General features: G+C 66.5%; 56 protein-coding genes and 1 pseudogene (2 of these 57 running past the window's edge). 35 read left to right on the forward strand and 22 right to left on the reverse strand.

Going from position 1 to position 56694, the window contains the following annotated elements; all coding sequences use genetic code 11:
* Positions 1–863, reverse strand: partial view of an alkane 1-monooxygenase gene (locus SLQ30_RS12800; protein WP_319446665.1) — the 5' portion only. Its footprint begins 313 nt before the window's first position; 863 of the gene's 1176 nt are visible here — the first part of the coding sequence; the start codon lies at positions 861–863; its stop codon lies beyond the left edge, outside the window.
* Between the two features lie 266 nt (positions 864–1129).
* Between SLQ30_RS12800 and SLQ30_RS12805 the strand changes: the two genes are divergently transcribed.
* On the forward strand, positions 1130–2785 hold the full coding sequence (locus SLQ30_RS12805) for a GMC oxidoreductase (protein ID WP_319446666.1): 1656 nt from the start codon (positions 1130–1132) through the stop codon (positions 2783–2785).
* A gap of 20 nt (positions 2786–2805) precedes the next feature.
* The gene (locus SLQ30_RS12810; protein ID WP_319446667.1) at positions 2806–3210 is read left to right on the forward strand and encodes a phage holin family protein; all 405 of its coding nucleotides are present in this window, start codon (positions 2806–2808) and stop codon (positions 3208–3210) included.
* On the opposite strand, the gene SLQ30_RS12815 is transcribed toward SLQ30_RS12810, so the two are convergent.
* Together SLQ30_RS12815 and SLQ30_RS12820 are read right to left on the reverse strand one after the other, a co-directional pair.
* The gene (locus SLQ30_RS12815) at positions 3207–4055 is read right to left on the reverse strand and encodes an NHL repeat-containing protein (protein ID WP_319446668.1); all 849 of its coding nucleotides are present in this window, start codon (positions 4053–4055) and stop codon (positions 3207–3209) included. The two genes, SLQ30_RS12810 and SLQ30_RS12815, sit on opposite strands and share 4 nt — an antisense overlap.
* 19 nt (positions 4056–4074) lie before the next feature.
* The gene (locus SLQ30_RS12820) at positions 4075–4593 is read right to left on the reverse strand and encodes a DUF4232 domain-containing protein (protein ID WP_319446669.1); all 519 of its coding nucleotides are present in this window, start codon (positions 4591–4593) and stop codon (positions 4075–4077) included.
* Positions 4594–4685: 92 nt separating this feature from the next.
* Here SLQ30_RS12820 and SLQ30_RS12825 point away from each other — a divergent pair.
* Together SLQ30_RS12825 and SLQ30_RS12830 are read left to right on the forward strand one after the other, a co-directional pair.
* Positions 4686–4928: pseudogene (locus SLQ30_RS12825) on the forward strand (DNA-formamidopyrimidine glycosylase family protein); the annotation flags it as partial.
* A 147-nt stretch (positions 4929–5075) separates the two neighbouring features.
* Positions 5076–5549 carry a zinc finger domain-containing protein gene (locus SLQ30_RS12830; RefSeq protein WP_319446924.1) on the forward strand — a complete coding sequence of 158 codons (474 nt, stop codon included), beginning with the start codon at positions 5076–5078 and terminating at the stop codon, positions 5547–5549.
* Here SLQ30_RS12830 and SLQ30_RS12835 read toward each other — a convergent pair whose 3' ends face one another.
* The gene (locus SLQ30_RS12835; RefSeq protein WP_319446670.1) at positions 5550–6113 is read right to left on the reverse strand and encodes a chorismate mutase; all 564 of its coding nucleotides are present in this window, start codon (positions 6111–6113) and stop codon (positions 5550–5552) included.
* Positions 6114–6182: 69 nt separating this feature from the next.
* On the opposite strand from SLQ30_RS12835, the gene SLQ30_RS12840 reads away from it, so the two are divergent.
* Positions 6183–6932, forward strand: coding sequence for an SDR family oxidoreductase (locus tag SLQ30_RS12840; RefSeq protein WP_319446671.1), 750 nt, complete (start codon positions 6183–6185; stop codon positions 6930–6932).
* A 14-nt stretch (positions 6933–6946) separates the two neighbouring features.
* On the opposite strand, the gene SLQ30_RS12845 is transcribed toward SLQ30_RS12840, so the two are convergent.
* The gene (locus tag SLQ30_RS12845) at positions 6947–7867 is read right to left on the reverse strand and encodes an MBL fold metallo-hydrolase (protein ID WP_319446672.1); all 921 of its coding nucleotides are present in this window, start codon (positions 7865–7867) and stop codon (positions 6947–6949) included.
* A gap of 47 nt (positions 7868–7914) precedes the next feature.
* On the opposite strand from SLQ30_RS12845, the gene SLQ30_RS12850 reads away from it, so the two are divergent.
* Positions 7915–8301, forward strand: a complete 387-nt coding sequence (locus SLQ30_RS12850; protein ID WP_319446673.1) for a MerR family transcriptional regulator — start codon at positions 7915–7917, stop codon at positions 8299–8301.
* Here SLQ30_RS12850 and pgi read toward each other — a convergent pair.
* Positions 8298–9965, reverse strand: coding sequence for a glucose-6-phosphate isomerase (gene pgi / locus SLQ30_RS12855; protein ID WP_319446674.1), 1668 nt, complete (start codon positions 9963–9965; stop codon positions 8298–8300). The genes SLQ30_RS12850 and pgi overlap by 4 nt on opposite strands.
* Before the next feature lie 49 nt (positions 9966–10014).
* On the opposite strand from pgi, the gene SLQ30_RS12860 reads away from it, so the two are divergent.
* The 3 genes from SLQ30_RS12860 to modA all read left to right on the forward strand — a co-directional run bounded on the left by SLQ30_RS12860 (position 10015) and on the right by modA (position 12731).
* Positions 10015–11463, forward strand: a complete 1449-nt coding sequence (locus SLQ30_RS12860; RefSeq protein ID WP_319446675.1) for an NAD-dependent succinate-semialdehyde dehydrogenase — start codon at positions 10015–10017, stop codon at positions 11461–11463.
* A gap of 63 nt (positions 11464–11526) precedes the next feature.
* Positions 11527–11934 (forward strand): helix-turn-helix transcriptional regulator, encoded by a 408-nt coding sequence (locus tag SLQ30_RS12865; RefSeq protein WP_319446676.1) that lies wholly within the window; start codon positions 11527–11529, stop codon positions 11932–11934.
* On the forward strand, positions 11931–12731 hold the full coding sequence (gene modA, locus SLQ30_RS12870; RefSeq protein ID WP_319446677.1) for a molybdate ABC transporter substrate-binding protein: 801 nt from the start codon (positions 11931–11933) through the stop codon (positions 12729–12731). The genes SLQ30_RS12865 and modA overlap by 4 nt, the downstream gene beginning before the upstream one ends.
* 18 nt (positions 12732–12749) lie before the next feature.
* On the opposite strand, the gene SLQ30_RS12875 is transcribed toward modA, so the two are convergent.
* A complete protein-coding gene (locus SLQ30_RS12875; protein ID WP_319446678.1) occupies positions 12750–13013 on the reverse strand; it encodes a chorismate mutase in 264 nt (87 codons plus the stop codon).
* Between the two features lie 284 nt (positions 13014–13297).
* Between SLQ30_RS12875 and pcrA the strand changes: the two genes are divergently transcribed.
* Positions 13298–15610 (forward strand): DNA helicase PcrA, encoded by a 2313-nt coding sequence (gene pcrA / locus SLQ30_RS12880; RefSeq protein WP_319446679.1) that lies wholly within the window; start codon positions 13298–13300, stop codon positions 15608–15610.
* Positions 15611–15628: 18 nt separating this feature from the next.
* Here the strand turns inward: pcrA and SLQ30_RS12885 are convergent, their stop codons facing one another.
* The gene (locus tag SLQ30_RS12885; RefSeq protein ID WP_319446680.1) at positions 15629–16171 is read right to left on the reverse strand and encodes a hypothetical protein; all 543 of its coding nucleotides are present in this window, start codon (positions 16169–16171) and stop codon (positions 15629–15631) included.
* A gap of 63 nt (positions 16172–16234) precedes the next feature.
* Positions 16235–17302: a M23 family metallopeptidase gene (locus SLQ30_RS12890; protein ID WP_413468023.1), complete on the reverse strand. Its 1068-nt coding sequence runs from the start codon at positions 17300–17302 to the stop codon at positions 16235–16237.
* Between the two features lie 288 nt (positions 17303–17590).
* Between SLQ30_RS12890 and sucC the strand changes: the two genes are divergently transcribed.
* The 3 genes from sucC to SLQ30_RS12905 all read left to right on the forward strand — a co-directional run bounded on the left by sucC (position 17591) and on the right by SLQ30_RS12905 (position 21353).
* Complete coding sequence (sucC, locus tag SLQ30_RS12895; protein WP_319446682.1) at positions 17591–18754, forward strand: ADP-forming succinate--CoA ligase subunit beta; 1164 nt, start codon at positions 17591–17593, stop codon at positions 18752–18754.
* Between the two features lie 15 nt (positions 18755–18769).
* Positions 18770–19672 carry a succinate--CoA ligase subunit alpha gene (sucD, locus tag SLQ30_RS12900; protein ID WP_319446683.1) on the forward strand — a complete coding sequence of 301 codons (903 nt, stop codon included), beginning with the start codon at positions 18770–18772 and terminating at the stop codon, positions 19670–19672.
* A gap of 145 nt (positions 19673–19817) precedes the next feature.
* The gene (locus SLQ30_RS12905; protein WP_319446684.1) at positions 19818–21353 is read left to right on the forward strand and encodes an acetyl-CoA acetyltransferase; all 1536 of its coding nucleotides are present in this window, start codon (positions 19818–19820) and stop codon (positions 21351–21353) included.
* A 3-nt stretch (positions 21354–21356) separates the two neighbouring features.
* On the opposite strand, the gene SLQ30_RS12910 is transcribed toward SLQ30_RS12905, so the two are convergent.
* The gene (locus SLQ30_RS12910) at positions 21357–21662 is read right to left on the reverse strand and encodes a hypothetical protein (protein ID WP_319446925.1); all 306 of its coding nucleotides are present in this window, start codon (positions 21660–21662) and stop codon (positions 21357–21359) included.
* Positions 21663–21763: 101 nt separating this feature from the next.
* Entirely contained in the window at positions 21764–22612 is an 849-nt protein-coding gene (locus tag SLQ30_RS12915; protein WP_319446685.1) for an LLM class F420-dependent oxidoreductase, read from the reverse strand.
* Positions 22613–22785: 173 nt separating this feature from the next.
* Between SLQ30_RS12915 and sfnG the strand changes: the two genes are divergently transcribed.
* The 9 genes from sfnG to SLQ30_RS12960 all read left to right on the forward strand — a co-directional run bounded on the left by sfnG (position 22786) and on the right by SLQ30_RS12960 (position 34214).
* Complete coding sequence (gene sfnG, locus SLQ30_RS12920; RefSeq protein ID WP_319446686.1) at positions 22786–23916, forward strand: dimethylsulfone monooxygenase SfnG; 1131 nt, start codon at positions 22786–22788, stop codon at positions 23914–23916.
* 112 nt (positions 23917–24028) lie between these two features.
* Positions 24029–24868, forward strand: coding sequence for a DUF5336 domain-containing protein (locus tag SLQ30_RS12925; protein ID WP_319446687.1), 840 nt, complete (start codon positions 24029–24031; stop codon positions 24866–24868).
* A gap of 60 nt (positions 24869–24928) precedes the next feature.
* The gene (locus tag SLQ30_RS12930) at positions 24929–26407 is read left to right on the forward strand and encodes a DUF6350 family protein (RefSeq protein ID WP_319446688.1); all 1479 of its coding nucleotides are present in this window, start codon (positions 24929–24931) and stop codon (positions 26405–26407) included.
* Positions 26408–26417: 10 nt separating this feature from the next.
* A complete protein-coding gene (gene purN / locus SLQ30_RS12935) occupies positions 26418–27047 on the forward strand; it encodes a phosphoribosylglycinamide formyltransferase (RefSeq protein ID WP_319446689.1) in 630 nt (209 codons plus the stop codon).
* Between the two features lie 19 nt (positions 27048–27066).
* Positions 27067–28638 carry a bifunctional phosphoribosylaminoimidazolecarboxamide formyltransferase/IMP cyclohydrolase gene (gene purH, locus SLQ30_RS12940; protein WP_319446690.1) on the forward strand — a complete coding sequence of 524 codons (1572 nt, stop codon included), beginning with the start codon at positions 27067–27069 and terminating at the stop codon, positions 28636–28638.
* A gap of 53 nt (positions 28639–28691) precedes the next feature.
* Positions 28692–29354 carry an LpqN/LpqT family lipoprotein gene (locus SLQ30_RS12945; protein WP_319446691.1) on the forward strand — a complete coding sequence of 221 codons (663 nt, stop codon included), beginning with the start codon at positions 28692–28694 and terminating at the stop codon, positions 29352–29354.
* A 91-nt stretch (positions 29355–29445) separates the two neighbouring features.
* A complete protein-coding gene (locus SLQ30_RS12950) occupies positions 29446–30828 on the forward strand; it encodes a sigma 54-interacting transcriptional regulator (protein ID WP_319446692.1) in 1383 nt (460 codons plus the stop codon).
* Positions 30821–32794, forward strand: coding sequence for a VWA domain-containing protein (locus SLQ30_RS12955; RefSeq protein ID WP_319446693.1), 1974 nt, complete (start codon positions 30821–30823; stop codon positions 32792–32794). Before SLQ30_RS12950 ends, SLQ30_RS12955 begins: the two co-directional genes overlap by 8 nt.
* Before the next feature lie 289 nt (positions 32795–33083).
* A complete protein-coding gene (locus SLQ30_RS12960; protein WP_319446694.1) occupies positions 33084–34214 on the forward strand; it encodes a hypothetical protein in 1131 nt (376 codons plus the stop codon).
* Between the two features lie 117 nt (positions 34215–34331).
* Here the strand turns inward: SLQ30_RS12960 and SLQ30_RS12965 are convergent, their stop codons facing one another.
* The 7 genes from SLQ30_RS12965 to SLQ30_RS12995 form a co-directional block, all read right to left on the reverse strand.
* On the reverse strand, positions 34332–34961 hold the full coding sequence (locus SLQ30_RS12965) for a DUF1707 domain-containing protein (protein ID WP_319446695.1): 630 nt from the start codon (positions 34959–34961) through the stop codon (positions 34332–34334).
* A gap of 57 nt (positions 34962–35018) precedes the next feature.
* A complete protein-coding gene (locus tag SLQ30_RS12970; RefSeq protein ID WP_319446696.1) occupies positions 35019–35810 on the reverse strand; it encodes an enoyl-CoA hydratase family protein in 792 nt (263 codons plus the stop codon).
* 9 nt (positions 35811–35819) lie between these two features.
* Positions 35820–36977, reverse strand: coding sequence for an acyl-CoA dehydrogenase family protein (locus SLQ30_RS12975; RefSeq protein ID WP_319446697.1), 1158 nt, complete (start codon positions 36975–36977; stop codon positions 35820–35822).
* 15 nt (positions 36978–36992) lie between these two features.
* Positions 36993–38948 carry an acetyl/propionyl/methylcrotonyl-CoA carboxylase subunit alpha gene (locus tag SLQ30_RS12980; RefSeq protein ID WP_319458316.1) on the reverse strand — a complete coding sequence of 652 codons (1956 nt, stop codon included), beginning with the start codon at positions 38946–38948 and terminating at the stop codon, positions 36993–36995.
* Between the two features lie 91 nt (positions 38949–39039).
* Positions 39040–40635, reverse strand: coding sequence for an acyl-CoA carboxylase subunit beta (locus SLQ30_RS12985; RefSeq protein WP_319446699.1), 1596 nt, complete (start codon positions 40633–40635; stop codon positions 39040–39042).
* Positions 40632–41780: an acyl-CoA dehydrogenase family protein gene (locus tag SLQ30_RS12990; RefSeq protein ID WP_319446700.1), complete on the reverse strand. Its 1149-nt coding sequence runs from the start codon at positions 41778–41780 to the stop codon at positions 40632–40634. Before SLQ30_RS12990 ends, SLQ30_RS12985 begins: the two co-directional genes overlap by 4 nt.
* On the reverse strand, positions 41777–43468 hold the full coding sequence (locus tag SLQ30_RS12995; protein WP_319446701.1) for an acyclic terpene utilization AtuA family protein: 1692 nt from the start codon (positions 43466–43468) through the stop codon (positions 41777–41779). The genes SLQ30_RS12990 and SLQ30_RS12995 overlap by 4 nt, the downstream gene beginning before the upstream one ends.
* Before the next feature lie 157 nt (positions 43469–43625).
* Between SLQ30_RS12995 and SLQ30_RS13000 the strand changes: the two genes are divergently transcribed.
* From SLQ30_RS13000 to SLQ30_RS13030, 7 genes are all read left to right on the forward strand, one after another.
* Complete coding sequence (locus SLQ30_RS13000) at positions 43626–44000, forward strand: hypothetical protein (protein ID WP_319446702.1); 375 nt, start codon at positions 43626–43628, stop codon at positions 43998–44000.
* A gap of 95 nt (positions 44001–44095) precedes the next feature.
* Positions 44096–44269 carry a 50S ribosomal protein L32 gene (gene rpmF / locus SLQ30_RS13005; protein WP_319446703.1) on the forward strand — a complete coding sequence of 58 codons (174 nt, stop codon included), beginning with the start codon at positions 44096–44098 and terminating at the stop codon, positions 44267–44269.
* A 69-nt stretch (positions 44270–44338) separates the two neighbouring features.
* Positions 44339–45025 carry a response regulator transcription factor gene (locus SLQ30_RS13010; protein WP_319446704.1) on the forward strand — a complete coding sequence of 229 codons (687 nt, stop codon included), beginning with the start codon at positions 44339–44341 and terminating at the stop codon, positions 45023–45025.
* The gene (locus SLQ30_RS13015; RefSeq protein ID WP_319446705.1) at positions 45025–46542 is read left to right on the forward strand and encodes a HAMP domain-containing sensor histidine kinase; all 1518 of its coding nucleotides are present in this window, start codon (positions 45025–45027) and stop codon (positions 46540–46542) included. Before SLQ30_RS13010 ends, SLQ30_RS13015 begins: the two co-directional genes overlap by 1 nt.
* 146 nt (positions 46543–46688) lie before the next feature.
* Positions 46689–48005, forward strand: a complete 1317-nt coding sequence (locus SLQ30_RS13020; protein ID WP_319446706.1) for a S1C family serine protease — start codon at positions 46689–46691, stop codon at positions 48003–48005.
* A gap of 29 nt (positions 48006–48034) precedes the next feature.
* Positions 48035–48571, forward strand: coding sequence for a MogA/MoaB family molybdenum cofactor biosynthesis protein (locus SLQ30_RS13025; protein ID WP_319446926.1), 537 nt, complete (start codon positions 48035–48037; stop codon positions 48569–48571).
* Between the two features lie 679 nt (positions 48572–49250).
* Entirely contained in the window at positions 49251–49895 is a 645-nt protein-coding gene (locus tag SLQ30_RS13030; RefSeq protein WP_319446707.1) for an MspA family porin, read from the forward strand.
* Between the two features lie 66 nt (positions 49896–49961).
* On the opposite strand, the gene mscL is transcribed toward SLQ30_RS13030, so the two are convergent.
* The gene (gene mscL / locus SLQ30_RS13035; protein WP_319446708.1) at positions 49962–50414 is read right to left on the reverse strand and encodes a large-conductance mechanosensitive channel protein MscL; all 453 of its coding nucleotides are present in this window, start codon (positions 50412–50414) and stop codon (positions 49962–49964) included.
* Between the two features lie 135 nt (positions 50415–50549).
* On the opposite strand from mscL, the gene SLQ30_RS13040 reads away from it, so the two are divergent.
* Positions 50550–50759: a hypothetical protein gene (locus tag SLQ30_RS13040; RefSeq protein WP_319446709.1), complete on the forward strand. Its 210-nt coding sequence runs from the start codon at positions 50550–50552 to the stop codon at positions 50757–50759.
* Positions 50760–50763: 4 nt separating this feature from the next.
* Here SLQ30_RS13040 and SLQ30_RS13045 read toward each other — a convergent pair whose 3' ends face one another.
* Positions 50764–51426 (reverse strand): SAF domain-containing protein, encoded by a 663-nt coding sequence (locus SLQ30_RS13045; RefSeq protein WP_319446710.1) that lies wholly within the window; start codon positions 51424–51426, stop codon positions 50764–50766.
* Positions 51427–51490: 64 nt separating this feature from the next.
* Positions 51491–51853, reverse strand: a complete 363-nt coding sequence (locus tag SLQ30_RS13050; RefSeq protein ID WP_319446711.1) for an FmdB family zinc ribbon protein — start codon at positions 51851–51853, stop codon at positions 51491–51493.
* Between the two features lie 63 nt (positions 51854–51916).
* On the opposite strand from SLQ30_RS13050, the gene SLQ30_RS13055 reads away from it, so the two are divergent.
* Positions 51917–52633 (forward strand): HNH endonuclease family protein, encoded by a 717-nt coding sequence (locus SLQ30_RS13055; RefSeq protein WP_319446712.1) that lies wholly within the window; start codon positions 51917–51919, stop codon positions 52631–52633.
* Here the strand turns inward: SLQ30_RS13055 and SLQ30_RS13060 are convergent.
* Positions 52630–53202 carry a 5-formyltetrahydrofolate cyclo-ligase gene (locus SLQ30_RS13060; protein ID WP_319446927.1) on the reverse strand — a complete coding sequence of 191 codons (573 nt, stop codon included), beginning with the start codon at positions 53200–53202 and terminating at the stop codon, positions 52630–52632. The two genes, SLQ30_RS13055 and SLQ30_RS13060, sit on opposite strands and share 4 nt — an antisense overlap.
* A gap of 91 nt (positions 53203–53293) precedes the next feature.
* Between SLQ30_RS13060 and SLQ30_RS13065 the strand changes: the two genes are divergently transcribed.
* The 4 genes from SLQ30_RS13065 to glpR form a co-directional block, all read left to right on the forward strand.
* Complete coding sequence (locus SLQ30_RS13065) at positions 53294–54208, forward strand: UTP--glucose-1-phosphate uridylyltransferase (RefSeq protein WP_319446713.1); 915 nt, start codon at positions 53294–53296, stop codon at positions 54206–54208.
* A gap of 38 nt (positions 54209–54246) precedes the next feature.
* The gene (gene glp / locus SLQ30_RS13070) at positions 54247–55512 is read left to right on the forward strand and encodes a gephyrin-like molybdotransferase Glp (RefSeq protein WP_319446714.1); all 1266 of its coding nucleotides are present in this window, start codon (positions 54247–54249) and stop codon (positions 55510–55512) included.
* A gap of 15 nt (positions 55513–55527) precedes the next feature.
* Positions 55528–56181, forward strand: coding sequence for a GNAT family protein (locus SLQ30_RS13075; RefSeq protein WP_319446715.1), 654 nt, complete (start codon positions 55528–55530; stop codon positions 56179–56181).
* Positions 56182–56314: 133 nt separating this feature from the next.
* Positions 56315–56694, forward strand: partial view of a gephyrin-like molybdotransferase receptor GlpR gene (gene glpR, locus SLQ30_RS13080; RefSeq protein ID WP_319446716.1) — the 5' portion only. The gene runs 769 nt beyond the window's last position; the window shows 380 of its 1149 coding nt (coding positions 1–380); its start codon is at positions 56315–56317; its stop codon lies beyond the right edge, outside the window.

Raw genomic sequence — 56694 nt, forward strand, 5'->3', positions numbered from 1 at the left:
TTCTGCCGGCGTAGTCCGTAGTGCTCGAGGTAGTTGACGGTCTCCAATATGCAGAAGCCAATGATGGCCTGGCCCACCAACCAGGGCAGCACCGTAGGACCGAACCACATGGAGAGCACGGCGAAGAGCGCCGCACTCATGATCCATGAGTTGAGCACGTCGTTGCGGAAACTCCAGCGCGACTTGCCTATTCGTGCGAACCGAGTGCTCTCGATGTGCCATGCCGACCGGACGCCGCCCGCCACTGACCGTGGGATGAAGCGGTAGAGGCTCTCGCCGAAGCGGGAGCTGGCCGGATCCTCGGGGGTCGCGACGCGCGCGTGGTGGCCCCGATTGTGTTCGACGAAGAAATGGCCGTAGCAGGTCTGCGCCAGCGCCATCTTGCTGAGTCTGCGCTCCAGCTTGGCGCGTCTGTGCCCCAATTCATGGGCCGCGGAGATGGATACCCCGCCGATGATGCCGACCGTCGCCATCAGGCCGGTTTTGTCGACCGTGGCCATCGCTACCCAGCCGCCGCCCGCCCAGAGCCAGCAGGCGAACACCAGAGATAGGTACTGACTGGGCAGGTAGAGGTAGGTGATCCAGCGGTAGAAGCGGTCGGACTCCAACCAAGTCAGCGCTCGGTCGGGGGGATTCTCCGCATCCGCCCCGACGACGTGGTCGAGCACCGGAATCACCACGAAGGCCAGCATCGGGCCAAACCACCAGAACGCGCTGAACCCCGTCACCTGGACCAGGAACCACGATTCGAAGACGAGCGCCGGTACTACGGCACCCAAGACCCACAGGTACTTCTTGGAGTCCCGCCACCCCGCGTCCGCTTGGCGGGCCGCTGTGCGGGTGTTTTGCCAGTCTGTTCTCATCGCCGTTTCCACGTTCGATTTCGAGATTGCTAGGACAACTTCCGCAAACTATAAAGCTTTGGTAACGTTCTTTCAACCTGGAGGTCATCGAACATCGTCTTCAAGCCAGAAATTGCTCGTCATACTAAATATCCACAGTTAAAGGGTCGCAAAATGCTGCTCATCAAGGTGTGGTGTCAAGGTGTGAGCGCGCACGTCAATTGTATTAACGTACCTGTAAGTTCGATTTTAGTTAATTAACGTTGCTTCGCCTGGAGGGGGATCAAGTGCCGACCATCTCAAGGAGACGCTTCCTCGGCGCCGCTGCCGGGGTAGCTGCGAGCGCCGTGGGAGGCGGGATTCTGGTCGAACTGGCCTCCCGAAACCCCCGGCCCGACCGGCCGTACTACCCGGCCATCGTCGTGGGCAGCGGTTACGGCGGCGGGGTGTCTGCACTTCGGCTTGGACAAGCCGGGGTCGAGACGCTGATCCTCGAGAAGGGCAGGCTCTGGGACACGCCGGACGCCGACGGCAAGCGGTTCTCCCGAATGCTGCCCGGCGATACCCGCGCGGGTTGGTTCGCCGAGGTGCCGCCCAGCCTGGTCACGTCGTTCCAGGGGGTGTCCATCGAGGAGATCGCGAAGAACGCGCCGTCACCCCAGCCGATCCAGGCCGGAATCTGCGACAAGTCGGTACACGGTGCACACAACGTCTTCCGCGGCATCGGGGTAGGCGGGGGGTCGATGGTCAACGCCGCGATCGCCGCGATCCCGACCCCTGCCCAGATTCAAGAGAGCTTTCCCGACATCGGTGTGGCGCAATTCCTGCAGATTTACACCGAACGCGCCAAGGCGGCGCTGCGTGTCAACTACCGCGACATGGATTGGTTCGAGCGCACGCCGTACTACCAATACGCCCGAGTGGGGCGCAAGTACGCGGCCGCGGCCGGCTACCCGGTGGACTACAACGGCAGTGCCTACAGCTTCGACTACATGAAACAAGAAGAGGCGGGCACGGTTCCGCGCTCGGCTTTGGATTTCGAGCAGCAGTACGGCAACAACTACGGCCGGTTCGGCAGCGTCGATCAGACGTACATCGCGTCCGCGCTCGCCACCGGCAAGGTCCACCTCCAGGCGCTCACGGAGGTGACCGCGATCCGACGCGAGCGGTCGGGCGAGTTCGTGGTGTCCACCCGGCAGATCGATCGCTGGGGCAAGGAGCTCAACCGCAACGAGATCGGTTGTGGCCAGCTGTTTCTCAGCGCAGGCGTGCTCGGTACCACCGGGATTTTACTGCGCGCCCGTGACACGGGGGCGTTGCCCGACCTGAGCCCCGAGATCGGCCGCGGATACGGCAACAACGGTGACGTCATGGTCGCGCACAGGCTGGGTGACGCCGATCCCGCCGGTACTCAGCAGTCACTGATGGGCATGATCAATCTCGACGGTCGAGACGATCCCGACAACCCCGTGTATGCCAGCATGTTCTCGATACCGCTACCGGTCGAGACCTATGCCCTCGGGTACTACGTCATGGTCAAGACGGGCGATCGCGCCGACATCACCTACGACGCCACTTCGGACTCGGTTGCGATCCAGTGGCCGGAGGGGCACACCGAGCACCTCCGCGAGCGCGCCAGGACCGTTTTCGACCGAGTGGTGCAGGCCAACGACGTCGACTACCGCGACGACATCTTCTCCGGAGAAGTGTTCGCGCCCAACACCGTCCACCCGCTGGGCGGGTGTGTTCGGGGCCGGGCGACAGACGGCTACGGACGCGTGCACGGATACGACAACCTGTACGTCAACGACGCTTCGCAGATCCCGGGCTACGTCGGCTGCAATCCGTTCATGACGATCACCGCCGTGGCCGAGCGCAATATCGAGGGCATTCTTCAAGGGCGCAGAAGCTTCGACGACGGGAAGCTGCAAACCGTCCTGTAGTCCCTGGCATGATCTGGCGGATGGGGCAATTTCTCGTTCGCGCCGGGTTCACCGGCATCGCGCTCTGGATCGTGACGCTGATCCTTCCGCGCAGCATCTACTTCGTCGGCGGGGAAGGTGACCTGCTCAAGCGCGTCGGCATCATCTTCGTGGTCGCGCTGATCTTCGGCGTGGTCAACGCGTTCATCAAGCCGATCGTGCAGTTCGTCGCGATACCGCTGTACATCCTGACCCTGGGGCTGATCCACATCGTCATCAACGCGTTGATGCTGTGGATCACGTCGTGGATCACGGACACCACGACGGGTTGGGGACTGCACGTCAGCGACTTCTGGTGGTCGGCGATCTGGGCGGCGCTGGTGCTGTCCGTCGTCAGCTGGCTGCTGTCGCTGCTGCTGCCCGACGAAAAGCGCAGCGCCCGCTAGCCGGCCGCCAACTTCACGACCTGTTGCTGTTCTTGGTCGGAGACGTAGACGTTGCCCGCGGCGTCCACCGCGATGTCGGCCGGAGTGCGGAGCCCGGTGACCGGCAGCACGGTCTGGGTGTCGGAGCCGGCCGCCAGTTCGACGACGCGATCGTGGTTGCGGTCGACGACGTAGACGTTGCCTGCGGTGTCCGCTGCCAAGCCGGTGGGAGTGTCGAGTCCGGTGACGGGCAGCGTCGTCTGGGTGTTGGAGCCGGCCGCCAACTTCACCACCTTGGCGCCGTGGTCGTTGGCGTACACGTTGCCTGCGGAGTCGACCGCGATTGCCCAGATGTTCTTCAAACCCGTTAGGGGCAACGTCGTTTGGACGTTCGAGCCCGTTGTCAGCTTCACGACGGTGTCGCCGTCGGCGACGAAGACGTTGCCTGCGCCGTCGACCGCGATGCTCCCAGGCTCGTTGAGGTCGGTGAACGGCAGCACGGTCTGGGTAGCGGACCCCGCCGCCAACTCCAACACCCGACGATTGGGGTTGTCGACCACGTAGACGCTCCCTGCGTCGTCGACGGCGATACTGCCGGGCCGGTCGACGCCATTCACCTGCACCACCAAGGTCGAGCCTCCCGCGAACTTCACCAGACGCGAGCCGGCAAGATGCGAACCGCCGTCGTAGTCGACGACGTACACGTCGCCCGCGTTGTCCACTGCCACGCCCTGGGGATTCACCAGCCCGGTGAACGGAACCACGGTTTGCCGGACCGCAGGCGGGGTTGCGCGCGGGGTGCTGCATCCGGCTAGGCCGGCGGCTAATGCGGCAAGGAGGGCGAATCTGAGGATCAGTCGGTTCATCGTCAACGTGCTTTCTGAATCAGTGGGTAGCCGGACGGGGTGCGCCCGAGCCGACGGGATGGATCTGGAGCACGCAACCCACAGCTGTTGGGAGAGTGACCGTTTCGGTGGTGTCGGGCGCCGTCACGTGGAGTTGGTCGTACTTCGGACAGTCATTGCCCTGCTCGTCGACGGCACGGCCCTCCACCAGCGCATACGTCGGCTGCCACGATGACACCACAAGCGTGGGAGGGGTTTCGGTACCTCTCGGCAGCCCGCTCGGGAAGAAGCCCGACGGGGTGCGTTCGGCGTGCAGCACCGGCGCATTCGGGCCCGTCTGATCGACGCCTGGGTACCCCGTCAGCGTGCAGGACGCGGCTCCGGGAGCCAGGCTGAACTCCAGGTACACCGCGTAGTGCCCGGACGCACCTTGGCCCCACGCGTCGCTTATCTGCACCTGGCCCGATGAGCACGGTGAAATGGGGCTGGCGTGGGCCGCTGCAGGCATGGTGAGCGTCGCCGCGATGATCGCCGCGGCGACCAGTACGAGCTTGTGCATGGTCGAAGAGCTTGCCCCGGCAGCCTTGGCGGATTCTTGGGGTCTCGGCCTGTTTGTGGACACGTGCGCGCTCGGATCGGCAGACTGGACGCATGCCAGAACTACCCGAGGTAGAAGCGTTGGCCGACCACCTCCGTCGGCACGCGGTGGGCCTTACCGTTGGACGGGTCGACGTCTCCGCGCTCTCGGTGCTCAAGACGTTCGACCCGCCCACTACCGCGCTGCACGGACAAACCGTCACCGGCGCGAACCGCTGGGCGAAGTACCTCGGGCTCCAGGTCGGCGAGCTGCACCTCATCACCCACCTGTCCAGGGCCGGGTGGCTGCGTTGGTCGGACAAGCTGGCCGCCGCGCCGCTCAAGCCCGGAAAGGGGCCCATCGCCCTGCGGGTACATCTCGGAACACCCGGCGAGGCACCGGGTTTCGACCTCACCGAGGCTGGTACCCAGAAGCGACTGGCAGTGTGGCTGGTCGACGACCCCATGAAGGTGCCGCAGATCGCCGCGCTGGGCCCCGATGCGCTGTCGCTGGATCCCGAGGGGCTGGCCGCCGCATTGAAGGGCAACAGCGGCCGGATCAAGACCGTCATTACGGATCAGAAGGTCATCGCAGGCATCGGCAACGCCTACAGCGACGAGATCCTTCACGTCGCCAAGCTCTCGCCGTTCGCTACGGCAGGCAAGCTCGCCGACGTCCAACTGTCGGCACTGCACGACGCGATGATCACCGTGCTGACCGATGCGGTCTCGCGGTCGGTCGGTCAGGGCGCCGCCACGCTCAAGGGTGAGAAGAGGTCTGGGCTACGCGTGCATGCCCGTACCGGACTGCCGTGCCCGGTGTGCGGCGACATCGTGCGCGAGGTTTCGTTCGCGGACAAGTCATTCCAGTACTGCGCGACGTGTCAGACCGGCGGCAAGGTATTGGCCGACCGACGGATGTCGAAGCTGCTCAAGTAATTACGGTCCGCAGTAGGAACGGGTCGCCAGCGTCAGCGCCTCCCGGTACAGCGGATCGAACGCCCGGTCCGTGCCGACGGCCGTCCTGGCCTGCTCCAAGGAAATCAGGCAGTCCGGGCCGTGGAGCGAATCTTGTTGCAATGCAAGCTCGCTCACGATCGTGCGGTTGTACCCGTCGATGGCCGTTCGTGACGCCGTGAGCTCGGGTGCCGTCGTCGGCGCGGAGCCCGGATCGAGTTTCCACTGTCCGAAGCGGGCGTATTCGATGCCCTCCGTTGCGCGAATCTGGTCCCTGAATGCCGTACGCACGGGTTCTGGGTCGATTCCGTGGCTCTTCGCGTCGGTAGCGACCGCGCTCAGCACCTGCTGCGCGCGCGGGGCATCCTCGATCGGACCGCCCTTGACCCATTTGAACGCCGCCACCGGGTCGGCGGTCTGCAACCGCGCGGCGGCGGTGTCCACCAGGGTGTACAGGGGGCTGGGCGCGTCGGCGTAGGCGGAGGGTGCGCCCGCAATCAGGCTGCACAGCAGGGTTCCGATGACGAACGGGACGGAATATCTCACGGGTCAATGATCCCCCACCCGGACTGCAGCCGATTCTTGACATCTGTCGAGTTTGGCTATTCTGCTCGGATGACTCGGCAGAAGATCCTCATCACCGGTGCCAGCTCAGGGTTGGGTGCCGGCATGGCCCGCCAGTTCGCCGCCAAGGGCCGCGACCTCGCGCTGTGCGCCCGCCGGACCGACAACCTCGAGGAGCTCAAGGCCGAACTCACGGCGAAGCATCCCGGCATCACCATCGCCGTCGCGGCCCTCGACGTCAATGATCACGAAGCCGTACCCAAGGTGTTCGCCGAGCTCAGCGACGAGCTCGGCGGCGTCGACTGCGTCATCGTCAATGCAGGCATCGGCAAGGGTTACCAGCTGGGCGGCGGCAAGCCGTGGCACAACATCGCGACCCTCGAGACCAATCTGGTCGCGGCGCTAGTGCAAATCGAGACCGCGATGGCGATGTTCAAACAGGCGGGCGCAGGTCACCTGGTGCTGGTGTCCTCGGTGCTCGGCAACAAGGGCGTGCCGGGGGTCAAAGCCGCGTATGCCGCCAGCAAGGCGGGTGTCACGTCGCTGGGGGAGTCATTGCGCGCGGAGTACCCGAGCGGACCCATCAAGATCACGGTGCTCGAGCCTGGCTACATCGAGTCGGAGATGACCGCCAAGTCCAACTCCACGATGTTGATGGTCGACAACGAGACCGGCGTCAAGGCGATGGTCGACGCGATCGAGAAGGAGAAGGGTCGCGCCGTCGTCCCCGCGTGGCCGTGGTGGCCGCTGGTCGAGCTGATGAAGGTGCTGCCGCCGCGGTTCACCAAGCGCTTCGCCTAACCTTCCACGAATCGCTAGCCGCGGAGCGCGTTGGCGGCTTGGTGATCGTGAGTGGGCACGACGGTGACACGGTCCCTGACGGCATGCAGCCGATGCAGTGTGCGAAACGCCCCATCGCGGTCGACGTCCGCGATTCCGCCTGGGTAGCTTGACTTTTGGCGGATGTCTTCGATCTGGTACGTGTGCCACGCGGCGTCGCCGGCGAGCAGGATCCAGCCTTCGGGCGTGTGTAACAGGACCCCGACGCTGCCGGGAGTGTGCCCGCCGAGGTCGACGAGTACGACCGAGCCGTCGCCGAACAGGTCGTGGCTGCTGGTGAACGTGAGCACCGGTGGGCCGTCCAAGTCGTAGGTGACGGTGGGGCGGTCGCGCAGTGAATCGCGGACCCCTCCCACCGGTGCGACCGCGCCCGTCATCACCCAATCACGTTCTCTGGCATGGAGATGTACGGGTAACCCGGGCAGGTCGAGTAGCCCGCACACGTGGTCCCAGTGCGCGTGCGTCGGAAGGGCGAAATCAAGCTCGACGGCCGCTTCCTTCAACGCGGTGACTGTCGGCACCACGTCGCGGGGCGGGCTCACGGCCACCCTCAAGAACGTGGGAAGCTGAGCCACAGCGCGGGTTTCGGCGTCGACGCAGACACTCGGGTCCACGATGAACGTGGCTTCGGGGTGAGTCACGACGAATGAGGCTAGGGCGTTGTCGATGCGGCGCGGACGGCGTCGGCCCTCGACGACGAGCCCAGTCGGTACCGGCTGTGGCACCTGTCTGAGCACCGTCACCCCGACCGTGGTCGAAGCCTTCGGTAATCCGGCGTCGTTCAGTGAGGCCAGGAAGCGGCGGTCGGCGCGGCGTGGGCGGACCGCACCGGCGGCGAGTCCGACGAGTGCGCCGCAGCAGGCGGCCAGTGATGGTGATTGCACGTGCTCGGTCATGTGAGCGAAGCTATAACTTAAGGTTGACCTGAAGTAAAGGGGCGAATGTGGCCGGGAGTGGACAGCGCATCGGCGACGCAGCATCGGTGCTCGGAGTGGCCACACACGTGCTCCGGCACTGGGAGGACGTCGGCTTGTTGCGCCCGACCAGGCTGAGTTCGGGCCACCGCGTGTACGACGACCAGACGATCGGCCAGGCCAGGATGATCCAGATCTGCCAGCGCGCGGGCCTGTCGCTCGCTGAGATCGGTGAGCTCGGGGCCAGTGATCGGGAACGTCGAATCGCACTGATCGAGACGAAGCGCGCTGAATTCGCCGGGCAGGTGGCGCGCATCCAGCTGGCCGACGACTTCCTCGCGCACGTCGTCGGCTGCCACCACGAGTTGATCTCCGAGTGTCCGGAGTGCTCGGCCTTGGTGGGCCCGCCCCGCTAGGCCTCGCGACCGCGCTCCGCTCGGTAATGGCGCACCAGGGCATCCGTCGAACTGTCGGTCTGCTCGGCTGGCGACGCGTCGGCGGTGATCACTGGAAGCAACGCCTTGGCCTGTGTTTTCCCGAGCTCCACCCCCCACTGATCGAACGAGTCGATACCCCAGATGACACCCTCGGTGAACACCTGGTGCTCGTAGAGCGCGATCAGCTGGCCCACCACCGACGGAGTCAACTTGGTCGCCAAAATCGAAGTAGTGGGCCGGTTTCCGGGCATCACCTTGTGCGGGACGACGTCGGCGGGGGTGCCTTCGGCGGCGATCTCCTCCGCCGTCTTGCCAAAGGCCAACACCTGCGTCTGCGCGAAGAAATTGCTCATCAGCAGGTCGTGCATGCTGCCGGTGCCGTCGGCCGTCGGCAGATCGTCAGTGGGCTGGGAGAACCCGATGAAGTCGGCCGGAACAAGCCGGGTGCCCTGATGCAGCAGTTGGTAGAAGGCGTGTTGGCCGTTGGTTCCCGCTTCGCCCCAATAGATTTCACCGGTTTGGGTAGTTACAGCGGTGCCGTCGGCCCGTACCGACTTGCCGTTGGATTCCATCGTCAGCTGCTGCAGGTAGGCGGCGAACCGGGTCAGGTCGTTCGAGTAAGGCAGCACCGCCCGCGCCTGCGCGTCGAAGAACTCGTTGTACCAAAGTCCGATGAGCCCAAGCAGCACAGGCGCATTCGCCTCCAGCGGGGTGTTCTTGAAGTGCTCGTCGATCACGTGAAAGCCGGCCAGGAATTCGGCGAACCGCTCCTTGCCGACGACCGCCATGACCGACAGGCCGATCGCCGAGTCCACCGAATACCGGCCGCCCACCCAGTCCCAGAAACCGAACATGTTGTCGGTGTCGATGCCGAAGCCGTCGACGAGCTTCTTGTTGGTGGACACCGCGACGAAGTGCTTGGACACCGCGGCGTCGCCGAGCACGTCGGTCAGCCAGCGTCGCGCGGCGGTGGCGTTCGTCAGCGTCTCCAGGGTTGAGAACGTCTTGGACGCGATGATGAAAAGCGTTGTGGCAGGGTCAAGCCCGTCGAGCTTGGCAACCAGGTCGGCCGGGTCGACGTTGGACACGAAGCGCGCCGAGATGCCCGCGTCTGCATAGTGCCGCAGCGCCTGGTACACCATCACCGGCCCGAGGTCAGAGCCGCCGATGCCGATGTTGACGACGGTCGTGATGCGCTTGCCCGTCGCCCCCGTCCACTCGCCGCTGCGCAGCCGGTCGGTGAAGTCGCCCATCGCATCCAGCACCGTGTGCACGTCGGCCACGACGTCCTGCCCGTCGACCACCAATTCGGCGCCCCTCGGCAGTCGCAGCGCGGTGTGCAACACCGCGCGGTCCTCGGAGGTGTTGATGTGCACACCGGAGAACATGGCGTCGCGCTTGGTCTCCAGGTTGGCCGCCTTCGCGAGGTCGACGAGCAGTTTCAGTGTCTCGCGGGTGACGCGATGCTTGCTGTAGTCGACGTAGAGATCGCCGACGGTCAGCGTGAGCTCCCGGCCCCGTGCGGGATCCTCGTCGAATAATTCGCGCAGGTGTTTCGAGCCGAGCTCATCGTGGTGTCGAACCAACGCGTTCCACGCCGGTGTAGCGGAGATGTCGGGAATCGAAACCTCATCGGAAGACATATCTCGACCCTAGTGCGGCGGCCCGCGCGAAGGAGTAAATGATTGATGCATGGACATCGAAAAGCTCCTGTCATCCGTCCCCACCGGGCTGTGGATCGGAGGTGAGGAGCGCGCGGGTTCGTCGACGTTCGACGTACTCAACCCGGCGACTGACGAAGTGCTGATCGCCATCGCCAACGCCACCCCCGAGGACGGCATCGCAGCCCTCGACGCGGCCGCCGCCGTGCAGGCCGACTGGGCCGCCACCGCGCCGCGTGAGCGTGGCGAGATCCTGCGCTCGGTGTTCGAGGCGATCACCGCCCGCGCTGATGAATTCGCGACGCTGATGACCCTGGAAATGGGCAAGGTGTACGCCGAGAGCCTGGGTGAGGTGAAGTACGGTGCTGAGTTCTTCCGCTGGTTCGCCGAGGAGGCCGTCCGCATCGGCGGGCGCTACACCAAGGCACCGGCGGGCACCGGCCGCATCATCGTCACCAAGTCCGCGGTTGGCCCGTGCCTGGCCATCACGCCGTGGAACTTCCCGCTGGCCATGGGTACTCGCAAGATCGGCCCCGCGATGGCGGCCGGCTGCACGATGGTCATCAAGCCCGCGCAGGAGACCCCGCTGACGATGCTGCTGCTGGCCAAGCTGATGGACGAGGCGGGCCTGCCCAAGGGCGTGCTGTCGATCCTGCCGACCAGCAAGCCCGGCGACCTCACCACCGCGCTGATCGACGACGGCCGCTTGCGCAAGTTGACGTTCACCGGATCGACCGGGGTGGGCAAGGCGCTGGCCAAGCAGAGCGCCGACAAGCTGCTGCGGCTGTCGCTCGAGTTGGGCGGCAACGCGCCCTTCATCGTGTTCGACGACGCCGATGTCGACGCCGCCGTCGAGGGCGCGCTGCTGGCGAAGATGCGCAACGGCGGCGAGGCCTGTACGGCGTCGAACCGGTTCCACGTGGCCAACGCCGTGCGTGCGGAGTTCACCGAGAAGCTGGTCAAGCGGATGAGCGAGTTCAAGCTGGGCAACGGCCTGGAGAAGGCGTCGACACTGGGCCCGCTCGTCAACGCCAAGCAGGTCGCCACCGTCGAGGATCTGGTGTCCGATGCGGTGTCCAAGGGCGCCACCGTCGCCGTCGGCGGCGTGGCACCGGACGGACCCGGCCACTTCTATCCGGCGACCGTGCTGGCCGACGTCCCGGCGACGGCGCGCATCTTCAAGGAGGAGGTGTTCGGCCCGGTCGCGCCGATCATCGGGTTCGACACCGAGGAAGAGGGCATCGCCGCGGCCAATAACACCGAATACGGGCTCGCGGCCTACATCTACACCCAGGGCCTGGACCGCGCGCTGCGCGTCGCAGAGGCGATCGAGGCCGGCATGGTCGGCGTGAATCGTGGCGTGATCTCCGACCCTGCGGCGCCCTTCGGTGGAGTCAAGGAATCCGGGTTCGGTCGCGAGGGTGGCTCCGAGGGCATCGAGGAGTACCTCGACACCAAGTACATCGCGCTGACGAACTAGCCGCGGGGCGCAGCCGCGGAGCAATAGGGCCGTCTGCTCCGATTCTGCGGATATGATCCCCCGGTGCCGACGATCCGCATCCGGGAGGCCGCCGAGCTTCTAGGCGTCAGCGACGACACCGTACGGCGGTGGATCGACGACGGAGCGTTGACGGCCGAACCCGACGAGTCGGGGCGCAAGGTCATCGCGGGCCAAGACCTTGCCGCGTTCGTACGCAACAACGTCGGCCGGGTGCCGCAGGATCCTGTCGGGGTCGCAAGCTCGGCCCGCAACCGCTTCGCGGGTCTCGTCACCAAGGTCACCACCGACAAGGTGATGGCCCAGGTCGAGATGCAGTGCGGACCGTTCACCGTCGTGTCGTTGATGAGCACGGATGCGGTGCGGGATCTGCACCTCGAACCCGGCAGTGTCGCCGTCGCCGTCGTGAAGGCCACCACCGTCATCGTCGAAACCCCTGGAGGAAAGTCATGAAACGCGTCTCCACCTTGTTCGCCGCGGGCCTCTTGGCCGTCGGGCTGCTTTCCGGCTGCGGGTCGTCCACCGACTCGTCGAAGTCGTCGAGCAGCGCCGCCCCCGCCATGACGGGCCCCTCGGGCGCGAGCCTGATGGTCTTCGCGGCCGCGTCGCTCAAGCAGTCGTTCACCCAAATCGGCGAGCAGTTCAAGACCGACAACCCGGGTGCGGCGGTGGAATTCAGCTTCGCCGGGTCCTCGGATCTGGTGACGCAGTTGACGCAGGGCGCGAAGGCCGACGTGTTCGCGTCCGCCGACACCAAGAACATGGACAAGGCCGTCCAGGCCAACCTGGTGGCGGGTACCCCGGTGAACTTCGCGTCGAACGTCCTGACGATCGCGGTGGCGCCCGGTAACCCGAAGGGCATCAAGACATTTCAGGATCTGACGAAGCCGGGGCTGAACGTCGTCGTGTGCGCGCCGCAGGTGCCGTGCGGTTCGGCCGCCACGAAGATCGAGCAGGCCACGGGCGTCAAGCTGGCCCCGGTCAGCGAGGAGTCATCGGTCACCGACGTGCTGGGCAAGGTGTCGACCGGCCAGGCCGACGCCGGCTTGGTCTACGTCACCGACGTCGAGGGGTCGGGCGGCAAGGTCACCGGCATCGACTTCCCGGAGTCGTCTCAGGCGATCAACACCTACCCGATCGCGGCGCTGAAGGACTCCGGCAATGCGGACCTGGCGAACAAGTTCGTCGAGTACGTCACGGGTGAAGCCGGCCAGAAGGTGCTGAACCAGGCCGGGTTCGGCAAACCGTAGCGCTCAGGTAGACACGCTTTAGTGTCCGAGCCTGCCGCGACCCATGCGCAGCAGGAGCATCGCGAGATCCTTGCCGTCGGGGCCGAGTTCGCCGAAGCGCTCGATGACCTTCATCTCGCGGCTGTGCACCAGCCGCGTGCCTCCGGAGGCCATTCTGGCCTTGCCGATGATTTGTGAAACCTCGGTACGGCGCTTGACCGCGGCAAGGATTTCGGCGTCGAGTCGGTCGATCTCGAGGCGCAGGTCGTCGATGTCAGCCACGGGTTCGGCTTCCACGCTCATGATGGGCTCCTTTTCGGGTGGGTTTTTGCGGTCTCATCCGTTTCGGGCCTCACACAAGAAACGAGCCCCGGATCCGGATGCGGACCGCGGGGCTCTGGGGAAGCAGCTAGACCACGGGCACCGCTGGCCGGTACCCGTAAAAAAATCGTCCATGCTGATTGAGCACTCACTGAGTGTGCCACCAAGTGTCGCGTCCGCGCAAAGATCCAGGCAAAGATCTGCGCGAAGAAACGTCGCGGCTGGCTGCGTTGTTGTCCCTGTGCGGCGGTAGGTTTAAGGCCGATATGACGATGGCGACCGAAACTGACCAGCTCCTCGAGGGCCTCAACGAGCAACAGCGCCAGGCGGTGCAGCACGAAGGCTCGCCGCTGCTGATCGTCGCTGGCGCGGGGTCGGGCAAGACGGCGGTGTTGACCCGGCGCATCGCCTACCTGCTGGCCGCCCGCGACGTCGGCGTCGGTCAGGTGCTGGCCATCACCTTCACCAACAAGGCCGCAGCGGAGATGCGCGAGCGCGTGGTCCAGCTAATCGGCCCGCGCGCCAAGTCGATGTGGGTCTCGACGTTCCACTCCACGTGTGTGCGCATCCTGCGCAACCAGGCCTCACTACTGCCGGGGCTGAACTCCAACTTCTCGATCTACGACGCCGACGACTCCCGCCGCCTGCTGATGATGATCGGCAAGGACCTGGGGCTCGATACCAAGCGGTACTCGCCGCGGTTGTTGTCCAACGGGATTTCGAACCTGAAGAACGAACTGATCGACCCGCAGCAGGCGGCGGCGGAAGCCTCGGAGGCCGAGGAGGAGATGCCGCGCATCGTCGCGGAGGTCTACGCCGAGTACCAGCGCAGGCTGCGGGGGGCCAACGCGCTGGACTTCGACGACCTCATCGGTGAGACAGTCGCAGTGCTGCAAGCCTTTCCGCAGATCGCGCAGTACTACCGGCGGCGCTTCCGACACATTCTGGTCGACGAGTACCAGGACACCAACCACGCGCAGTACATGTTGGTGCGCGAACTCGTCGGCCACGATCTGCAGGACGGTGACGTGCCACCGGGTGAGCTCTGCGTGGTGGGCGACGCCGACCAGTCCATCTACGCGTTCCGCGGCGCCACCATTCGCAATATCGAGGACTTCGAACGCGACTACCCGAACGCGAGAACCATTCTGCTGGAGCAGAATTACCGCTCCACGCAGAACATCCTCTCGGCCGCCAACTCCGTCATCTCCCGCAACACCGGGCGCCGCGAAAAGCGGCTGTGGACCGACGCCGGCAGCGGCGAGCTCATCGTCGGATACGTCGCCGACAACGAGCACGACGAAGCCCGGTTCATCGCAGGCGAGGTCGACCAGCTCGCCGATCGCGGCGACATCAACTACAACGACGTCGCGGTCTTCTACCGCACCAACAACTCATCACGCGCGGTCGAAGAGGTCTTCATTCGTGCGGGCATCCCGTACAAGGTCGTCGGTGGCGTTCGGTTCTACGAGCGCAAGGAGATTCGCGACATCGTCGCCTATCTGCGCGTGCTGGACAACCCCGGCGACGCGGTGAGCATGCGGCGCATCCTCAACACTCCCCGGCGTGGCATCGGCGACCGTGCCGAAGCATGTGTGGCGGTGTACGCCGAGAACACCGGCGCCAGCTTCAACGACGCGCTGCAGGCGGCGGCCGAGGGGCGCGTGCCGATGCTCAACACCCGCTCGGAGAAGGCGATCGCGAGCTTCGTCGAACTGCTCGACGGACTGCGGGGCCTGCTCGGCGACGAGTTGGGTGATCTCGTCGAAGCCGTGCTCGACCGCACGGGATACCGGCGTGAGCTTGAATCATCAAGCGATCCCCAAGATCTGGCCCGCCTCGACAACCTCAATGAATTGGTCAGCGTCGCACACGAATTCAGCATCGATTTGGCCAATGCCGCTGCGCTGCGCGAAGAGTCCGACGAGGTGCTGGACGAGGACATTCCCGACACCGGAGCACTGGCCTCATTCCTCGAGCGGGTGTCGCTGGTCGCCGACGCCGACGAAGTGCCCGAGCACGGCGCAGGCGTGGTGACGATGATGACGTTGCACACCGCGAAGGGGCTGGAGTTCCCCGTGGTCTTCGTGACGGGGTGGGAGGACGGCATGTTTCCCCACATGCGGGCGCTCGGCGATCCGACGGAACTGTCCGAGGAGCGGCGGCTCGCGTACGTCGGCATCACTCGGGCAAGGCACCGGCTTTACCTGAGTCGGGCCAAGGTCCGGTCGTCGTGGGGCCAGCCCATGCTCAATCCGGAATCGCGGTTCCTGCGGGAGATTCCGGAGGAGCTCATCGACTGGCGACGCACGGATGCGCCTGTCTCGGGTTTCAGCGCTCCGATCGGCAACGCGGGACGGTACGGCACCCCGCGGCCGTCACCCGCCCGCACGTCGGCTGCGCGGAACCGGCCGGTGATCACGCTGGAACCCGGCGACCGCGTCACCCACGACAAGTACGGGCTCGGCCGTGTCGAAGAGGTCTCAGGGGTCGGCGAATCCGCCATGTCGCTCATCGACTTCGGTAGCGCGGGCAGGGTCAAGCTGATGCACAACCACGCGCCCATTCAAAAGCTCTGAGTGTTGGCCGAAAGGCGTTCAGCGGCACCAGCGTCCGGTCGCGGGCAGTAGCGCGAGCACCACGCTTGCCACGGGCAGGGCGGGAATGGCGTAGACGATGGGCGGCAACTTGGCGCCCGCCACCAAGAGCCCGGCGAAGATCATCACCGCAACGATGGCGCCGACCACGATCAGTACGCGCCCGATCCGTCCGCGCAACAGCAGCGTGATCAAGCCGCCGATGCTGGCGGCCGCCGACACCGCGGCGAGGAATCCTATTGCCACGCAGAATAGTTGGTCGGTTCGCCACCATCCGGATATCAACGAGGTCGCGATGACGGCGGTGGCCCAGCCGCTGATGATGCTGACCGCAGCGGTGGCCGACGCTGCCCAGGGGCTGGGGCGGGCGACGGCTCGTGCCGATGAGCGAACGGCCTTCGGGTCGATCCGGGGTAGGTAGCTGGTTGGGGCATCTTCCGGGGTGGGCTCGGCGAGCGCAGGAAACGATCCCGTGGGCTGTCGGCGAATGATGCTGGTCTTGGGCTCCGAATCGTCCTCGGGGAGAGGGCTCGGAGTGGGCACAGCTGTTTCGGGTATCCGTTGGGTCAGATCGGGCTGGTCAGGAGTTGAGCCGGAGGTCAACTATCAGCCGACGTACTTGCCCGGGCTGAGCCCTCGCTGCGCGAGCCACGGGACCGGGTCGATGTAGTCGGTGCCGTTGCGCAGGATTGAGAAGTGGCAGTGCGGTCCGGTGGAGTAGCCGCGGTTGCCGATGGTGGCGATCTGGTCGCCAGCCATCACTCGCTCGCCGGGGCTGACCAGCCACGTGTTGATGTGGCCGTACAGCGAGACGTTGCCATCGGAGTGCCGGATCTTGACCCAGGCGCCATAGCCCGCGGTAAGGCCCGCGTCGGTGACCACGCCGTCGGCGACGGCGTAGATCGGTGTGCCGATGGAATTGGCGATGTCGATGCCGGCATGTAGGACGCCCCAGCGGTAGCCGAAGCCCGATGTCCACACGCCCTTGGTCGGGAAGACGAACTGCGGACGCATTTGGCGCGCCTCGCGCTCGGCGCGTTCCGCGGCGAAGGCGGCCCCGTTCGCGGCCTCCTCGGTGTGCACGCTGAAGTCCGCGGCAGGAGCGATCGAGACGATCTGCATACCGTCGACCGAGCCGCTGATGTTGCTTCCGTCGACGAACGCGTTGGGGCCCGCGGCGACCATGGCGTCGGCGGTAGGAGTGTTGGTGGCGGTGGCCATCGAGTAGCCCGCGGCAGCCGTGGCACCCACGGCCATGGCAGCGGCCACCAAGCGACCCTTGACGTGGCCGTCGTCGAGCTTGCGATGTGAGCCGCCGCGGCTGATGTCGATGATGTCGGTGGCTGCGACGCCGTCGCTGACGTCGGTGTGGCTGTCGCGGTAGGCGCGGGGGCGGCGCTCGTCACCCGACTGCGACCGGAACTCCGACGGGACGGCAAGCCGCAGCGGGATCAGGTCGTCGGTGTGATGGCAGTCGTCCAGCTCGGGGGCGCGGATGACGCGGGATTCGCGATCGAACGCGGAACTGTTGGAGAAGTCCAGGTCATCATCCAAATCGGAGAGATCACCGAACTCGTTGAACGGGATGATGTCGGTGGTCTCGAGGTCGTATTCCGGGGGCCTCAAGTTCGCCGAAGCTCCTCGCGGAGACCTTGACGAACTATGCGATGCCAACCGAAATGTCCTTCTCGTCGTGACCTGACCGTTATCTGGACCACAGGCACGTTAACCAAATTCCAATGAAGGTGGCAACCCGTAGATTGATTCCGTCATCGATTGTGATCTGTATCACTGCATTCTGGCGGTGACGTGTGCCACACGAGTGGTAGGCGGTGCCGGAGCGTCCGGCGCGTGTGGATAAAGTTTCCCCGAGCCAATCAGGCGCAAAGACATGTCAGGCGCAAGGACTCAGTAGCCGGTTCGATAGTCAACGAAGACAGACAGGGAAATTCGGGAAAGCCAATGGATCTCTTCGAATACCAGGCGAAAGAACTGTTCGCCAAGCACAACGTTCCCACTACGCCGGGCCGGGTGACCGACACCGCCGAGGACGCGAAGGCCATCGCAGAAGAAATCGGCAAGCCCGTCATGGTGAAAGCACAGGTCAAGGTCGGCGGCCGCGGGAAGGCCGGTGGCGTCAAGTACGCCGCCACCCCCGACGACGCCTACCGGTACGCAGGCGACATCCTCGGGTTGGACATCAAGGGCCACGTCGTGAAGAAGCTGCTCGTCGCCGAGGCCAGCGACATCGCCGAGGAGTACTACATCTCCTTCCTGCTCGACCGCTCCAATCGCACCTATCTGGCGATGTGCTCGGTCGAGGGCGGCATGGAGATCGAAGAGGTGGCCGCCACGAAGCCTGAGCGGCTCGCCAAGGTCCCCGTCGACGCGGTCAAGGGTGTCGACCTGGCCACGGCCCGCTCGATCGCCGAGCAGGGCCACCTGCCCGCCGAGGTGCTCGACGCCGCGGCCGTGACCATCCAGAAGCTGTGGGAGGTCTTCGTCGGCGAGGACGCCACCCTGGTCGAGGTGAACCCGTTGGTGCGCACGCCCGACGATCAGATCCTGGCGCTGGACGGCAAGGTCACGCTCGATCAGAACGCGGACTTCCGCCAGCCGGGCCACGTCGAGTTCGAGGACAAGGACGCCACCGACCCGCTGGAGCTCAAGGCCAAGGAGAACGACCTCAACTACGTCAAGCTCGACGGTTCGGTCGGCATCATCGGCAACGGCGCCGGCCTCGTCATGTCGACGCTGGACGTCGTCGCGTACGCGGGGGAGAAGCACGGCGGCGTGAAGCCCGCCAACTTCCTCGACATCGGTGGCGGAGCGTCGGCCGAAGTGATGGCCGCCGGTCTGGACGTCATCCTCGGCGACAGCCAGGTGAAGAGCGTGTTCGTCAACGTGTTCGGCGGCATCACCGCCTGCGACGCGGTGGCCAACGGCATCGTCGGAGCGCTGAAGAAGCTCGGTGATAGTGCCAACAAGCCGCTCGTCGTGCGCCTCGACGGCAACAACGTCGAAGAGGGCAGGCGCATCCTCGACCAGGCGAACCACCCCCTGGTCATCCAGGCCGAGACCATGGACGCCGGCGCCGACAAGGCCGCCGAGCTGGCCAACAAGTAAGGGAGCCAACACAATATGTCTATCTTCCTGACCAAGGACAGCAAGGTCATCGTCCAGGGCATCACCGGCGGCGAGGGCACCAAGCACACCGCGCTGATGCTCAAGGCGGGCACCCAGGTCGTCGGCGGCGTCAACGCACGCAAGGCCGGAACCAAGGTGTCTCACAAGGACAAGGACGGCAACGACGTCGAGTTGCCCGTGTTCGCGAGCGTCGCCGAGGCCATCAAGGAGACCGGCGCCGACGTGTCGATCGCCTTCGTGCCGCCGGCCTTCTCCAAGGACGCCATCATCGAGGCCATCGACGCCGAGATCCCGCTGCTGGTCGTCATCACCGAGGGAATCCCGGTGCAGGACAGCGCATATGCGTGGGCCTACAACGTCGAGAAGGGCGAGAAGACCCGCATCATCGGGCCGAACTGCCCCGGCATCATCACCCCCGGCGAGTCGTTGGTCGGCATCACGCCGAACAACATCACCGGCAAGGGCCCGATCGGCCTGGTGTCGAAGTCCGGCACGCTGACCTACCAAATGATGTACGAGTTGCGCGATCTCGGCTTCTCGACCGCCATCGGCATCGGCGGCGACCCGGTCATCGGCACCACCCACATCGACGCCATCGAGGCCTTCGAGAAGGACCCCGAGACCAAGGTGATCGTCATGATCGGCGAGATCGGCGGCGACGCCGAGGAGAAGGCGGCCGCCTACATCAAGGCCAACGTCTCCAAGCCCGTTGTGGGTTATGTGGCCGGCTTCACCGCTCCGGAGGGCAAGACGATGGGCCACGCCGGCGCCATCGTGTCCGACGGTGCGGGCACCGCGCAGGGCAAGAAGGAAGCGTTGGAGGCCGCGGGCGTGAAGGTCGGCAAGACGCCGTCCGAGACCGCCGCCAAGGCGCGGGAGCTGCTCGCAAACCTCTAAAGCTGCATCGAGACTGCGGTCAGATCGCGAATCCGTCGAGATTCACGATCTGGCCGCAGTTTCGTTTGAGGTGAACTGGCGCAGATTGGAACACGTTCTAGTAATCGGTTAGCCTCACAAATTAACACCCGCCAGGAGGTCTGTAATGCCGGTTGATCCACGCACCCCGGTCGTCGTCGGCGTCGGGCAGTTCACCGAACGCATCGACGCCCCCGGCTACCGCGGCATGTCGTCGGTCGAACTGGCCACCGAGGCAGTGCGTGCCGCGCTGGCTGACACCGGCGCGGACGTGGCGACCGTGGCGCAGGCGATCGAGGTGTTCGCCGGACTGCGACAGTTCGAGATCTGCACGCCGTATGCAAAGCCACCCCTCGGTGCCTCCGACAACTACGTGCGATCGGTCGCCCAGCGCGTCGGCGCCGATCCCGCGCGCGCCGTGCTCGAGCCCATCGGCGGCAACGGCCCACAGAAGCTGGTCACGGAGTTCGCCGGGGCGATCGCGGCGGGCGATATCGAGGTGGCGTTGATCCTCGGCTCCGAGCCCGGTTCCACGGCGAAGTACTTCGAGCGGCGCGACGACAAGCCAGACTTCACTGAGCACGTCGGTGGCCAGCTCGACGACCGCGGCTACGGCTTCGAGCAGTACATGAGTGAGTACACCGCGAAGCATGGATTGACCGGCGCCCCAGTGCAGTACGGACTGCTCGACAACGCCCGCCGCGGACGACTGGGGCTCGGCGTCGACGACTATCGCCGAAAGATGGCGGAGCTCTTCGCGCCATTCTCGAAAGTCGCTGCCAAGAACCCATTCTCGTCGTCGCCGGTGGAGCGCTCGGTGGACGAGATCGAGACCGTCACCGACGACAACCGCATGATCTGTGATCCGTATCCACGGCTGTTGGTGGCGCGCGACACCGTCAATCAGGGCGCGGCCGCGCTGGTGATGTCGGTGGCGGCGGCCCGTCGCCTCGGTGTGCCCGAGGAGAAGTGGGTGTACCTACGCGGGCACGCCGACCAGACCGAGCAGGACCTGTTGGACCGGGTCGACGTCAGCGTTAGCTACTCTGCGAAACAAGCTGTGGCAGAGGCGCTTCGAGTCGCCGGCCTCGGCATCGACAAGATTGCGACGTTCGACCTCTACAGCTGCTTCCCGTTTCCGGTCTTCGCCGTGTGCGATGACTTCGGGCTGGCGCCCGACGACCCGCGGGGGCTCACGCTCACTGGCGGGCTGCCGTACTTCGGCGGGCCCGGCAACAGCTATTCCTTGCACGGCATCGCCGAGACCGTCGCCGAAATGCGTTCCAAGCCAGGTGCCTTCGGCCTCGTCGGCGCCAATGGCGGTGTCATGAGCAAGTATTCGGTGGGTATCTACTCAACCGAACCCGGCGACTGGGCGACCGACCGCTCCAAGGCGCTGCAGGCCGACATCGCCGCGCTACCGAAGGTGGCCGTCACCCGCAACGCCGACGGGCCTGCCGTGATCGAAACCTACTCGGTGCGCTACGACTGGCCCGTTCGCACGGGTGTCATCATCGGCCGCCTCGACGCCGACGGCAGTCGGTTCATGGCACTGTCCGAAGACGAGGACCTGGTGGCCTTGATGACCGACAGCGACCCGCTGGGTGCCCGCATCGCGGTGAAGTCCACTGAAGAAGGCGTCAACCGGGCCACGCTGGCCTGATTATTAGTTGCCCCAGCCGCGGTTGCCGTCCCAGCCGCCACATGTGCCGTTGAGGCAGCCGCCGCCGAAGCCGCCCTGGGCGGGGTTCCAGCCGCCGCAGCCATGCCAGCCGGGGCCGGAGTAGCAACCGCCACCTCCGCCTTGGCCATCGGGGCCGCCACTGCCGTGCCCGCTGGGTTCGGCCAGGACGACCTGGTTCGGGGTGGTTGTCGAGGTGTTCGCGATCACCGCTGTCGGCGCGGCGACGATGGCCGCTGCGGCAGCTCCCGCTATAAACACCGATGTGAGAAAACTCCGTGTTATTAGCATGACTACATAATGCTCCGGCAATCGGCCCGCTTCAACCCAATTGTGAGCGCCGACACGCGAATTGCCCACGTCGGCGTAAATGACGTGCACCAATGGCGCGGCTACACCAGCGCAGCGAGCTTGCCCGCGAGTCGCTCCACGTAGGCGCCGACTTCGGCTTCGGTCTTGTCCGGAAGCCCGAACAGCACCTCGGTGACGCCGAGTTCGGCCCAACGGGCCAGCTTGTCCGGGTCGGGCTTGAAGTCCAACGCCACGATCTGCGGCGCGCCGTCGCGGTCCGCGGCGGCCCATGTGTCCTGGAGGAGCTTCACGGGTGCGTCGATGTCGACGTCGCGCGGGGTGGTGATCCAACCGTCGGCGCTCTTGGCGATCCACTTGAAGTTCTTCTCGGTGCCCGCCGCGCCGACGAGCACCGGGATGTGCGCCTGCACCGGCTTGGGCCACGCCCAGCTGGGGCCGAACTTCACGAACTCGCCGTCGTACTCCGCTTCTTCCTGCGTCCACAGCGCGCGCATGGCCTCCAGGTACTCGCGCAGCATGGTGCGACGCCGTCCGGGCGGGACGTTGTGATCATTCAATTCGTCAGTGTTCCAACCGAATCCGACGCCGAGGCTGACCCGACCGCCGGAGAGGTGATCGAGTGTGGCGATGGATTTGGCCAGCGTGATGCAGTCGTGTTCGACGGGCAGCGCAACCGCCGTCGACAGCCTGACCCGCGTCGTGACGGCGGCGGCGCCGCCCAGGCTGACCCAGGGGTCAAGGGTGCGCATGTAGCGGTCGTCGGGCAGCGACTCGTCGCCCGTCGTCGGATGCGCGGCTTCCCGCTTGATCGGGATGTGGGTGTGCTCGGGCACGTAGAAGGTCTCGAAGCCATGGTCGTCGGCGAGTTTGGCGGCGGCTGCCGGCGCGATGCCGCGATCGCTGGTGAAGAGTACGAGCCCGAAGTTCATGACCAGAATTAGAACGTGTTCCAATACGCCAGCGCAAGGCGGGTCCCAGGTGAGCCCGCACGGTGGCCACGAAACCTGGACACGATGTTGCCCGCCGCGACGTGCCGGGGCCGTTCGGTTCACGTCGATCGATACCCGTGACCGGCCTCATCACCGTTGTTGGGATGGCAGGTATGACGACCGAACGCATCGCCGACCACGTCAAGTTCGCCTATTGGGTGCCCAACGTCAGTGGTGGGTTGGTGACGAGCGACATCGAGCAGCGCACCGACTGGAACTACGAATACAACAAGAAACTGGCCCAGACCGCGGAGCAAAACGGCTTCGAGTACGCACTGTCCCAGGTCCGGTATGAGGCCAGCTATGGCGCTGAGTACCAGCACGAGTCGACGAGCTTCAGCCTTGCGCTGCTGCTGGCCACCGAGCGCCTCAAGGTCATTGCCGCCGTCCATCCGGGTTTGTGGCAGCCCGCGGTGCTGGCGAAGCTGGGTGCCACCGCAGACCACCTGAGCAACGGCCGGTTCGCGGTCAACGTCGTCTCGGGGTGGTTCAAGGACGAGTTCACCCACCTGGGGGAGCCGTGGCTCGAGCATGACGAGCGCTACCGGCGCAGCGCGGAGTTCCTGCAGGTGCTGCGCAAGATCTGGACGGAGGACGACGTCGACTTCCGCGGCGACTTCTACCGGATCCACGACTTCACGCTCAAGCCCAAGCCGCTCAACACCCCGGAGCGGCCCAATCCGGAGATCTTCCAGGGCGGCAACTCCACGGCCGCGCGCCGCAACGGCGGGCTGTATTCGGATTGGTATTTCTCCAACGGCAAGGACTTCGACGGGATCACCGAGCAGGTGGTGGAGGTGCGTGATCACGCCCGCAGTGTCGGTCGGGAAGTGCAGGTGGGATTGAACGGGTTCATCATCGCCCGTGATACCGAGAGGGAAGCGCGTGACACCTTGCGCGAGATCATCGAGAAGGCCAACAAGCCGGCCGTGGAGGGGTTCCGTGGTGCGGTGCAACAGGCCGGCAACGCCACTGGCGACAAGAAGGGTATGTGGGCGGATTCTTCGTTCGAGGATCTGGTGCAGTACAACGACGGTTTCCGCACGCAGTTGATCGGGACGCCCGAGCAGATCGCGGAACGGATCGCCGCCTACCGCAAACGTGGTGTCGATCTGATCCTCGGCGGCTTCCTGCACTTTCAGGAGGAGATCGAATACTTCGGCGCGAACGTGCTGCCGCTGGTACGCGAAATCGAAGACTCCGAAGCGAATTCGTACGACGCGTCGGTGCTCGTTTCGGTTTGAACGCCGCTTGCGCGGGCACTCCGCTCGAGTTGATGGCTCCGCGCCGCCTGAACGGGTACTCGCCTCGGTGCGCTAGCGTAGGTAGTCGAAACGCAGAGGATCAGGAGAGGTCATGAGCTACCCCGGATATCCATCCGCGCCGCCGCAATCGCAGTACGCGGCGCCCACCCAGCAGTTCGACAGAGCGCCAGAAGCCGCTGCGCCCGCGGGACCGAGCAAGCTGCCGTTCTACCTCGGCATCGCCGTCGTCGTGCTCGGCTTCGCGATCTACCTGTCGGGCTTCGGCCCGGTGTTCGGTGGCATCGCCGGCGCCGCGGTCCCGACGTTCTATTTCGTCATCGCCCCGCTCCTGGCGGGCCTATTGGCCGGCGTGAGCCTGCTGCCCAAGCAGGACGACAAGTCGGCCGTGGCCGCGGTGTTGGCCGTGCTTGGCTTCCTGCTGCTCATCCTGGTCGTGCTCGCCGACGGACCGTCGATCGACTGGGGCTTCTACCCATTCATCGTGTTCTCGGTGCTGCAGGCCATTGCCGCGGTCGCCAAACTGCTGTTGGACGCGGGCATCGTCACGGCGCCCGCGCCGAAGCCCAAGTACGAGCAGCAGGCGTACGGATACGGTCCGCCGCCGCAGCAGGGGTACTACGGGCAGGCTCCTCAGGGCGGCCACGCCCCGCAGCAGCGGCCCGGCGGGTATGCGCCGCAGCCGCAGTCGCAGTACGGCGGTGGCGGCTACCAGCGCGAACCCTCGACGGGCGGCTTCCCCGCGCTCGGCCAGCAGGGCGCTCCGCACAACGGACCTCAGAGTGGCCCTCCGACCCCGCCCACCGGATTCCCGGCGTTCGGTAGCCCGCAGGCACAGGGTTCGGCGCCGACGGTGGCGCAACCGAGCGTCTCGTCCGACGCAGAGCAACCACAGCAGCAGGCTCCGCAGCAATCGGCCCCTCCGCCGTCATAATCACTAGCGGCGCGCACTGACCTCCGCGCGCAACGGCTTGTGCGAGGAGCTAACCGTCTAGTGGACAACCGGCCAGTCGGGACCCGTCAGGCCCGCGACCTGCTCAGGGTTGCGTTCGGCCCGTCGGTCATTGCGTTGGTCGTCATTGCGGCGCTGGTGTTGTTGCAGCTGCTCATCGCGAACAGCGACATGACCGGCGCATTCGGCGCCATCGCCAGCCTGTGGCTCGGGGTCCACGACGTACCCGTCTCGGTCGGCGGGAGCGAACTGGGCGTCATGCCTCTGCTGCCCGTGCTCTTGATGGTGTGGGGGACGGCGCGCACGACGGCTGCGGCGACGGCCCCAGGCGCGTCCTGGTTCGTCGTGCGATGGATCGTGGCGTCGGCGCTGGGCGGCCCGATGCTGATCGCTGCACTCGCGCTGGCCGTCATCCATGACGCGTCGTCGGTGCTCACCGAGTTACAGACGCCGAATGCGTTGCGGGCCTTCACCGGCGTGCTGGGCGTGCACCTCGCAGGGGCCTTGCTCGGGGTGGGCTCGCGGGTGGGCCGACGACTCGTGGCCACCACGCCGTTGCCCGGCTGGCTGCCAGACGCCGCACGCGCCGCGACGGCGGGAGTGCTTGCCCTGTTCGGGTTGTCGGGCGTGGTGACCGTCGGTTCGCTGGTCGTGCACTGGTCGACGATGCACGACCTGTACGCCATCACCGATTCGGTGTTCGGCCAGTTCAGCCTCACGGTGTTGGCGGCGCTGTACGTGCCGAACGTCATCATCGGGACGGCGGCCGTGGCGGTGGGCTCCAGTGCACACATCGGGTTGGCGACCTTCAGCTCGTTCACGGTGCTCGGCGGCGACGTTCCGGCGCTGCCCGTGCTTGCGGCCGTGCCGACGCCGCCGCTCGGACCCGCCTGGGTGGGGCTGATGATCATCGCGGCGGCGTCCGCCGTCGTCGTGGGTCAGCAGTGCGCGCGTCGGCCGCTGCCGTTTCCGGCGGCAGCCGCCAAGCTCGCGGTGGCCGCCGGACTGAGCGCCGTCGTCGTGGCGTTGTTGGCCTCGGTCAGCGGCGGCAAGCTCGGCAACTTCGGTTACGTCGGCGTCGACCAGACCACGTTGGGACCTGCGGTGTTCCTGTGGTTCGCCGTGATCGGCGGCTTGACGGTGGCGATGTCGGGTGGGATCGCCGCCCGCCTCAAGGTCAGGCAGGCGCCCGCCCCGGCCGCGCGCGAGCCGGAACCAGAGCCAGAGCCCGAGCCCGATTTCGAACCGGCGTTCGCACCACTCCCTGACGAGCCCGAGCCCGAACCCGAGCTAGAACCAGAAGAGCTCGAACCTGAACCTGAACCCGAGCCCGTATTCGAGCGCGCACCGCCTCCGCCTCCGCGACCTGCGCCGCGCCCCAACCCACGCCATGGGAACGGCCCGATGGACCTCGACGACGATCCCGAGGCGCACTATTTCAGCGACGACGACGAGGCCGACGACGAGCAATCCGCCGCCGACGACCTGACCAGCGACGAGCACCGCGGAGAGGCCGATTAGGCTGCATCGCGTGCAGCAACCGCTCCGAGTGCCCCCGAGTGCGCCGGCCCGGCTGGTCGTGCTGGCGTCGGGCACCGGTTCGCTGTTGGAGTCCCTGCTCGCCGCCGCAGTCGACGACTACCCCGCGCGGGTGGTGGCCGTCGGGACGGACGGCGACTGTCGCGCGTTGGAGGTGGCTGCAGATGCGGGCCTCCCCGCTTACACCGTGCGCCTTGGCGACTACCCGGACCGAGCCGCGTGGGACGTGGCGGTCACCGAGGCCACCGCGCAGCACCAGCCCGACCTGGTGGTGTCCGCTGGGTTCATGAAAATTCTTGGAGCACAGTTTCTTTCCCGATTTCTCGGCCGGGTCGTCAACACCCACCCAGCGTTGCTGCCTGCCTTTCCCGGCGCGCACGCGGTGCCGGATGCGCTGGCCTACGGTGTCCGCGTGACGGGTTGCACGGTGCACCTCGTCGACGCTGGCGTGGACACAGGCCCCATCCTTGCGCAGGAGCCGATCCCGGTGCTCGACGACGACGACGAAACGTCGTTGCACGAACGGATCAAGGTCGTCGAACGGCGACTGTTGGTAGATGTGCTCGCCGCGATGGCCACTCGCGGCGTGACCTGGACTGGACGGAAGGCGGCCTTGGGATGACGCGGACGCGAGGAGCAAGATGACGGCTGACGACGGCAGACGCCAGATCCGGCGTGCACTGATCAGTGTCTACGACAAGACGGGACTCGAAGCGCTTGCCCGCGGCCTGCACGATGCAGGCGTGAGCATCGTGTCGACCGGTTCGACGGCGAAAACCATTGCTGCGGCCGGTGTTCCGGTCACTCCGGTCGAGGACGTCACCGGTTTCCCCGAGGTGCTCGATGGGCGCGTCAAGACGCTGCACCCCCGGGTGCATGCGGGCTTGCTGGCCGACACCCGCAAGGCCGAGCACCTCGCCGCTCTCGAGGAACTCGGTGTGGCGGCCTTCGAGTTGGTGGTTGTGAATCTCTACCCGTTCAGCGAGACCGTCGAGTCCGGCGCGAGCGAGGACGAGTGCGTCGAGCAGATCGACATCGGCGGCCCGTCGATGGTGCGGGCGGCGGCGAAGAACCATCCCAGCGTCGCGGTGGTCGTCGACCCACTCGGATACGACGGCGTGCTCGCGGCGGTGCGGGCGGGCGGCTTCACCCTCGCCGAGCGAAAGATTCTGGCCTCGTTGGCTTTTCGGCACACCGCGGAATACGACGTGGCCGTTGCGACGTGGATGGGTGAGACGCTCGCGCCCGAAGAACCGGCCCATGCGCTACCCGCGTGGGTGGGTTCGACGTGGAAGCGCGCCGCGGTGCTGCGCTACGGCGAGAACCCGCACCAGCAGGCCGCGTTGTACCGCAACGACATTGGCTGGCCCGGACTGGCGCAAGCCGAGCAGTTGCACGGTAAGGAGATGTCCTACAACAACTTCACCGATGCCGACGCGGCGTGGCGGGCGGCGTTCGACCACGAAGAGACGTGCGTCGCGATCATCAAGCATGCCAACCCGTGCGGCATCGCGATCTCGTCGGTGTCGGTGGCCGATGCGCATCGCAAGGCCCACGAATGCGATCCGTTGAGTGCGTTCGGCGGCGTGATCGCGGCGAACACCACCGTCACCGTTGACATGGCGGAGACCGTCGCCGACATCTTCACCGAGGTCATCATCGCGCCGGCATATGAGCCCGGCGCGGTCGAGGTGCTGGCGCGCAAGAAGAACATTCGCGTGTTGGTGGCCTCCGAACCTCAGCCCCGCGGCACGGAATTCCGTCAGGTCAGCGGCGGTCTGCTGGTCCAGCAGCGCGATGCGATCGACGCCGAGGGCGATGACCCCAACAACTGGACGCTGGCGACCGGTTCACCCGCCGATCCTGCGACATTGGCCGACCTGGTGTTCGCCTGGCGTACGTGCCGCGCGGTGAAGTCCAATGCGATCGTCGTCGCCAAGGACGGCGCGACCGTCGGCGTCGGCATGGGTCAGGTCAATCGCGTCGATGCGGCCCGGCTGGCGGTCGAACGGGCGGGGGAGCGGGTCAAGGGGGCCGTGGCGTCCTCGGATGCGTTCTTCCCATTCCCCGACGGGCTGGAGACGCTCACCGCCGCGGGCGTGACGGCGATCGTGCATCCGGGTGGCTCGATGCGTGACGACGTGGTGACCGAGGCGGCCGCCAAGGCGGGCATCACGCTGTACCTGACGGGGGCCCGCCACTTCGCCCACTAGGCAGCGAACTTCGAGAAGTTGTACCGGCGCCGCCCCGGGTTTAAGGTCCGCATGTGGACAGGCCGGGGGGCAGGGTCATCGTCGCGTCATTCGCAGTCGTGGCGTTCGTCGCGACGGGGTGCGCGAGGGCCATCGACGGCCACGCCGTCGCCGCGGGTCCGCCCGGCGAATTCGACGACTCGCAGTGCACCAAGGTCGACGCGCCGATGGAGACCATCCCGCATGCGGCAGGCGCGCCCGACGAAGCCGAGCCGACGCTTCGCACGGCGCGCCCCGACGGGTGGAAGCGCATCACCGAACTGGACTCGGCAATGATCAGGTTCGCCGTGGCCAATCCCGCACTCGGAGTCGGCGACTTCGCCGCCTCCGCGGTGGTGACCATGGACAGCGACCCGGGAGACGTGGCGCCCGAGGAGATCTTCGACGACGCCGCGCGGCAGTTGGTTTCGGGGTTGGGCGCGACGGACGTGGAAGTCTCCGATGGCACGCTGTGCGGACTGCCCGCCCACACCGTGCACTACAAGATGCCGCGCCCGAACGGAGAGTCGCTGCTCGACGCGACCGCCGTCGTCACCGTCGTGCCTGGAAGCGACAAGACCTGGGCCGTCGCCATCACGATCCAGTCGCCCCGTCCCGACGATCCGAAATATCAGCAGGACCTCCACGACATCACGACGGGGTTTCAGGTGTTGGCGCCGGATTCCGGGCGTCGCTAGCGGCTGGATACCCAGCGGAATTCGTATTCCCGATTGCGCTGTGAGCAGGTCGCGGCTGCCTCGCGGGGCGGACCGTCGTAGCGTGGGAGCCGTGACATCACCTAACGACCTCCCGCGCACCGTCGGCGAACTGAGGGCCTCCGGGCACGTCGAACGCGGCATCAAGACCGAGCTCCGGGAGAATCTGCTGGCTGCGCTCGCTGAGGGGCGGGACGTGTGGCCGGGAATCCTAGGTTTCGAGGACACTGTGCTTCCGCAATTGGAGCGCGCCCTGATCGCGGGACACGACGTCGTATTGCTGGGCGAACGAGGTCAGGGCAAGACCCGCCTGCTGCGCGCGTTGACCGGGCTGCTCGACGAGTGGACACCCGTCATCGAGGGCTCCGAGTTGGGTGAGCATCCGTATACGCCGATCACCCCCGGATCCATCCGGCGGGCCGCGACCTCGGGCGACGACCTGCCGGTGGCGTGGCGGCACCGCAGCGAGCGCTACACCGAGAAGCTCGCGACGCCGGACACCAGCGTCGCCGACCTCGTCGGTGACATCGACCCGATCAAGGTGGCCGAGGGCCGCAGCCTCGGCGACCCGGAGACCATTGCCTTCGGCCTGATTCCAAGGGCGCACCGCGGCATCGTCGCCATCAACGAATTGCCCGACCTCGCCGAGCGCATCCAGGTGTCCATGCTCAACGTGATGGAAGAGCGCGACATCCAAGTCCGCGGCTACACGTTGCGACTGCCGCTCGACGTGCTTGTCGTGGCCAGCGCCAATCCCGAGGACTACACCAACCGCGGCCGCATCATCACGCCGCTCAAGGACCGGTTCGGCGCCGAGATCCGCACCCACTATCCCGTCCACCTCGAGGCCGAGGTCGGCGTCATCAACCAGGAAGCGCACCTGGCCGCGGCGGTTCCGCAGTATCTGCTGCAGGTCCTCGCCCGATTTGCGCGCGGCCTACGTGAATCGCAGTCGATCGACCAGCGTTCCGGGGTGTCCGCCCGGTTCGCCATCGCCGCCGCGGAGACGGTGGCCGCGGCTGCCCGGCACCGCTCGACGATCCTCGGCGAGCAGGACCCCGTCGCGCGCGTGGTGGACTTGGGCACCGTCATCGACGTGCTGCGCGGCAAGCTGGAATTCGAGTCCGGCGAGGAGGGCCGTGAGCAGGCCGTCCTGGAACACCTGCTGCGCCGGGCCACCGCGGACACGGCGCAGCGACTGCTCGGTGGGCTCGACGTCGGCACGTTGGTGGCCGCCGTGGAGGCGGGCGCACCGGTGACCACCGGCGAACGGGTTTCGGCCAAGGACGTGCTGGCCTCGCTGCCGGACTTGCCCGTCGTCGACGCCATCGCCACGCGGCTGGAGGCGCAGACCGACGGTGAACGGGCCGCCGCACTCGAACTCGCGCTCGAAGCGCTGTACCTGGCCAAGCGCATCGACAAGGTATCCGGAGACGGCGAAACCGTTTATGGCTAAGCGGACTTCGCAATACTCGGGGTACACCGGCGGGCCCGACCCGCTGGCGCCCCCGGTCGACCTGCGCGAGGCCCTGGAGCAGATCGGCCAGGACGTCATGGAGGGCACGTCCCCCCGACGGGCGTTGTCGGAGTTGATGCGCCGTGGCACCCAGAACATGCGCGGTGCGGACAGGCTGGCCGCTGAGGCCAACCGCAAGCGCAAGGAGCTGTTGCGGAACAACAACCTCGACGGCACTTTGCAGGAGATCAAGAAGCTACTCGACGAGGCCGTGCTGGCCGAACGCAAGGAACTGGCAAGGGCGCTCGACGACGACGCCCGCTTCGGTGAGCTGCAACTCGACTCACTGTCGCCGTCGCCGGCCAAGGCCGTCCAGGAACTCTCGGAGTACGACTGGCGCTCACCGGAGGCCAGGCAGAAGTACGAGCAGATCAAGGACCTTATGGGTCGCGAGATGCTCGACCAACGGTTCGCCGGGATGAAGGATGCGCTGGAGAACGCGACCGACGAGGACCGCCAGCGCGTCAACGACATGCTCGACGATCTGAATGACTTGCTGGACAAGCACGCTCAGGGGAACGACTCGCCCCAGGATTTTCAAGACTTCATGGACAAGCACGGCGAGTTCTTCCCCGAGAACCCGCAGAACGTCGACGAGCTACTCGACTCGTTGGCCAAGCGCGCCGCCGCGGCACAGCGGTTCCGGAACAGCCTGTCGGCCGATCAGCGCGCCGAGTTGGATGCGCTCGCGCAGCAGGCCTTCGGTTCGCCGTCGCTGATGAACGCGCTCGACCGGCTCGACGGCCACCTGCAGGCGGCGCGTCCCGGCGAGGATTGGGATGGCTCGCAACGGTTTTCGGGTGACGACCCGATGGGCATGGGAGAAGGCGCCCAGGCCATGGCCGACATCGCCGAGCTCGAGCAGTTGGCCGAGCAGCTGTCGCAGAGCTACGCCGGTGCGCAGATGGACGACGTCGATCTGGACATGCTCGCCCGGCAGTTGGGGGAGGACGCCGCGGTCGACGCGCGCACGCTGTCCGACCTCGAGAAGGCCCTGATGAACCAGGGCTTCCTGGACCGCGGTTCCGACGGGCAGTGGCGGCTGTCGCCGAAGGCCATGCGACAGCTCGGCCAAGCGGCGCTACGCGATGTGGCCCAACAACTTTCGGGTCGACACGGTGAGCGTGAGACTCGGCGGTCCGGCGCGGCCGGAGAACTGACCGGGGCCACCAGGCCGTGGCAGTTCGGCGATACCGAGCCCTGGAACGTCACCCGCACACTGACGAATGCCGTGCTGCGCCAAGCTGGTACCGGCGTGGCCGAACCGCCGGTGCGGATCACCGTCGACGACGTCGAGATCTCCGAGACCGAGACGCGCACCCAGTCCGCGGTGGCGCTGCTCGTCGACACCTCGTTCTCGATGGTGATGGAGAATCGTTGGCTGCCGATGAAGCGCACCGCGTTGGCGCTCAACCATCTGGTCAGCACCCGGTTCCGGTCCGACGATTTGCAGATCATCGCCTTCGGCCGCTACGCGCGCACCGTCAGCGCCGCAGAATTGACCGGGCTGGAGGGCGTTTACGAGCAGGGCACCAACCTGCACCACGCCTTGGCGCTCGCCTCACGCCACCTGCGTCGCCACCCGAACGCCCAGCCGGTGGTGCTCGTCGTGACCGACGGTGAGCCGACCGCACACCTCGAGGACTACGGCGACGGTGACGGCACGTCGGTGTTCTTCGACTATCCGCCGCACCCGCGCACCATTGCGCACACCGTGCGCGGCTTCGATGACATCGCCAGGTTGGGTGCGCAGGTGACGATCTTCCGACTGGGCAGCGACCCGGGTTTGGCGCGGTTCATCGATCAGGTGGCCCGACGGGTGGAGGGCCGTGTCGTGGTGCCCGATCTGGACGGTTTGGGCGCTGCCGTGGTGGGCGACTATCTGCGGTCCAGACGCAGGCGTTGAAACCGCGGAAAAGCCCTGATCTTGAACGATCAAGAATGCTCGGCGGGCCTGACCTTGGCAAATTCATCGAGGTAGCTGCCACACCCGGTTGACGCCACCGACGAAAGTCGCCGTGAGCAGGACGTAGGCCGTGCGTCTCAGCGATTTCTAAGGTATCTTTCCAGCAACGGTGACAAGCGGTCAGTGGGTCCGCCCCCGGGGGAAAGGGAAAAATATGGCGTCGTGGGCAAAGGCTCCTTTCGCTGTCGGCTCGGTGGCATGCGCGGCATGCCTTGCGATCGCAGGGACGATGACGTCGTCCGTGCCGGCCGTTCAGCAGGCGCAGAAGGCCGCGGAACTGAAGTTGGCCGCCATCTCCGATGTAGACGCCTTCAGTGCGTTCGGGCTTAGCAGCATCTTTGGCTACGGCTTGATCGACGGCGTACCGGCGCTTTCTGACCTGCTCCAGGGCAACATCGACACCCTGTTGGCGGATGACACCAACGCTGGCTACGCCGGGCTGAGCGCCCTGGACGTCTTCTTCGGCGACGGTTTTAACGCAGAAGGTGGTGTGTTCACCGGCGGCGGTATCGACGCGCTGGCCAACTACGACGCATTGAGTGCCTTACCGGTGTTCTCGGCTATCGCCAACGCCGCTACTCCCGAAGACGCCATTGCCGCCCTCGCCGGCTACGACGCGTTGAGCGCCATACCGCCATACATTGCTTTAGCCGGCGGTGACATAAGTGCGACGGGTGACTTGGCTTCGCTGAGCGCCGTGGACACGTTCGTCGGAGACGGACCTATAGGGCAGGACGGTAATCCGATCGGGCCGGTGTTTGGCAGCGGTGGTATCGATGCGCTGGCACCGGACGCGGACGGCAACGGCGGTTACGCAGCGTTGAGTGCCCTGCCGGTCTTTGCCGGAACGAATGAGAATGGTCCATTCGGCTTGGGTGTGTTTACTGGTGGCGGTATCGGCGCGCTGAAGAACTACGACGCGCTGAGCGCCATTCCCGCGTATCTCAACGCGACACAAGGCACGTCCTCGACTCCTCCCACGCCGTTTATTGCTAAGGCTGCGCCGGAGGTTACGGCTGCGCCGGAGGACCAGACCACGTTCAAGACGCAGGCCGTTGATACGTCGGCGAAGCCACTCGCTGCTATCGCTCCGGCGGACCCGGCGCCGGCCGACCCACCGCCAGCGTCCACGCCGCCAGTGGAAAAGAAAGAAAACAAGCAGAACGACGTCAGGAACGGGCTCTCCTTCAAGCCTGAAGGCCTCGGTACTCCGCTCTTCTTGACCGGTGGTGGCGCTGGCGTCGACAACAGCATCAGGGGTTACGGGGATGCCGTGAACAAGGTTCGCGCCGGACTCGGACTCGGCCCGGACACGTCCGGCGGCGCCGCTGCAGGCGGCGGCGAAGGCGGCACCGGCTAGTCAGTAGTTCATCGAAACCTGCGGTCCTCAAAAAGGACCGATCGGGCGGTCCTCAAAAGGGACCGCCCGATTTTCGTTCTCGGCCCCCGGCCGAATCCCCGCCGCACCGGCCAGCGCTCAGGCTTGCCCAGGAAGTGACTGGTTCTCGGGTTCTTCGGGGGATGGGGCGCGGGTTTCCTTGCGCTTCTTGCGCTTGATGCCGACGCTGCCCCAAAGGGAGAAGCCTCGCACGGTGACGTGTGGCGCGCCGGGACTGCCGGCGCCTCCGATGTGGTCGAACGCACCCATGACGCCGACGCCCTTGATGTCGACGTTCAGTTCGGGCGGGAGCAAGATGGTCTGCCCGCCGAAGATCGAGTAGGAGTGGATCTCCACGTCGGCCGAGGTGAAGTCGGCGTACCGCAGATCGATCACACCGCCACCGAACAGGGCCACCGACGTCAGCCGCCTCGGCACGTTCCAGCGACCTCGGCGCTCGAACCCGCTCATGATCGCCAGCAGAAGCGTGGACGGTGCGGGCCGACCCGGTCCGATCGCCGGCGCCGTCGTGGCGACGCCAGGCAGGTCGGAGCTCAGGCGGTTCAGTTCGTCGAACGTCTGGGCGGCGTACGCCTTCTTGAGGCGATCCTCGTACTCGCCCATCTCGAGGCGGCCTTGCGCGGCGGCATCGCTGAGCAACTGCGCCATCTGAATGCGATCAGTGTCGGCAGCACGCATGGACCCATATCGAGGCGCTTCATTGCTCATTGGTGACGAGCCTACGACGAACGCCGACGCATGCAAGGTTCCGTGCGCAGAAGTTGCCTATACGTGGTCGTCGTCTCCGCCGCCGACCCACCGCGGCGGCCGTTTCTCCAGGAACGCCAGCATGCCCTCGCGGGCCTCCTCGGAAACGAATAGCGTCGCCGATTGCTGGGTGAGCGCCTCGGCGTGCTCGTCGAACCCCTCGAGGATCGCGGCGGTGGTCAGCGCCTTGGACGCCGCCAGGCCCTGCGGCGAACCCTTCCCGATGTCTGCGGTCAACGCCGCCGTGGCTGCCTCCACGTCGGCCGCGGCCAGCGAGATCAGCCCGATGCGCGCCGCCTCGTCCGCGCCGAACTTCTCGCCGGTGACGAAGTAGCGGCCCGCTGCCCGCGGGTCCAGCTTCGGCAACAGGGTCAAGGAGATGATCGACGGTGCGACACCGATGCGCGCCTCGGTCAGCGCGAACGTGCTCGCGGGCCCCGCGACGACGATGTCGCAGGCTCCGACCAGTCCCAGCCCGCCGGCGCGTACGTGGCCGTCGATCGCCGCGATGACCGGCATCGGCAGTTCGAGGATCGCCCGCAGTAGATGCGTCATCTCGCGCGCCCGATCCACGGCGACGTCGCCGGGCGCGCGCCCCGCGGCCTCACCGAGGTCGGCGCCGGCGCAGAACGTGCTCCCCTCATGACTGAGCACGACGCACCGCACGCCAGGGTCGGCCGCAGCGCTGGCGAACCCCTGGTGCAGCTGCTGAACCAAGCTGGTAGACAGCGCGTTTCGGTTCTGTGGCGAATCTAGCGTCAGCCGCGCGACGCTGCCCTCGACGGCGTAGCGGACGAGTTCTGTGTTCATCGAGGCGACCTAGTACGACCGCGGCAGGCCCAGCGACGTCTGCGCGACGAAGTTGAGGATCATCTCCCGGCTCACGGGCGCGATGCGGGCCAACCGCGACGCGGTCAGCACCGAGGCGATCCCGTACTCCTTCGTCAGCCCGTTACCGCCCAGCGATTGCACGGCCTGGTCGACGGCACGCACCGACGCCTCGCCTGCGGCGTACTTGGCCATGTTCGCGGCCTCGGCAGCACCCCCGTCGTCGCCGAGGTCGTAGAGCGTCGCGGCCTTCTGCATCATCAGCTTGGCCAGTTCGATCTCGATGTGGTTCTGCGCCAACGGATGTGAAACACCCTGGTGTGCGCCGATCGGCGTCTTCCACACCTGCCGGGTCTTGACGTATTCGGTGGCCTTGTTGAGCGCGAAGCGGCCCATGCCGACGGCGCTGGCTGCACCCATGATGCGCTCGGGGTTCAGACCCGCGAACAGCTGCGCAATGGCGGCGTCCTCGGAGCCGACCAGTGCGTCGGCGGGCAGTCGGACGTCATCGAGGAACAGCTGGAATTGGTTCTCGGGGCTGACGATCTCCATGTCGATCTTGGTCCACGACAGGCCAGGGGTATCGATCGGCACCACGAACAGCGCGGGCTTCAGATTGCCGGTCTTGGCCTCCTCCGTTCGGCCGACGACGAGGATGGCCTGCGCCTGGTCGACCCCGGAGATGAAGACCTTCTGGCCGCTCACGATCCAGTCGCTGCCGTCGCGGCGCGCGGTGGTGGTGATCCTGTGCGAGTTGGACCCGGCGTCGGGTTCGGTGATCGCGAACGCCATCGTGATGCTGCCGTCGGCGATGCCTGGGATCCACCGCTTCTTCTGATCCTCGGTGCCGAACTTGCTGATGATGGTGCCGTTGATGGCGGGGGAGACCACCATCAGCAGCAGCGCGCACCCTCCAGCGGACATCTCCTCCATCACCAGTGACAGTTCGTACATGCCCGCGCCGCCGCCGCCGTACTCCTCGGGCAGATTGACACCGATGAAGCCGAGTTTGCCTGCCTCATTCCACAATTCAGTGGTGTGCTCGCCGGAGCGGGCCTTCTCCAGGTAGTACTTCTCGCCGTAGTTCGCGGAGAACTGCGCGACCGCCTTGCGCAGTTCCTTTTGTTCGTCGGTCTCGACGAAGCTCATGGTGTGCTCCTCTTGTTAGGGACTCTCGATGCGGGCAAGGACGGCGCCGACGTCGACCTGCTGGCCGGCACTGACGTTGAGTTCGGCCAGGACGCCGGCACTGGGCGCCGCGATCGTGTGTTCCATCTTCATGGCCTCCAGCCAGATCAGCGGCTGGCCGGCCTTGACCTGGTCGCCCGCCGCCGCGCCGACGCGAATCACCGAACCTGGCATGGGAGCCAACAATGAACCTTGCGCGACAGCGGAATCCGGATCCGGGTAGCGCGGTTGCACGGTCAGTCGTACCGGGCCGAGCGGGGAGTCGACGAACACCTCGTTGCCGTAGCGGGCCACGTCGAACGGGCGCTCGACGCCGTTTGTGTGGAGCACGACCCGGTCCGGCGTCGAGGACACCAAGTGCACCGCCTCGTCGTCGGGGAATTCCAGGCCGCCGCGCGTGAATCGATAGGCGACCGCGTGTTCGTCGCCGGACGCATCGACGTACCGTCGGCTCTGATATCCCGACGCCAGGTTGCGCCACCCGCTGGGGAGGCCACCGAGAACCGTTGCGCTGGCGGCATTGTGGGCAGCATCGGCCAGCGCGGCCGCCAAGGCGGACAAGCGCGGGGCCGCGGCCTCGGCGACGGGGCGGGCCAACTCGGCCAGTCCGTGCGTATCGAAGAACGCCGTGTCAGTGGCGCCCGCGAGGAACGCCGGATGCCGCAATACGTTGACCAGCAGGTCGCGGTTGGTCGTGATGCCGTGCAGCCGGGCCCGGGCCAGCGCGTCGGCCAGGATCGCGGCCGCCCCGGCGCGCGTCGGGGCGTAGGAGATCACCTTGGCGAGCATCGGGTCGTAGAAGATCGACACGACCGAACCGTCCACGACGCCCGAGTCGACGCGCACTCCGGCGTGTCCCAAGAGCGTGAATTCGGCTCGTGCCGTGGGTATCTCGAAGTGATGGATCGGCCCGGCCTGGGGTTGCCAGTTCTTGGCGGGGTGCTCCGCGTAGAGCCGCACCTCGATCGAATGCCCGCGGGCCGTAGGTGGTTGCGCCTCCAGTGCTCCACCGGCCGCCACATGCAACTGCAGTTCGACCAGGTCGAGGCCGGTGGTCTCCTCGGTGACGGGATGCTCGACCTGCAGGCGGGTGTTCATCTCCAGGAAGAAGAAGTCGCCGTCATCGTCGGCCATGAACTCGACGGTGCCTGCGCCCGTGTAGCCGATGGCCTCGGCGGCCAGCTGCGCGGCGTGAAAGAGCTTGGTGCGCATTCCGGGAATGCGTTCGACGAGCGGCGACGGCGCCTCCTCGATGACCTTCTGGTGGCGGCGCTGAATCGAGCATTCGCGTTCGCCGACCGACCACACCGTGCCGTGTTCGTCGGCCATCACCTGGACCTCGACGTGATGACCGGTCGCGAGGTAGCGCTCGCAGAACACCGTTGGATCGCCGAACGCGGATTGAGCCTCGCGTTGGGCGGCCTCCAGTTGCTTTGGCAGTTCGGCCAGTTCGTGGACCACCCGCATACCGCGTCCGCCGCCGCCTGCCGAGGCCTTGATGAGCACCGGTAGCTGCCCGGCGGTGACGGTATCGGGGTCTAGCTCGTCGAGCACCGGAACACCGGCGGCGGCCATCATCTTCTTGGCCTCGATCTTGGAGCCCATCGCCTGAACCGCGGCGACCGGAGGCCCGATCCAGATCAGCCCGGCGTTCTGCACGGCCGCGGCGAATTCGGCGTTCTCCGAGAGGAATCCGTAGCCAGGGTGAATGGCGTCCGCACCTGCCGCCCGCGCCGCATCGATCAGCTGCGCCGCGTCGAGGTAACCGTTGCGGCCGTCGAGGAGCACGCGCACGTCGGCCTCTGCCACGTGCGGGCTGCCCGAGTCGGGTTCGGTGTACACGGCGACGGTGCCGATGCCGAGCCTGCGGCAGGTGGCGAACACCCGGCGGGCGATCTCCCCGCGATTGGCGACCAAAACCCTGGTGATCACTTCTCCCCCTTCCCTGTGATTTCGGCGCGCAATTCGGGAGCCAGCGCGGAAAAGCGCGCCGAAATCGCGGTGTGGGTGACCATGGCGGCGCTCACATCCGGAAGACGCCGAAGTTCGACGTCCCCTCGATCGGGCCAGTGGCGATGGCGGACAAACACATTCCCAACACGGTGCGGGTGTCCCTCGGGTCGATGACGCCGTCGTCGTACAGCCGTCCGGAAAGGAACATGGGCAGCGACTCGGCCTCGATCTGCGCCTCCACTGCGGCGCGCAGTGCGGCGTCGGCCTCCTCGTCGACCTGCTGGCCGCGCGCCTCGGCGGCGGCGCGGCTGACGATCGACAGCACGCCGGCCAGCTGGGTTCCGCCCATGACCGCGGACTTGGAACTTGGCCAGGCGAACAGGAACCGAGGGTCGTATGCGCGCCCGCACATACCGTAGTGGCCCGCGCCGTAGGACGCGCCGATGAGCAGCGAGATGTGCGGCACTGTCGAGTTGGACACGGCGTTGATCATCATCGAACCGTGCTTGATCATCCCGCCTTCCTCGTACTTCTTGCCGACCATGTACCCGGTCGTGTTGTGCAGGAAGAGCAGTGGCGTGTTGGCGCGATTGGCCAGCTGGATGAACTGGGTGGCCTTCTGCGATTCCTCGCTGAACAGCACCCCGCGATGGTTGGCGAGGATGCCGATCGGATAGCCGTGCAGGGTGGCCCACCCGGTGACCAGCGACCCGCCGTAGAGCGGCTTGAACTCGTCGAAGTCGGAGCCGTCCACGACACGGGCGATGACGTCGCGCGGGTCGAACGGGATGCGCAGATCGGGCGGCACGATGCCTACCAGTTCGTCGGCGTCGAACAGTGGTTCGGTGAACGGACGCGGCGCAGGGCCCCGCTTGTGCCAATTCAGCCGGGCTACCACTCGGCGCCCGATGCGGATGGCGTCGAGTTCGTCGACGGCGAAGTAGTCGGCCAGACCCGAAGTGCGGGCGTGCATTTCGGCGCCGCCAAGCGATTCGTCGTCGGACTCCTCGCCGGTGGCCATCTTGACCAGCGGCGGCCCGGCGAGGAAGACCTTCGAGCGCTCCTTGATCATCACGACGTGGTCCGACATGCCGGGGATGTACGCGCCGCCCGCCGTCGAGTTGCCGAACACCAGCGCGATGGTCGGGATGCCTGCCGCCGACAGCCTGGTCAGGTCGCGGAACATCCGCCCGCCGGGGATGAAGATCTCCTTCTGGGTGGGCAGGTCAGCGCCGCCGGACTCCACCAGCGAGATCACCGGCAGTCGGTTCTCGAACGCGATCTGGTTGGCGCGCAGGATCTTCTTCAGCGTCCACGGATTGCTGGTGCCGCCCTTGACCGTTGGGTCATTGGACACGATCAGGCACTCGACACCTTCGACGACGCCGATGCCCGCGACCACGCTGGCGCCGACGGTGAAGTCGGTGCCCCAGGCCGCCAAGGGGCTGAGTTCGAGGAACGGCGAGTCGGGATCGAGCAGCAGTTCGAGGCGTTCCCGCGCCGTCAGCTTGCCGCGGGCGTGGTGCCGTTCGACGTACTTGGCACCCCCACCTGCCAGCGCCTTGGTCTGCTCGGCTTCGAGTTCGGTCAGCTTGGCCGTCATGGCCTCGGCGGCATCCGTGTACGCCGCGGATCGGACGTCGATCAACGACTTCAGGGCCGTCATGACTGGAACCCCAGCGTCTTGGCGGCCAGCCCGGTCAGGATCTCGGTGGTGCCGCCGCCGATACCGAGGATGCGCATGTCGCGGTATTGCCGCTCGACCTCGGACTCGGCCATGTAACCCATGCCGCCGAAGAGCTGAACGGCCGCATTCGCCACCCATTCGCCTGCTTCGACGGCGGTGTTCTTGGCAAAGCACACCTCGGTGATCAGGTTCTCCTCGCCAGCGAGTTGCCGCTCCACCAGATGGCGGGTGTACACCCTGGCCACGTCGACCCGCCGCGCCATCTCGGACAGCGTGTTCTGCACCGACTGACGCGAGATCAGCGGCCTACCAAAGGTTTCTCTGTTGCGGCACCACTCGACGGTGAGGTTGAGGCAGCGCTGCCCGCTCGCGTAGGCCTGCGCGGCGAGGCCGACACGTTCGGAGACGAAGGCCGCGGCGATCTGCAGGAAGCCCGAATTCTCCGCGCCGATCAGGTTGGCCGCCGGCACCCTCACGTCGGTGTACGACAGTTCGGCGGTGTCGCTCGACCGCCAACCCATCTTCTCCAGCTTGCGCGTGACCTCGAAGCCGGGCGTGCCCTTGTCGACGACGATTAGCGAAACCCCGGCTGCCCCAGGCCCGCCCGTGCGTGCGGCGGTCACCACGTAGTCGGCTCGAACGCCGGAGGTGATGTAGGTCTTGGCGCCGTTGAGGATGTACTCGTCGCCGTCGCGGACCGCCTTGGTGGTCAGGTGTCCGACGTCGGATCCTCCGCCGGGCTCGGTGATGGCCAGCGCGCCGATCTTGTTGCCGCTCAGCGTGGGTCGCACGTAGGTGTCGATCAGCCGCTCGTCACCCGAGGCGATCATGTGCGGCACGGCGATGCCGCACGTGAAGAGCGACGCGAAGACACCGCCCGGGACGCCCGCCTGGTGCAGCTCCTCGCAGATGATCACGGAGTCGACGCCGTCTCCGCCTCCGCCGCCGACCGCTTCGGGAAAGTTTGCGCCGAGCAGTCCGGCGTCGCCCGCCTTGCGGTGCAGTGCGCGGGGCAGGTCGCCGGTGCGCTCCCACTCGTCGACGTTTGGCAGGATCTCGCGTTCGGCGAAGTCGCGCACCGTCTTTCGCAGTGCATCGCGCTCCGATGTGGTCCAGATGCTCACGACACGAACTCCTCGGGAATGTCGATGTGGCGGGCGCGCAGCCATTCGCCGAGGCCCTTGGCTTGGGGATCGAAGCGGGCCTGGTAGGCGACGCCCTGTCCGAGGATGCCCTCGATGACGAAGTTCACTGCCCGAAGGTTGGGCAGTAGGTGGCGGGTGACGGTCAGGTCGGCGGTCTCGGGGAGCAGTTCGCGCAGCTTCTCGACGGTCAACGCGTAGGCCAGCCACCGCCACTGTTCGTCACCGCGCACCCACACCCCGACATTCGCGTTGCCGCCCTTGTCGCCGCTGCGGGCACCCGCGATGGTGCCGAGCGGGACGCGGCGCGTGGCTCCGAAGGGCAGTGGCTCGGGCAGTGCGAAGGGCCCGACCGGCTCGAGCGTCTTGGTCTCGGTGGCCGACGCGATGTCGGTACGGCTGCCGTCGGCGTGCACCGCGACGTGTGGAACTGCGGTGGCGTCGACGTAACCCGCGGTGAAGACGCCATAGACCTGGCCGTCGGACGGCGGTGCGGTGGTAGTGAAGCCCGGGTAGCTGGCGAGCGCGAGTTCAACTGCGGCAGAAGAGAACTGACGTCCGACATTGGCCGGATCGGCGTCCCGGACCACGCACCGGAGCAGGGCGCTCGCGGCTTCCTCGGTGTCCGCATCGGGATGGTCGGTGCGGGCAAGCGTCCACTCGAGCTCTGCCGGCTTGACCGTCAAGCCCGCTTCGAGTTGGCGGCGCACCAGGTCGGCTTTGGCGTCGATGTCCAAGCCGGTGAGCACGAAGGTGGCCGCGTTGCGGAAGCCGCCGATGCTGTTCAGCGACACCTTGAGCGTCGGGGGCGGGGGTTCGCCCTTTACGCCGCTGATGCGGACGCGATCGGGGCCGTCCTGCGCGAGCGCGATGCTGTCCACCCGCAGCGTGACGTCGGGGTTGGCGTACCGGGCGCCGCCGATCTCGTACAGCAGTTGAGCGGTGACCGTGTCGGTGCTGACGAGCCCGCCGGTGCCCGCGTGCTTGGTGATGACCGATGAACCATCGGCGTCGATTTCGGCGATCGGGAAGCCGGGATACAAGAGGTCGGCAATCTCAGTGAAGAACGCGAAGTTTCCCCCGGTGGCCTGAGTGCCGCACTCGATGACGTGGCCCGCGGCGACGGCGCCTGCGAGAGCGTCGTAATCCGTGCCGGTCCAGCCGAAGTGCGCGGCCGCCGGCCCGACGATGACCGAGGCGTCGGTGACACGTCCGGTGACGACGACGTCGGCCCCTGCGTTGAGGCAGTCGACGATGCCCCACGCGCCGAGGTAGGCATTCGCCGCGAGGGGAGCGCCGAACCCGAGTTCGTCGGCCCGGGAGATCAGGTCGTCGCCCTCGACGTGTGCCACGTTCACCGATAGGCCGAGGCGTTCGGCCAGCGCGCGGACGGCCGTCGCAAGGCCCGCGGGGTTCAGTCCGCCCGCGTTGGCCACGATCTTCACGCCGCGCTCCACGGCGAGCCCGAGTGATTCCTCCAACTGTGTGAGGAACGTCTTGGCGTAGCCGCGTTCGGGTGACTTGGCACGATCGCGGGCCAGAATCAGCATGGTGAGCTCGGCGAGGTAGTCGCCGGTCACGTAGTCCAACTCGCCGCCGGTGATCAGCTCGCGCATGGCGGCGTGTCTGTCGCCGTAGAAGCCAGAGCAGTTGCCGATCCGTACGGTCACCCAGCACTCCCATCGCACCCATCGCATCATTGCGCGCCCAACCAACCGGTAGGTTACTGGCTACCGCGGGTACCGAGTCAAGGCCCGGGCGAATGCTGGCGAGATCCGCACGGACATATCGCCGCCGCCGTCGTCAGCTCGGCTCTATAGTCCGTGGATGGTCCGCATCTTCACTGCATTCGCCGCGGCCGTCGCCGCGAGCGTGCTCGCCCTCGGTGGCGCCGCGCCTGCTCAGGCCAAGACGTCGGGCATGGCCGCCGATTTCCCGGTCGGGACCTGCATCGACTACCAGAACAACCACCTGGGCTTCAACGCCGACGACCTGGTCTACGCGAACATCGTGTCGTGCACCGATCCGGCCCGCGACTACCGGGTCGCGACGCGGGTCGACAACCCCACGCAGTGCGGCCCGGACACCGCATGGGCGTACACGACGCGCGACGTTGTCGTGCTGTGCGTGGTGAAGGACGCCCCACCGGTTGGCGCCGCTGCGCCGGCCTATGGTCCGTCCGTGCCGGTTTATCGAGGGTGAGTTTTGGAGGCTGAGCACCTCAGCGGCTATTCTGAAGGGCACTTGCCGACGCCGGAGTATTCGCGCGGCAGCACCCCTCAAGAGGAGACCTGAACATGGCTGTGCCCAAGCGCCGGATGTCGCGCTCGAACACCCGTAGCCGCCGCGCGCAGTGGAAGGCCGACAAGCCCGAACTCGTCGGCGTGACCGTCGCCGGTCAGCAGCACAAGGTGCCGCGTCGCCTGCTCAAGGCCGCCCGCCTCGGCTTGCTCAACCTCGACCGTCGCTAACCCAATTCATCGCTAACGGAGCGGCGCGCCTCTCAGGCCACTCTCAGATAGTGGGTTGAGACTGTGGCTGTGCGCATTCTTGTCGTCGATGACGATCGCGCGGTACGCGAATCCTTGCGCCGCTCACTCGCGTTCAACGGCTATACGGTCGACCTTGCTCAAGACGGGCAGGAAGCGCTCGAGATGATCACGCGCGAACGCCCCGATGCCCTCGTGCTCGACGTGATGATGCCCCGGATGGACGGGCTCCAAGTCTGCAGACACCTGCGCAGCACGGGCGACGACTTGCCGATCCTGGTGTTGACGGCCCGCGATTCCGTCTCTGAGCGGGTGGCCGGACTTGACGCAGGCGCCGACGATTACCTGCCGAAGCCGTTCGCACTCGAAGAGTTGTTGGCCAGGATGCGCGCACTGTTGCGCCGGACGGCCTTCGATGACCGGAGCGAGTCGGCCACGCTGACGTTCGCAGACCTGAGCCTGGACCCGATGACCCGCGAGGTCACGCGCGGCGAGCGGCAGATCAGCCTTACCCGCACTGAGTTCTCATTGTTGGAGATGCTCATTGCCAACCCGCGCCGGGTGCTTACCCGAAGCCGGATCCTCGAAGAGGTCTGGGGCTTCGACTTTCCGACGTCCGGCAACGCGCTCGAGGTGTACGTCGGGTACCTGCGACGCAAGACGGAAGCCGAGGGCGAGCTGCGCTTGATCCACACCGTACGAGGTGTGGGTTACGTGCTGCGCGAGACGCCACCCTGATGGCTACGACGAGGTCGCCCTTCTGGTGGCGGGCGCGCGAGCGCCGCGCAACCGACGTCAGCACCGCAGGTCTGCACGACGCGAGCTCGGTGTCGCTGCGCTGGCGGGTGATGCTGCTGGCCATGTCGATGGTGGCCATGGTCGTCGTGCTCATGGCCGTTGCGGTGTACGTGGTGGTGTCGCGTGCGCTGTACCAAGACATCGACAATCAATTGCAGACTCGGGCGCGGCTGCTGATCGAGAGCGGGTCGCTGGCGGCGGACCCCGGCAAGGCCATCGAGGGCACCGCCTATTCCGACGTCAACGCGATGCTGGTGAACCCGGGCCGCGCCATTTACGCCACCAACCAGGAAGGCCAGACGCTTCCGCTGGGGCAGCCGGAGAAGGAAGTCATCCAGGGCCAACTGCTCTGGTCGCTGCGGACCACCAACTACCAGCGCGTGCTGGCCATCCACCTCTCCAGCGGCAGCTCGCTGCTGATCTCCAAGAACATGGTGCCCACCAGCAAGGTGCTCAACAGATTGGGGACCATCCTGCTGATCGTCGGCGGGGTTGGCATGGCAGTGGCGGCGATCGCGGGCGGGACGGTCGCCCGTACGGGCCTGCGGCCGGTGGCCCGGCTGACCGAGGCTGCCGAACGTGTCGCCCGTACCGACGATCTTCGGCCGATCCCCGTCCACGGCAGCGACGAACTCGCCCGACTCACCGAAGCGTTCAACAAGATGCTCGGTGGGCTCGCGGACTCACGCGATCGGCAGGCCCGGTTGGTCTCCGATGCGGGGCATGAGCTGCGTACGCCGCTGACGTCGTTGCGCACCAACGTCGAACTGTTGATGGCCTCGATGAGGCCGGGTGCGCCGCGGCTGCCCGACGAGGAGATGGCCGGCCTGCAGTCGGACGTGATCGCACAGATCGAAGAGTTGTCCACGTTGGTCGGCGATCTGATGGACCTCACCAGGGACGACGCAAGTGTCACGGTTCATGAGCCCCTCGACCTCGCTGACGTGATCGACCGCAGTCTCGAGCGAGTTCGACGGCGCCGCAATGACATCGAGTTTGACGTCGCACTGATCGATTGGCAGATCAACGGTGACGCACCGGGACTGTCCCGGGCGGTGCTCAACCTGCTCGACAATGCCGCCAAGTGGAGCCCGCCCGGCGGGCGTGTTGGGGTGCGGTTGACGCAGGTCGACCCGATGTACGCCGAACTGATGGTCTGTGATCACGGGCCGGGCATTCCGCCCGACGAGCGCCGCCTGGTCTTCGAACGGTTCTATCGGTCCACCTTGGCGCGCGCGTTGCCCGGGTCGGGGCTGGGGCTCGCGATCGTCAAGCAGGTCGTCGTCAAACATGGTGGGACGCTTCGCATTGACGACACCGTGCCCGGTGGCGATCCGCCCGGCGCCGCCATCCACGTGGTGCTGCCTGGTCGCCCGGTCGCCGTGGCCAGGGATCCGTCCGACACGACACGCGGGGACGCTGCGGTGGACGGGGCGGGCGAAAACCCCGAGAATTGAGGGGGTTTTGGGGGGAAGTCTGTGAATGTCCCGATGATTCTCTAAGTGGATTCTCAGCCGTAGCGGGCACAGTGCGGGGTAACAGAACCGTTGTACTGACTACGTAGTGCCGATGCAACCAGTGGAAAGTAGAGCAACGAGCCGTAATGACTAACCACCCGTACCCGCCGCAGGCGCCACGCGAGCCCGGTCCTCATCAGGGCCAGTACGCCGCAGGCACGCCGGGCCATCCCGGGCAGCATCGGCCGGGTGCTCCGCAGTTCGATTGGCATTACGCCACGCAACAGCAACCGCCGTATCGCCAGCCGTACGATCCGTATGACTACACCCGCACGATGGCCCTCCCGCCGTATCAGGTGCAACCCCAGAAGCGTTCGCGCGCAGGGTTTTTGACGGTTGGAGCGCTCACCATCGCGCTGGCGTCCGCGGCTATCGGGGGCGGCGTTGCCACGCTGGTCCGCCCGGAGCACTCCACGGTCACCACGTCGATGTCTGGCGCTGCGCCCGGTCAACCCGCGGCCAATCTGCCCGCGGGCTCGGTCGAGCAGGTGGCGGCCAAGGTTGTGCCCAGTGTGGTCAAGATTGAAACGGTGATGGGCAGGCAGTCCGAAGAGGGCTCCGGCATCATCATCTCCGCCGACGGGCTCATCCTCACCAACAACCACGTGGTGGCCGGGGCCAAGGACGCCGCACCGGGCAGCACCGTGACCAAGGTGACCTTCGCCAACGGCGTCACCGCGACGTACAAGGTCTTGGGCACCGACCCCAGCAGTGACATCGCGGTGGTCAAGGCAGACGGCGTTTCCGGATTGACGCCCATCGCGGTGGGCTCGTCGAGCGGCCTTCGCGTGGGCCAGGACGTCGTCGCCGTCGGCTCGCCGCTCGGGCTGGAGGGCACCGTCACCACCGGGATCGTGAGTGCACTCAACCGGCCGGTGGCCGCAGGTGGTGACCCTCAAAATCAGAACACCGTGCTCGATGCGATTCAGACGGACGCGGCGATCAACCCCGGTAACTCCGGGGGCGCCTTGGTCGACATGAACGGCCAATTGGTGGGCGTCAACTCCGCCATTGCGACGCTCGGCGGCGACTCGGGGCAGTCACAGAGCGGGTCCATCGGGCTTGGCTTCGCCATCCCCGTCGACCAGGCCAAGCGCATCGCCGACGAACTCATTCAGAACGGCACCGCATCGCACGCCTCGTTGGGTGTGCAGGTGACCGGCGACGCGACGGTGGATGGCGCCAAGATCGCCGACGTCACCAGCGGTGGCGCGGCCGCGGCGGCCGGGCTTCCTAACGGGGTCATCGTGACCAAGGTCGACGATCGGGTGATCGCCAGTCGCGACGCGTTGGTGGCGGCGGTGAGGTCCAGGGCTCCTGGCGACCGTGTGACGTTGACGTACCTCGACTCGGCAGGCAAGACGCAGACCGTCCAGGTGACGCTCGGAACGGCAAAGCAGTGACCATCACGGAGGGACGCCCCCCGCTGACCATGGTGGCGCCCGCGTCAGGGGCGAGATATACGGTTGCAGTCATGGAGCAGCCTGGTGAATTGGTGGGGCGCGCGTTGGTGGTCGTCGTAGACGATCGCTCCGCGCACGGAGAAGAGGATCACAACGGACCTTTGGTCACCGAGCTGCTCGGGGAGGCCGGCTTCGTCGTCGACGGGGTCGTGGTGGTGTCCGCGGACGAGATCGAGATCCGCAACGCCTTGAACACGGCCGTCATCGGCGGCGTCGACCTGGTGATCTCGGTGGGCGGCACCGGCGTAACTCCGCGGGACGTGACGCCCGAGGCCACCACGACCATCTTGGATCGGGAGTTGCTCGGCATCTCCGAGGCCCTGCGCTCTTCGGGCCTGTCCGCCGGGATCGTCGACGCAGGACTGTCGCGTGGCCTGGCCGGCATCTCGGGCAGCACGCTGGTGGTGAACATCTCGGGGTCCCGAGGCGCTGTCCGCGACGGCATGGCAACGCTCGGTCCGCTCGCGACCCACATCATCGCGCAGCTATCCAGTTTGGAAATTTAACCGTTGAACTTTGCCGAAATGGGCGCCCACAGCGAATCTCGCTGTCGGGCGCCCATGTTCGGTTTCGGCCTTTGGCCCGCTGGTTTGTTAACGCCCTGTGAACGGCCACTCCAACGCATGTGTGATGTTCATCACATTGCGGAGGTCCGGTGACTGATCCCGCGGCGCCAAAGCGCCACTCAGTTAACCCAATCTTCGGGGAAGAACTGCCGATGGCTTCGAGTGACGAGCGTGATGAAGGTTCAAGCGCAGACGACGACGAACGGGATCAGTGGCTGCGGGACAACGTCCCGCCTCACCATGGCTGACCTCTGATTTCACGTTCCGGGCGGGAAATGGGTTCCCGCTTGTCCATTCGCCTCATCGAGCGCGAATCAGCGCGCGGCGGGCGAGCCTACTTCGATCCGCCTGGTCTCGCCGATGGGGCGGAACCCGTCGATATGTGAACAGCAAACGAGCCTCAACGCGGTAGGCGATCCGAAACGGCTGCCCCTATGCGTTGCCGCGCGGATGCCTCCCCGTTATGTTTCTGACGTCAACGATGAGCAGAACGTAAGAACAAAGTGTGAGCCTTCTAATTTCACTCACATCGACTTCTTCAAAGGTGTCAGGTTTACCGGTACGGGCCGGGCACAGGAAACGACGGGTCAGGATCCGTCAACGACAAGCTAGGGAGAACATGAAGGCAATCAGTCGGGTGCTGGTGGCGATGATCGCCGCCATCGCGGCGCTCTTCGTCAGCACGGGCACCTCACATGCAGGTTTGGACAACGAGCTGAGTCTGGTCGACGGCCAGGGTCGGACTCTGACGATCCAACAGTGGGACACCTTCCTCGACGGTGTGTTCCCGCTGGACCGCAACCGGCTGACCCGTGAGTGGTTCCACTCCGGTCGCGCCAAGTACATCGTCGCCGGCCCCGGCGCCGACGACTTCGAAGGCACGCTGGAGCTCGGCTACCAGATCGGCTTCCCGTGGTCACTGGGCGTCGGCATCAACTTCAGCTACACCACCCCGAACATCCTGCTCGACGACGCGAACATCAACCCGTTGAGCGCAGGCTTCAACCCGTTGGGCTCGGTCATCACCCCGAACCTGTTCCCGGGTGTGTCGATCAGCGCTGACCTCGGCAACGGCCCCGGCATCCAGGAAGTCGCGACCTTCTCGGTCGACGTCAAGGGTGCTGCCGGCGGCGTCGCGGTCTCCAACGCTCACGGCACGGTCACCGGTGCTGCCGGCGGCGTGCTGCTCCGTCCCTTCGGTCGGCTGATCGCCTCAACTGGCGACAGCGTCACGACCTACGGCGAGCCCTGGAACATGAACTAAACACTCCCTAGTTCACGTAAACAGCCCCCGGCCTCGGCCGGGGGCTGTTTCGTGTTCGGGGTTGGGCTACTCGGTGTCGCCGCTGGTGAACTTCGCGGTATCGGGGCTGGGGCCGGTGCCAGGGCCGGTGACGGTCTCGGCGCTGGATCCGTCGCGAAGGACGTTGCGGATCTCGGTGAGCAGGGTCAGTTCGGTGTCTTGGGCCTGCTCGACCTCACCCTTCTTGCGCAGCCGGTTGTACGGCACGACCACCAGGAAGTAGACGACCCCGGCGACCAGGACGAAGTTGATGGCCGCCGAAATCAGGATGTTCAGGTCGATGGTCTGTCCGCCACCGATGTTGATCTTCAGGATGCCGTAGTCCGAGTTGCCGCCCGCGCCGATGCGGTTGATCAGCGGGGTGATGATGCTGTCGGTGAACTTGGTGACGAGCGCGGTGAACGCGGTGCCGATGACCACCGCGACGGCGAGGTCGACGATGTTGCCGCGAGAGAGAAATTCCTTGAAGCCCTTCAACACGAGCGGATTCCTTCCTTGGGGGTTGGACTTAGCAGGTGCTCAACGTTAGACGGCGCAACGCTGCATGGGTCCAACTACGGTGCTAGCTTTCAAGGAAATCCTTTGACGTGTGAACCCATCTCGGGAGCGAGTGACGTGACGAAGCGGTGGTATCTGTCGGCTGTGGCTGTGCTGATTGCGTTTTCGGCGCTGTCTGGTGGCACGGCGAGTGCCGAACCGTCGACTCCGGTGCCGCCACCACCGTCGACGTCGACACCGGATGAATTGGCAGACATGGTGATGGACGCGATCGGGCACGGTTCGCCTGCGCCAGCCACCACGCCGGTGCCCGCACCGCACAAGTGAATGCTCAGTGGAAAGTCAGCGTGACGGCCTGCGTGAGCGATGCGCCTGCCGCGTCGATCGCCTCTTGAGCGGGTAGGGCAACCAGCACCACCCCGTCACCGCGGCCCGGTGCCTTCGTGGTCGGGGAGGCCAGCACCACGATCGCGCCGCGGGCCACCACGCGCGGCCTGAGCCCGTCGTGCTCGCCAACGCCCTGGGTCTCGACGGCCAGCACGTCGACGACGTCGCCAGGACGGACCAACTCGAGCAGAGCAGGGTCGGCGACGTGCAGCGGGACCACTCGGGCGTCTGGGCCCGCGGTGGCCTCGGCGAGGCGAGCACCCAGCAGTCGGACGTCGGTGAGCACCTCGCCACGTCGACTGGGGCCGGCCAGCGTCGCACCGACAAGCGCTGAGGGATCAGTTTGTGAGCCGTCGGGAATGGTTGTCGCCGAGCGTGATTCGACGATGACGTCGTCGGCCGTCAGTCGGACCCCCGGCGTCAGGTCGTGCGCCGCCACGACGACGTCCGCGCGGTCGGCCGAAGGGTCGGGCCGTAATGCCGCGATGGCCGCCAGGATGACCAAGGCTCCGGCGGCGACGCGGCGGGCCGCGATGGTGCGCGACCAGTCGGGCCGCAAGCCATGCCAGAGCCGCGTCAGCGGCGACGGATTGAGCGATTCCCCCATGCCGTCACGTTAGGCAGCGGGTGCCCGTTGCGGCAGGGGTCGCGCGGCGACCTGTGGATAACTGCTAGCTGGATGCGGCGGCGGTGCTTGAGCTCGACGACGAGCTCGACTTGTCCGACGAACCGGACGAGCTCGACGACTTGTCGGACGACTTGGACTTCTCGGCCGGCTTGTCGGAAGCCTTCTCGGAGGACGACGAACTCGACGACTCGCTACTGGAGGCGGAGCCGTTGCTCGTGCTCTTCGCCGATTCGCGGTTGTCGGTGCGGTAGAAGCCGCTGCCCTTGAAGACAACCCCGACCTTGCCGAAGAGCTTGCGCAGCCGTCCGTCGCACTTGGGGCATGCGGACAGCGCATCATCAGTGAACGCCTGAACCGCATCGAAGCGGTTGTCGCACTCGGTGCACGCGTACGAATAGGTCGGCACAGAAACCTCCGAATTTGGTCAAACCTGTTAGCACTCTATCGGCTCAAGTGCTAGAACCGCTACGTGAGGCGGGTCATTCCCTTGGTGCTGGTCATTGCCGCTGGAGCCGCGCTGGTCTGGTGGCTGTGGCTCCGTCCACACCCCAACCCGGCGGCGCCCGCGGGGCCGACGACGGCAGCGGGCCCTGTCAGGCCTGCCACTCCTGCCACTCCGATGTTCGATCAGGCCCGGTCCGACGCCAAGCGGTTGCCGGTCAAGGGCTGGGACCGGCAGGTGGACTTCCGGCGGAGCGCGTTCGGCGAGGCCTGGAGTGACGACGTCAACGTCGAGTTCGGTCACAACGGGTGCAACACCCGCGACGACGTGTTGCGCCGTGATCTCGCCCAGTTGGTCGTGCGGCCAGGCACGTGCTTCGCGCAGAGTGGCACCTTGCACGACCCGTACACCGGGCAGACGATCGCGTTCGTCCGCGGGCCGAACACCTCCGACGCGGTGCAGATCGACCACGTGGTGTCGCTTTCCGACGCTTGGTACAAGGGCGCGCGGCTATGGGATGACCAGCGTCGCCGGGACTTCGCGAACGACCCACGCAACTTGCTGTCCGTCGGCGGAAAAGTCAACTTCGACAAGGCTTTTCGGGATGCGGCCAGCTGGCTTCCGCCCAACGCGGCGTTCCGGTGCGCGTTCGTCGCACGGGTGGTCGACGTGAAGACCGCCTACGGGTTGGCGGTCTCCGCCAACGAGAAGCGCGCCATCACCGACGTGCTGGCCGGGTGCTAGCCGAGCGCGACGAGTCCGCGGGTCGGGGTCAGCGCGTGGGTCATCGAGACGTCGTGCTGCTCGCTGGGCAGGTGTTTGACCAGCTCGTCGTCGCGCACGATCGCGACCAGCATCGCCGCGGGGTCGGCAAGCGCGAGCGACCGGTCGTAGAAGCCCGCGCCGCGCCCAAGCCGCGCGCCAGTGAGATCCACCGCAAGGGCGGGGACCACCACGATCGATGCCGACGCGATCGTCTCGGCGGGCAGCCATGGAGCGGCCGGTTCGCGCAGCCCGAATGGCGCGTCGACGAGGGTGCCGACCCGGTATTCGCCCCACGACAACGGCTGGGGATGACCCGATTCCTCGCGTGCGACGGGCAACAGCACGCGGACCCCCGCCGCGACCAATGCATCCAGCGTCTCGAGCGAGCCGGGCTCGGTGCCCACCGGTACGTAGGCGCACACCGTCGCGCCCGCGTGCACCGTAGCGACGAGGTGACGGCGCAGGGCTTCGTCGTCCGCGCGTCGTCTTTCCGGCGGCAGCGCGCGGCGCCCGGCCACGATCGCGGCTCGCAGCGCGGCCTTCGTCATCGGCTCGCCGTCCACGCGGTCCACGATGTCACCCGGGCCAAATGTGCACCTTGCGGGGTTGCGTGCAGCTGATGACGTTATGGTGTGAGCGATGACGACTCGGGCCCTGGTACCGATTCCGCGCACCGCGATCGTTCCGGCTGCCGGCTTGGGAACACGCTTCCTGCCTGCGACGAAGACGGTGCCGAAGGAGTTGCTGCCCGTCGTCGACACGCCCGGCATCGAACTCGTCGCGGCCGAGGCCGCGGAAGCGGGCGCGGAGCGGCTCATCATCGTCACGTCCGAGGGCAAGGACGGCGTCGTCGCGCACTTCGTCGAGGACCTGGTGCTCGAGGGCACGCTCGAGGCCCGCGGAAAGAAAGTGATGCTGGAGAAGGTGCGGCGCGCGCCTGCTCTGATCAAGGTCGAGTCGGTCGTTCAACACGAGCCGCTTGGCCTCGGACACGCCGTGAGTTGTGTCGAGCCGGTGCTTCTGCCCGACGAGGACGCGGTCGCGGTGTTGTTGCCCGACGACCTGGTGCTGCCCACCGGTGTGCTCGAGACGATGTCGAAGGTGCGGGCCAAGCGCGGGGGATCGGTGCTGTGCGCCATCGAGGTGACGCGTGAGGAGATCAGTGCCTACGGCGTGTTCGACGTCGAGGTGGTGCCCGACGCCGTCAACCCAAATGTGTTGCGCGTCAAGGGCATGGTCGAGAAGCCGAAGGCTGAGGACGCTCCGTCGCTGTATGCTGCGGCCGGGCGCTACGTATTGGACCGTGCGATCTTCGATGCGTTGCGGCGCGTCAAGCGCGGCGTCGGTGGCGAGATTCAGTTGACCGATGCCATCGCGCTGCTCATCGAAGAGGGGCACCCGGTTCACGTCGTCGTGCATCGCGGATCACGACACGACCTGGGAAATCCCGGCGGCTACCTCAAGGCTGCGGTTGACTTTGCCTTGGAGCGCGACGACTACGGACCGGAGCTTCGGCGCTGGCTGGTCGAGCGATTGGGCCTGGCCGCGACCTGACGAGCCTGCGGGCCCCGCGACTGGAAGAAAGGCGCATTGTGCGTTCGGTGGAGGAGCAGCAGGCCCGGGTGGCCGCTGCCGCGGTAGCCCCGAGGCCCGTGCGGGTCGCCATTGCAGAGGCGCAGGGGCTGATGTGCGCAGAAGAGGTCGTCACGGAACGGCCGTTGCCGGGGTTCGATCAGGCCGCCATCGACGGTTACGCCGTGCGCAGCGTGGACGTGCTTGGTGTGGCATCCGGTGACGACGAGGACTCCGAAGAGGGTGCAGGCCAGGAAGTCAGCCTGCCCGTGATGGGTGTCGTCGAGGCGGGTGCGCGCACGCCGAGCCGACTGCAGCCCAGGCAGGCCGCGCGGGTGCAGACGGGCGCCCCGATGCCGACGTTGGCGGACGCGGTGCTGCCGCTGCGGTGGACCGACGGTGGTGAATCGCGGGTGCGGGTGCTGCGCAGTGTGCGGTCCGGTGCCTACGTGCGACGCACGGGCGATGACGTGCAACCGGGCGACGTCGCGGTGCGGGCGGGCACGATCGTCGGCGCTGCGCAGGTCGGACTGCTAGCGGCGGTGGGCCGCGAGCGGGTCTTGGTGCACCCGAGGCCGCGGTTGTCGGTGCTCTGCGTCGGCGGCGAACTCGTCGACATCTCGAGGTCGCCGGGCAACGGGCAGGTCTACGACGTCAATTCGTATGCGTTGGCGGCGGCCGGCCGCGATGCGGGCGCCGAAGTCAACCGCGTTGGCATCGTCGACACCGACCCCAAGGAGCTGCGCGACGTCGTCGAGGGGCAGGTGAATCGCGCCGAGGTGATCGTCATCGCGGGCGCCGTCGGTGGGGCGGCGGCCGAGAGCGTGCGCGCGGTGTTGTCGGAGCTCGGTGACATGGAGGTGGCCCGCATTGCGATGCACCCCGGGTCGGTGCAGGGTTTCGGGCAACTTGGCCGCGAGGGCGTGCCGGTCTTCCTGCTGCCTGCCAACCCGGTCAGTGCGCTGGTGGTGTTCGAGGTGATGGTGCGGCCGCTGATTCGGCTGTCGTTGGGCAAGCGTCAGCCGATGCGGCGCGTCGTGCAGGCCCGCACGCTGTCGCCGATCTCATCGGTGGTCGGGCGCAAGGGCTATCTGCGCGGACAGCTAATGCGAGACCAGGACACCGGCGAGTACTTGGTGCAGGCCCTCGGTGGGGCGCCCGGTGCCTCGTCGCACCTGCTGGCCACACTGGCCGAGGCGAACTGCCTGGTGACCGTTCCGAGCGAAGCCGAACAGGTTCGGACCGGAGAGATCGTCGACGTCGCCTTCCTCGCCCAACGCGGCTGACGACCGAAGTCCATCGTGAATCTCTGGCGCTCGACCTCCGCGCATCCCGGCTGGCCCAAGTCGGTCGGGCCCATCCGAGTGCCCGCCGGGTTGGTTCGGCTGCGTCCCGTACGGATGCGCGACGGCGGCCAGTGGAGTCGGATCCGGCTGGGCGACCGTGCGCACCTGGAGCCTTGGGAGCCCGTCGCCGAAGTGAGTTGGGAAGTGCGCCATTCGGTTTCAGCGTGGCCGTCGATGTGCTCCGGGTTGCGCGCCGAGGCCAGGCGCGGTCGGATGCTGCCCTATGCGATCGAGTTGAACGGTGAGTTCTGCGGTCAGTTGACCATCGGGAACGTGACCCACGGTGCGCTGCGATCGGCGTGGATCGGCTACTGGGTGGCCAAGGCGGTGAACGGAGGCGGGGTTGCCACGGCGGCCTTGTCCTTGGGGCTCGACCACGGGTTCGGTGCGGTCATGCTGCACCGCATCGAGGCGACCGTGCGCCCGGAGAACGCGCCAAGTCGCGCGGTGCTGGCGAAGGCAGGATTCCGCGAGGAGGGGCTGCTCAAGCGGTATCTGGAGGTCGACGGTGCGTGGCGAGATCACCTGCTGGTGGCGGTAACGGCCGAGGAATTGACGATCTCGGCAACGTCGGCGCTGGTTCGCGACGGCAGAGCAAGTTGGACGTAAACCTGTTGCAGATGTGACATATGGGACTGATGTGCTTGTGATTGGTGAATTACAGGTGTGTAATTGACCTCGGCGCGTCAACCCCGGATGCGCTGGTCACAGACCTAGCCTTACGGGGAAAGGAGCCGGCGACATGCCAAGCATCCCCCAATCTCTGCTCTGGATTTCACTAGTGGTGCTTTGGCTGTTCGTGCTCGTTCCAATGTTGATCAGCAAGCGAGACACCGTGCGTCGCACCAGCGACGTGGCGTTGGCGGCACGCGTGGTCAACACGGGCCGCGGTGCGCGGCTGCTACGCCGACGCCGACCGGCCGCCGGACACGTCAGCGACCCGCACTGGGCACCGACCGAAGACGACCACGACCTCGACTTCGAGGGCGACGACGCGATGACCGCGCCACGCAAGACCATCGTGGTGGCCGCGTCGAACACGGTGACGGAATCCCTCTACCTGGACGTCGACGTCGTCGAACTGGATTCGGGTGCGCTGCCCGTCGGCGCGACCGCAGGCGC

Origin of the sequence: Mycobacterium sp. RTGN4, from assembly GCF_033804635.1 — a bacterium.
In the GTDB taxonomy this organism is placed as follows: Bacteria; Actinomycetota; Actinomycetes; order Mycobacteriales; family Mycobacteriaceae; genus Mycobacterium.

Excerpts from the sequence above, each read along its gene's own strand:
- SLQ30_RS13030 (WP_319446707.1), top strand. The coding sequence starts at position 49,251 with ATGAAGGCAATCAGTCGGGTGCTGGTGGCGATGATCGCCGCCATCGCG.
- sucC (WP_319446682.1), top strand. The coding sequence starts at position 17,591 with ATGGATCTCTTCGAATACCAGGCGAAAGAACTGTTCGCCAAGCACAAC.
- SLQ30_RS13065 (WP_319446713.1), top strand. The coding sequence starts at position 53,294 with ATGACGACTCGGGCCCTGGTACCGATTCCGCGCACCGCGATCGTTCCG.
- SLQ30_RS12965 (WP_319446695.1), bottom strand. The coding sequence starts at position 34,961 with ATGAGCAATGAAGCGCCTCGATATGGGTCCATGCGTGCTGCCGACACT.
- SLQ30_RS13025 (WP_319446926.1), top strand. The coding sequence starts at position 48,035 with ATGGTGGCGCCCGCGTCAGGGGCGAGATATACGGTTGCAGTCATGGAG.
- SLQ30_RS12910 (WP_319446925.1), bottom strand. The coding sequence starts at position 21,662 with ATGCTAATAACACGGAGTTTTCTCACATCGGTGTTTATAGCGGGAGCT.
- SLQ30_RS12840 (WP_319446671.1), top strand. The coding sequence starts at position 6,183 with ATGACTCGGCAGAAGATCCTCATCACCGGTGCCAGCTCAGGGTTGGGT.
- SLQ30_RS12875 (WP_319446678.1), bottom strand. The coding sequence starts at position 13,013 with ATGAGCGTGGAAGCCGAACCCGTGGCTGACATCGACGACCTGCGCCTC.
- SLQ30_RS12860 (WP_319446675.1), top strand. The coding sequence starts at position 10,015 with ATGGACATCGAAAAGCTCCTGTCATCCGTCCCCACCGGGCTGTGGATC.
- SLQ30_RS13020 (WP_319446706.1), top strand. The coding sequence starts at position 46,689 with ATGACTAACCACCCGTACCCGCCGCAGGCGCCACGCGAGCCCGGTCCT.
- SLQ30_RS12970 (WP_319446696.1), bottom strand. The coding sequence starts at position 35,810 with ATGAACACAGAACTCGTCCGCTACGCCGTCGAGGGCAGCGTCGCGCGG.
- purH (WP_319446690.1), top strand. The coding sequence starts at position 27,067 with ATGACGGCTGACGACGGCAGACGCCAGATCCGGCGTGCACTGATCAGT.
- modA (WP_319446677.1), top strand. The coding sequence starts at position 11,931 with ATGAAACGCGTCTCCACCTTGTTCGCCGCGGGCCTCTTGGCCGTCGGG.
- SLQ30_RS12830 (WP_319446924.1), top strand. The coding sequence starts at position 5,076 with ATGAAGGTGCCGCAGATCGCCGCGCTGGGCCCCGATGCGCTGTCGCTG.
- sucD (WP_319446683.1), top strand. The coding sequence starts at position 18,770 with ATGTCTATCTTCCTGACCAAGGACAGCAAGGTCATCGTCCAGGGCATC.
- sfnG (WP_319446686.1), top strand. The coding sequence starts at position 22,786 with ATGACGACCGAACGCATCGCCGACCACGTCAAGTTCGCCTATTGGGTG.
- SLQ30_RS12820 (WP_319446669.1), bottom strand. The coding sequence starts at position 4,593 with ATGCACAAGCTCGTACTGGTCGCCGCGGCGATCATCGCGGCGACGCTC.
- SLQ30_RS12815 (WP_319446668.1), bottom strand. The coding sequence starts at position 4,055 with ATGAACCGACTGATCCTCAGATTCGCCCTCCTTGCCGCATTAGCCGCC.
- SLQ30_RS12955 (WP_319446693.1), top strand. The coding sequence starts at position 30,821 with ATGGCTAAGCGGACTTCGCAATACTCGGGGTACACCGGCGGGCCCGAC.
- pgi (WP_319446674.1), bottom strand. The coding sequence starts at position 9,965 with ATGTCTTCCGATGAGGTTTCGATTCCCGACATCTCCGCTACACCGGCG.
- rpmF (WP_319446703.1), top strand. The coding sequence starts at position 44,096 with ATGGCTGTGCCCAAGCGCCGGATGTCGCGCTCGAACACCCGTAGCCGC.
- pcrA (WP_319446679.1), top strand. The coding sequence starts at position 13,298 with ATGACGATGGCGACCGAAACTGACCAGCTCCTCGAGGGCCTCAACGAG.
- SLQ30_RS12810 (WP_319446667.1), top strand. The coding sequence starts at position 2,806 with ATGGGGCAATTTCTCGTTCGCGCCGGGTTCACCGGCATCGCGCTCTGG.
- SLQ30_RS13060 (WP_319446927.1), bottom strand. The coding sequence starts at position 53,202 with ATGACGAAGGCCGCGCTGCGAGCCGCGATCGTGGCCGGGCGCCGCGCG.
- SLQ30_RS12975 (WP_319446697.1), bottom strand. The coding sequence starts at position 36,977 with ATGAGCTTCGTCGAGACCGACGAACAAAAGGAACTGCGCAAGGCGGTC.
- SLQ30_RS13015 (WP_319446705.1), top strand. The coding sequence starts at position 45,025 with ATGGCTACGACGAGGTCGCCCTTCTGGTGGCGGGCGCGCGAGCGCCGC.
- SLQ30_RS13000 (WP_319446702.1), top strand. The coding sequence starts at position 43,626 with ATGGTCCGCATCTTCACTGCATTCGCCGCGGCCGTCGCCGCGAGCGTG.
- SLQ30_RS12915 (WP_319446685.1), bottom strand. The coding sequence starts at position 22,612 with ATGAACTTCGGGCTCGTACTCTTCACCAGCGATCGCGGCATCGCGCCG.
- SLQ30_RS12985 (WP_319446699.1), bottom strand. The coding sequence starts at position 40,635 with ATGACGGCCCTGAAGTCGTTGATCGACGTCCGATCCGCGGCGTACACG.
- SLQ30_RS12905 (WP_319446684.1), top strand. The coding sequence starts at position 19,818 with ATGCCGGTTGATCCACGCACCCCGGTCGTCGTCGGCGTCGGGCAGTTC.
- SLQ30_RS12845 (WP_319446672.1), bottom strand. The coding sequence starts at position 7,867 with ATGACCGAGCACGTGCAATCACCATCACTGGCCGCCTGCTGCGGCGCA.
- SLQ30_RS12960 (WP_319446694.1), top strand. The coding sequence starts at position 33,084 with ATGACGTCGTCCGTGCCGGCCGTTCAGCAGGCGCAGAAGGCCGCGGAA.
- SLQ30_RS13045 (WP_319446710.1), bottom strand. The coding sequence starts at position 51,426 with ATGGGGGAATCGCTCAATCCGTCGCCGCTGACGCGGCTCTGGCATGGC.
- SLQ30_RS12925 (WP_319446687.1), top strand. The coding sequence starts at position 24,029 with ATGAGCTACCCCGGATATCCATCCGCGCCGCCGCAATCGCAGTACGCG.